This window comes from Streptomyces sp. NPDC058683 (assembly GCF_042716195.1).
GTDB lineage: Bacteria > Actinomycetota > Actinomycetes > Streptomycetales > Streptomycetaceae > Streptomyces.
Genome location: NZ_JBHXSK010000005.1, coordinates 229148 through 286141 on the forward strand (window position 1 = coordinate 229148; position 56994 = coordinate 286141).

Below are 56994 nucleotides of genomic sequence, written 5' to 3' on the forward strand. Positions count from 1 at the left end.
GCGATCATCAAGGTCGCGACCCTGGTCGGCTTCATGCTGATCGGTATCTTCCTGCTGGCCACCCAGCACAAGGTCGACGGCCAAACCCCGGGCCTGAGCGTCATCGGCGACCACGGCGGTGTCTTCCCGCACGGCCTGATGCCGGTCGTCCTGGTCATGCAGGGCGTGATCTTCGCGTACGCGGCCCTGGAACTGGTCGGCGTCGCGGCGGGCGAGACCGCCGAGCCGGCGAAGGTCGTCCCGCGCGCGGTGAACTCGATCATGTGGCGCGTCGGCATCTTCTACGTCGGCTCGGTCGTCCTGCTGGCCCTGCTCCTGCCCGGCTCGGTGTACTCGGCCGACCAGAGCCCCTTCGTGACGGTCCTCTCCAAGATCGGCGTCTCGGGCGCCGGTGACGTCATGAACCTGGTGGTCCTGACCGCGGCGATGTCCTCCCTCAACTCCGGCCTCTACTCCACGGGCCGCATCCTGCGCTCCATGGCGGTGGCCGGCTCGGCCCCGAAGTTCACGGCCCGTATGAACCGCAGCCAGGTACCCTACGGCGGAATCCTGCTGACCTGCGCCGTCTGCGTGCTCGGTGTCGGCCTGAACTACCTGATGCCCAGCCAGGCCTTCGAGATCGTGCTGAACGTCGCCTCCCTCGGCATCATCAGCACCTGGGTGATCATCATGCTCTGCCACCTGGTCTTCGTCCGCCGGGCGAAGGCGGGCCTGGTCGACCGCCCCTCGTTCCGCCTCCGCTTCAGCCCGGTCACCGAGATCGCCACGATCGCCTTCCTGCTGGTCTGCCTCGGCATGATGTGGAAGGACCCGGAGGTGGGCCGTAAGACCCTCCTCCTCATCCCGCTCATCGCCGCACTGCTGGTGGCGGGGTGGTTCGGCGTACGCCGCCGGGTGGTCTCCGGTGACTCCAGCGCCCTCTGAGGCGCGCGGGGGCTGCGCGACCGACCACGACGGACCCGCAGCCCCTCCACCCCGCCGAATCCGGCAGACGCCTAGTGCACGTCGTTCGTCGCCGCGATCTTCTTCCACGACTTCGGCTGCACAGGCGCCCCCGCGGCCTTGAGCGCGGGCGCCGCCGGCTTCGACGGCTGGAACAGCCACGCGTCGAACAACGCGGACAGTGGCTTCCCGGACACCTTCTCGGCGTACTCCTGGAAGTCGGCCACCGAGGCGTTCCCGTACGCGTGCTCCTTCGGCCACCCCTTCAGGATCGCGAAGAACGCGTCGTCACCGACCTCGTTCCGCAGCGCCTGGATCGCCAGTGCCCCCCGGTCGTAGACAGCGATGTCGAACTGGGCGTCAGGGCCGGGATCCCCCGGCTTCACCGTCCAGAACGCGTCGTCGGCCGGATGCGACGCGTACACGTAGTCGGCGAGTTCCTGCGTCGTGCCCTCGCCCTCGTGCTCGGACCACAGCCACTGGGCGTAGCGGGCGAAGCCCTCGTTGATCCAGATGTCCTTCCAGCCCTTGAGGGAGACGTCGTCGCCGTACCACTGGTGCGCCAGTTCGTGCACCACCACGGAGGTGTTGGAGCCGTTCGCGAACTGCCTGGGGCTGTAGTACACGCGGGTCTGTGTCTCCAGCGCGTACCCGGTCGTCGTGTTCGGCACATACCCGCCGGCCGAGCTGAAGGGGTACGGCCCGAAGTAGCCGGAGAGCCAGTCGACGAGCTCCCCGGTGCGCTCCACGCTCGCCCGTGCCGCCCCGTCGTTGTCGCCGAGGTCCTTGCTGTAGGCGTTGATGACCGGAACGCCGCCCTCGGAGGTGCTCGTCGTGATGTCGAACTTCCCGACGGCCAGCGTGGTCAGATAGGTCGCCTGCGGCTTGTTCTGCCGCCAGTTGTAGCGGGTCCAGCCGAGCTTCGAACTCGTCGACTGGAGCAGGCCGTTGGAGATGACCTGGGTGCCGTCGGGGACGGCCACCGACACGTCGTAGGTCGCCTTGTCCAGCGGGTGGTCGTTGCTCGGGTACCACCACCAGGCGGCCTCGGGCTCGTCCGCCGCGACCGCCCCGTCGGGGGTGCGGTGCCAGGTGCTGAAGCCGTACGCGCTCTTCGTCGACGGCACCCCGCTGTAGCGGACGACGACGGTGACCTGCGTACCCTTCGCCAGCGGCGACTTCGGGGTGACGACCAGCTCGTGCTGACCGGACGTGGTGAAGTCCGCCTTCGCCCCGTTGACCCGCACCTCGCTCACGTCGAGGAGGAAGTCCAGGTCGAAGCTGGACAGGTCCTGCGTGGTGCGCGCCAGGATCGTCGCCGTACCGGCCAGCTCGTCGGTGGCCGGCTGGTACTGCAGGCGCAGATCGTAGTGGGAGACGTCGTAACCGCCGTTGCCGTAGTACGGGTAGTAGGGGTCGCCGATGCCCGGTGCGCCGGGGCTGGAGCTCGCGGCCGATGCCGGGATCGCCAGCAGGAGGGAGGCGGCCGCGAGTGCGCCCGGCGCGAGGATTCTGCGGTGCAAAAGAACTCCAGGTCGGTAGGGGGCCGAGGCGCGCCCGCCACACCGGGACGGGAACGCCAAGTCGATGGAGCACGGAACTGTTCGGAGCCTATTGAGTCCCTGTGACCCCTCGCCTGTCCACGGCCCCTGCTGTCACACGATCGCCATTCGGCCGCAATCAGATCTGCCGGTCCCTCAGGCGCTCTCTTCTGTACAGGAGTTGCCCGGGGTAGCGTCCGCCGCATGCCGAAACGCACGCGCTTCACGATCTGGAGACCGTTCGTCCTCGCGGCCGTCGCAGCCCTGACGGCCGCCTTCCTCAGCCCGGTCGCGGCCCAGGCGGCCGGAGCGGCCCCGCGCGAGAGCCGGCCGGTCTACTCCTACGCCGACGCCATCCGCGAGGCCGTCTGGGTGGACACCGGCCTCGACTCCGACGGCGACGGGAAGACCGACCGGGTCGCCGCCGACATCGTCCGGCCCGCCGAACCCGCCGCGCAGGGCCGCAAGGTGCCGGTCATCATGGACGCCAGCCCGTACTACTCCTGCTGCGGACGCGGCAACGAGAGCCAGCTCAAGACGTACGACGCCGCCGGGAACGTCGTCCGGATGCCGCTGTTCTACGACAACTTCTTCGTGCCCCGCGGCTACGCCGTCGTCGGCGTCGACCTGGCCGGCACCAACCGTTCCGACGGCTGTGTCGACGTCGGCGGCCGCTCGGACATCCAGTCCGCGAAGGCCGTCGTCGACTGGCTGAACGGCCGTGCCAAGGCCTACAGCAGCCGTACCGGCACCACCACGGTCAAGGCGAGCTGGACCAACGGGAAGACCGGCATGATCGGCAAGAGCTGGGACGGCACCATCGCCAACGGCGTCGCCGCCACCGGCGTCAAGGGTCTCAAGACGATCGTCCCGATCAGCGCCATCTCCTCCTGGTACGACTACTACTTCGCCCAGGGCGCCCCGCTCTACGACTCCGGGCCCGACTGGCTGGCCGGCGCGGTGGAGAGCGACGCGGCCTACGCCAAGTGCGCCGCCGTCCAGCAGAAGCTCGTCGACGGCGCGCCGCGCACCGGCGACTGGACCGGCCTGTGGACCGAACGGGACTACGTCAAGGACGCCTCCAAGGTGAAGGCGAGCGTCTTCCTCGTGCACGGCATGCAGGACCTCAACGTCCGCACCAAGCACTTCGGCCAGTGGTGGGACGCGCTCGCCAAGAACGGCGTCGAGCGTAAGATCTGGCTCTCCCAGACCGGCCACGTCGACCCCTTCGACTACCGGCGCGGCGCCTGGGTCGACACCCTGCACCGCTGGTTCGACCATGAACTCCTCGGCTACGACAACGGCATCGACCGCGACCCGATGGCCGATATCGAACGCCACCCCGACCAGTGGGTGACCTCCGCCGTCTGGCCGCCGCGCGGCACCGCGGCCACCACCCTGCGCCCCGCCGCCGGTACCCAGGCGGGTGTGGGCACCCTCGGCCTGAGCCGGAGCTCCGGCACCGAGACGTTCACCGACGACCCGAAGCAGAGCGAGACCGACTGGGCGGCCCAGATCGCCACCCCGACCTCCGACAAGGCCGGTTTCCTCACCGCGCCGCTCACGCACGACCTGCGGCTGTCCGGCTCCTCCAAGGTCACCGTCACCGCCGCCCCGACCACCTCGACGGCCCACCTGACCGCCGTCCTGGTCGACCTCGGCCCGGACACCGTCCGGGACTACGCCGACGCCGCCGAGGGCATCACCACCCTCACCGACCGCACCTGCTGGGGCGAGAGCACGGCGGGTGACAGCGCCTGCTTCCTGAAGACCGCGGCCAAGACCAAGGCCGTCGACTACACGGTCTTCAGCCGCGGCTGGGCCGACCTCGGCACCTACGCCGACCCCGGCAAGGGCGTCCCGCTCACCCCGGGCAAGAAGTACACGATCACCCTCGACCTGGCGGCCACCGACCATGTCGTACCCAAGGGGCACCGCCTGGCGCTGATCGTCGCGGGCACGGACAAGGACCTCATCGATCCGCCGTCCAGCACCCCGACGCTCACCCTGGACCTGTCCCGCACCGCGGCCAGTGTCCCGCTCGTCGGGGGAGCGACGGCGTTCGCCCGCGCGACCTCCGCGCGCTGGACCGCTCCCGAGGCGGGCGCCCTGACCGGCGTACGCGCCCCGCACAAGGCGCTGCGCGTCCCGGTGAGCTGACCGTTCAGGCGGCCGGGCCCGGCTCCACCAGCCCGGCCGCCTGACGGGCACACCCCCAGGCCACCGTGACCCCGGCCCCGCCGTGCCCGTAGTTGTGCACCAGCACCCGTCCGTCCGGCAGGAGTTCACTCTCCAGCCGGACCGCGTCCCGGTACGGCCGCAGCCCCACCCGGTGTCCCAGCACGCGGGCTCCGGCGATCTCCGGCCGCACCGCCGCACACCGCGCCACGATCCCGGCCGCGATCTCCGGATCCGGCTCCAGGGACCAGGCGTCCTCCTGTGCGGTACCCCCGAGCAGCAACCCGCCGGGCTGCGGGAAGAAGTAGGTGGAGACACTCCCCTCGGACCCGCCCTCAGGTCCCCCTGCGGGCTCCTCGGCGGCTCCGTACCAGGTGCTGATCCCCGGGTTCTCCACCAGGACCAGCTGCCCGCGCACCGGCCGCACGGCCGGATCGGGGACCAGCGAACGAGCTCCGAGCCCGGTGCAGTTCACCACGACCGCCGCCGGCACCTCACCGAGCCCGCCCACCTCCCGCTCCTCGACCGTCCCGCCGGCCTTGCCCAACCGCTCCCGCAGCCAGGCCAGATGGACCGGCATGTCGATCAGCGGCAGGCGCGCCGAGAGCCCTTCGTCCGTGTCGGCCAGCCCCGGCACCCGCGCCGCCCACGGCCCCAGCGCGTCCAGCCGCAGCCCGTCGTGTACGCCCTCGACCAGGCGTACGCCCGTCTCCTCCGGCCGCGCCGCCAGTTCCTCGTACACGGCGAGGGATTCGAGCGCCCAGTCGCCGACCAGCCGCTCCGGCTCGATACGGTAGGGCCACCACAGCGCCCCCGCGACCGCCGAGGTCGTACGCTCGCCGCTCTCCCGCGCCCAGACCCGCACCCGGCGCCCGCCCTCGGCCAGCACCACCGCCGTGGTCAGCCCGACGACTCCGCCACCGACCACGATCACTTCGTCACCCAGCTCACGGTCCATGTCCGGACGGTAGCGGAATATGTCATGCCGCGCTCAGATGGTCCCGCTCTGGGGATACTCACAGCATGTCTGCCGCATACGCGACCTTCGGCCTGGCCCCGGCGATGCGCGCCGGCGGCGTCCGCGCCGACGGCGGCTACCAGGTCCACCGGGACTTCGTGGACTTCGTCGTCGACGGGTCCCCGCTGCTGTTCCAGCTCTCCGACCTGGACGCCGTCTCCCCGCTCGCCTCCGACATCCCGCCCGCGATCTTCACCGCCCAGGTCCGCAGCCTGTTGCTGGAGTCCGGCGCACCGCTGCCCGACGACCGGTACATCATCTACGGCTGCCCCGAGTGCGAGGACCTGGCCTGCGGCGCGGTCACCGCGGTCATCGAGCGGGACGGCGAGGACTACGTCTGGCGGGACTTCGCCTGGCAGACCGGCGAACACGCCGACCTGGAGCTCAACGGCTACCACGGCATCGGCCCGTTCCGTTTCCCCGGCCCCGAGTACCGCGAGGCCCTCGGCGCCCTCCTCGAAGACTCCGGCCCTCCGCCGGGCCGCCGTGTCCTGCTGATCGGCGCCCGCGTCGCCCTCCTCGCCAAGCTGGCCGCGGCCCTGCGCACCATCGGCATCGGCGCCGACATCACCCGCGACGCCGACGGCGTCCCCGCCGAGGAGCTTCGCGGCTACGGCGCCGTGGCCTTCGGCCCCACGGTCGGCGAGACCGAGCGGGCCGCCGTACGCAAGGCGTTCGACCGGGCCGGGGTGGAGGTCGCCTACGTCGACGGGCTCGCCCCGATCGTCCCCCTCCTCGTCGCCCAGATCGAACACGCCCTCGACCGCAGCCCGCTCCCACAGCGCCGCCTGACCCACCTGATCGCCGCCGACGGCGCGGCCGGCATCGAGGTCACCTCACCCTGCCGGGTCCGGCTCACGGCGTACCGCCTGGACCGGCTCTCCCGCCTGCACTCCCAGGATCTCTTCGACGGCGTCCTGGAACCGGGCAGCCACCGCATCCCCCTCGACGGCAAGGCGGCCAAGGACGGGTCCTACGTCGTGGCCCGGACCTCCGGGAGCGTCCTGGTGCAGGCCGTCGCGCGCTGACCGGGGAACGAAACGCGGCTGAGGGCGTGCTCACGGGCGCATTAGGATCGGCGTTCTGATGACTGCCACCCTCGTCGCCAAGAACCTCGCCGCCGGGCACGGCGACCGCTCCCTCTTCTCCCGGCTCGACCTCGTCGTCGCGCCCGGGGACGTGATCGGTCTGGTCGGTGCCAACGGCGCGGGCAAGTCCACGCTGCTCCGGCTGCTCGCCGGACTCACCGCGCCCGAGCAGGGCGAGCTGCGGCTCTCCCCGCCGACCGCGGCCGTCGGCCACCTGCCCCAGGAGCCGGAGCGCCGGCCGGGCGAGACCGTGCGCGCCTTCCTGGCCCGCCGCACCGGCGTCGCCGAGGCACAGCGCGTGATGGACGAGGCCACCCAGGCCCTGGTCGACGGGGCGCCGGGCGCCGACGACGCGTACGCCACCGCCCTGGAGCGCTGGCTCGGCCTCGGCGGCGCGGACCTGGAGGAGCGGGCCGAGGAGGTCGCCGACTCCCTGGGCCTGGCCGTCGACCTCGACCAGCCGATGACCTCCCTCTCCGGCGGCCAGGCGGCCCGCGCGGGCCTCGCCTCCCTGCTCCTGTCCCGCTACGACGTCTTCCTGCTCGACGAGCCGACCAACGACCTCGACCTGGACGGTCTGGAACGGCTCGAACGCTTCGTGACCGGCCTGCGCGCCGGCACGGTCGTCGTCAGCCACGACCGCGAGTTCCTCACCCGCACGGTCACCAAGGTCCTCGAACTCGACCTCGCCCAGGGCCGGATCAACCTCTTCGGCGGCGGCTACGACGCCTACCTGGAAGAACGAGACGTGGCCCGCCGGCACGCCCGCGACGACTACGAGGAGTACGCCGACAAGAAGGCCGCCCTCCAGGACCGCGCCCAGATGCAGCGCTCCTGGATGGACAAGGGCGTCAAGAACGCCCGGCGCAAGTCGGGCAACGACAACGACAAGATCGGCCGCAAGTTCCGCAGCGAGGCCAGCGAGAAGCAGGCCGCCAAGGCCCGCCAGACCCAGCGCATGATCGAACGCCTCGACGTCGTCGAGGAGCCGCGCAAGGAGTGGGAACTGCGCATGGAGATCGCGGCGGCCCCGCGCTCCGGCGCCGTGGTGGCCACCCTGCGGGACGCGGAAGTACGGCGTGGTGACTTCACCTTCGGGCCGGTCTCCCTGCAGATCGACTGGGCCGACCGGGTCGCGGTGACCGGCGCGAACGGGGCCGGCAAGTCGACGCTCCTGGCCGCCCTGCTGGGCCGGGTGCCGCTGGACGCGGGGCACGCCGCGCTCGGCTCCGGAGTCGTCGTCGGCGAGGTCGACCAGGCACGCAAGCTCTTCCACGGCACCGAGGCCCTGCTGGACGCCTTCTGCGCGGCCGTCCCGGACACCGAGCCGGTCGAAGTCCGCACCCTGCTCGCCAAGTTCGGCCTCAAGCAGGACCACGTCCTGCGCTCCGCGGCGACGTTGTCACCGGGAGAGCGGACCCGTGCGGCGCTGGCGCTGCTCCAGGGCCGGGGCGTCAACCTCCTCGTCCTGGACGAGCCGACGAACCACCTCGACCTGCCCGCGATCGAACAACTGGAGTCCGCCCTCGACACCTACGAGGGCACGCTCCTCCTGGTCACCCACGACCGCCGCATGCTGGACGCGATCCGGGTGACCCGCCGCCTGGAGGTCGAGGCGGGCAAAGTGTCGGAACGCTGACAACCGACCCGCACCCGCCGCTCAACCGAACCCGGCACTCCCTGCCGCGCTCTCGCCGCCCTCCCCGTACGCTGCGACCCGACGCGGATCACCAGGCAGGGAGAAGCCCATGAGCGCATCGCCGAAACGGCCGTCAGTCCGCATCGTGCACGAACAGGACGTCGTCGCGCGGATGCGCGGAACCCAGGACCGGATCGCGGACGCCATCACCGCCTTCGCCGGAACCATGACGTTCGTCTATCTGCACGCGCTGTGGTTCGCGGTCTGGATCGTCTGCAACGAGGGCGTGTTCGGCGACGACGCGATCTGGGACCCGTTCCCCTTCGGACTGCTCACCATGATCGTCAGCCTGGAGGCGATCTTCCTCTCCACCTTCGTGATGGTGAGCCAGAACCGCCAGGCCGCCCGCGAGAACGTCCGGGCCGACCTGGACTTCGAGACGAACGTCCGCTCGGAGGTGTGGTCCATCCACATGGGCCGTGCACTCGGCGTCGACCCCGTGGAGGTCGAACGGCGCGTCCAGGAACTGCTCGCGGAGAACCGCGCCCGGATGAACGGCACCGCCGGGCCGCCCGCGGGCACCTGAACCGTCGGGACAACTGTGTCTGCGTACAGTCATCTGACCGAAGCGCGGACCGCGGCCGCATGGAACCATGGGCGGGCGTCCGGGCGAGCCGGACCTGTGCCCGAAGGAGTCCGCGCATGGGCCGTCCTCGCCTCCCCGCCGGCGGCGGGACATGACCGACCGGCACGGCATCCTCCTGTCCTCGGACATCGTGGGCGCGGCCGAGGACGGCGCGGCGGCACCCGTCGTCCACGCCCGGCCGCCGCGCGACGTGCGCCGCGCCGCCGACCTGCTGCGGCTGCTGGTCTCCCTGGCCGCCCTCGCGGCGACGGTGCTGCTGGCGGTCGCCACCCGCGACTTCGCCCGCCGGGCGCAGCAGGGCCTGCTCTCCGCGGCCACCGCGCTGCCGCCGGACCTGCGCGACGGACTGGTCGGCACCCTTCAGGTGATCGCCATGCTCGCGCCACTGGCGGCCCTGGTCGTCCTCGTCGTACGGCGGCGGTTCGACGCGGTGTCCAGGGTGCTGCCCGCCGCGGCCCTGGGCGCGGCCGTCGGCTGGGCGCTCACCCGGGTCGCGCTGGCCGAGAGCAGACCCGAGTCATGGCCGGAGGTGCTCGTCGGCCGCGGTGGACTGCTGCACGCGGGCTGGCCGTCGGCCGTGTACCTGGCGGCCTGCGCCTCGGCGGTCGTCGCCGCGGGCCCCTGGCTGGCACGGCCGTGGCGGCGGGCGTTGTGGGCCCTGACCGTCGGGTGCGCCGCGCTCGGTGTGCTGGCGGCCTCGCTCGTCCCGCTGGACGCGTTCGGGGCGCTCGTCGTCGGCGGCACCGCGGGATCGGCCGTCCTGCTGCTCGCCGGCGGCCCGGCCGACCGCCCGCCGGCCCAGGCCGTCGCCGACGCCCTCGTCGCCTGCGGGATCCCGCTCGCCGCCCTCCACGAACTCCCGGCGGACCGTCAACTCCCCGGTGAGGGCCTCCTCTACGACGCGGAGACCACCGAGGGCGCGCGGCTGACCGTACGCGCCCTCGCCGCCGAGGACCGCAACCGCGACCTGTTCCACCGGCTCGCCCGGCGCACCCTGCTGCGGCACCCGGCCGACCCCGGCGAGCAGACACCGCTCGGCGCCGCCGAGCACGAACTGCTCATGCTGGTCTTCGCCGCCCGCACCGGTGCCCGGGTCGCCGAACCGGTCATCGCCTACCCGGTGACCGGCGGCGGGGCGGTCGTGGTGACCGTCGGGCAGGACGCCCGGCCGCTGTCCGCGCTCCCCGCCGAGGAACTGACCGACACGCTGCTCGGCGGGGTGTGGGCGGCCGTGGCCCGCATCCAGGAACACCGCCTGGCGCACCGGGCGCTGCGCCTCCAGCACATCCTCGTCGAACCGGACGGCGGGCCCCGGCTCACCGCGTTCGCGCGGGCGCAGCTGAACGCGCCGCCCGAGACGCTGGGCAGCGATGTCGCGGAACTGCTCGCCACCACCGCCGTACGCGTCGGACCGGTCCGCGCCACGGCGTGCGCACTGGCCGGCCTCGGCCGGGAACGGCTGACGAGCGCGCTGCCGTATCTGCAACCGCTCGCCCTGATCGGTCCCGCGCGCCGCGAGGTGGCCCGCTACGACCAGGCTCGCGCCCGGGAAGCCGCGGCAGGCGCCCGGCGCCGCACCCTGCGCCCCGGCGGACGGCCGAACCTGATGCACGACCTCGCCGCCGAGGTACGCACGGCATGCGACGCCCCGGCCGCCAAGCCGGCCCGGCTCGCCCGGTTCACCTGGCAGAGCGTCCTGGGCCTGGCCGGCGCGTTCCTGGTACTCCATCTCGTGCTGCCGCAGCTCGCCAACGCCCCGGCCGCGGTCCACGCGCTGCGTGACGCGAACTGGTGGTGGCTGCTCGCGGTCGTCCCCGTCACCTTCGTCTCCCAGGCCTTCTCGACCTGTCTGCAACTCGGCACCATCCCCGGGCGGCTGCCGTTCCGGGCCACGTACCAGGTGCAGTTCGCCAGCTCCTTCCTGAACCGGATCACCCCCGGCAATGTCGGCGGCATGGCGCTGAACCTGCGCTTCCTGCAGAAGACGGGGATCGAGACCGGCGCGGCGACGGCCTCCGTCGGGCTGCAGAGTCTGGCCGGCGCGGTCTCCAACGTCGTGGTCGCCACCGTGTTCTTCGCCGCCGCCGGACAGCGCCACGGCGGGGTGCACCTGGAACTGCCCGCCGGGTCGTACGCCCTGCCCGTGATCGCCGTGGTGCTGGCCGCCGGAGGGCTGCTCGGCGTCACCCCGCCGGGCCGCCGCTTCCTGCGCGAGAAGGTCTGGCCGTTCCTGCGCGCGGCCGGATCGACGCTGACCGGGATCGCCGCCGATCCCGCGAAACTCGCCCTCGGCGTCGTCGGCATGTTCGGCCTGCCGCTCGTCCAGGTCGTCGGACTCGCCCTCAGCCTCCACGCGCTCGGCGGTGACCTGCCCTTCGTCCAGCTCGGCGCCGCCTACATGGCGGCCCGCCTGCTCGCCAACGCGGCCCCGGTCCCCGGCGGGCTCGGTGCGCTCGAAGCGGGCCTCATCGCGGGCCTGACCGCGCTCGGCGTGCCGGCCGGCCCGGCCACCTCGGCGGTCCTGGTCTACCGGCTGCTCACGTTCTGGCTCAACGTCCCACTGGGCGGCCTCGCCCTCGGCTTCGTCCAACGGCGCGGCTACGTGTGACGCGCCCCTCAGGGGCGCGGGGAACTGTGCGACCAGCCACAACGGACCCGCAGGTCCCCACGACCCCCGGAGGGGAAGGTCAGCGCTTCCCCTTCTTCCCGCCGTCCAGCAACCCGGCCCGGCGCAACGCGTCAGCCATCGCACTGTTGGCCGGCGCCGGCGCCTGCCGCGCACCGCCGCCCTGACCCTGGCCCTGGCCGCCACGCCCGCCGCCCTGCTGCCGCTGCTGCGGCGGACGCCCGCCGCGCTGGCGCCGTTCGCCGCCCTCGCCCTGCCGGCCGCCGCCGCCCTGCGGCGCCGCCTCGTCGTCCAGCCGCAGCGTCAGCGAGATCCGCTTGCGCGGGACGTCCACGTCGAGGACCTTCACCTTGACGATGTCGCCCGGCTTCACCACGTCCCGCGGGTCCTTGACGAAGGTCTTCGACAGCGCCGAGACATGCGCCAGACCGTCCTGGTGGACGCCGACGTCGATGAACGCGCCGAACGCCGCCACGTTCGTGACGACCCCCTCCAGGACCATTCCGGAGGACAGGTCGGAGATCTTCTCGACGCCCTCCTTGAACGTGGCCGTCTTGAAGGCCGGACGCGGGTCGCGCCCCGGCTTCTCCAGCTCCTTGAGGATGTCGGTGACGGTCGGCAGACCGAACTTCTCGTCCACGAAGTCACCCGGCCTCAGCGAGCGCAGCACGCCCGTGTTGCCGATGAGCGCGGCCACCTCCTGGTGCGACTCCTTCACCATCCGCCGTACCACCGGGTACGCCTCGGGGTGGACGCTCGACGCGTCCAGCGGGTCGTCACCGCCGCGGATGCGCAGGAAGCCCGCGCACTGCTCGTACGCCTTCGGGCCGAGCCGTGCCACGTTCTTCAGCTGGCCGCGGGAGGTGAACGGGCCGTTGGTGTCCCGGTGGGCCACGATGTTCTCGGCGAGCCCGGAGGTGATGCCGGAGACCCGGGACAGGAGCGGGGCCGACGCCGTGTTCACGTCGACGCCCACGCCGTTCACACAGTCCTCGACCACCGCGTCCAGCGAGCGCGACAGCTTCACCTCGGACAGGTCGTGCTGGTACTGGCCGACACCGATCGACTTCGGGTCGATCTTCACCAGCTCGGCGAGCGGGTCCTGGAGCCGGCGGGCGATGGAGACGGCGCCGCGCAGCGACACGTCCATGTCCGGCAGCTCCTGGGAGGCGAACGCGGACGCCGAGTACACGGACGCGCCCGCCTCGGACACCATCACCTTGGTGAGCTTCAGCTCCGGGTGCTTGGTGATGAGTTCACCGGCGAGCTTGTCGGTCTCGCGGGAGGCCGTGCCGTTGCCGATCGCGATCAGGTCGACCGCGTGCTCCTTGGCGAGGCGGGCGAGCTTGGCGATCGCCTCGTCCCACTTGTTGGCCGGGACGTGCGGGTAGATGACGTCGGTGGCGACGACCTTGCCGGTCGCGTCGACGACGGCGACCTTCACGCCGGTACGGAAGCCGGGGTCCAGGCCCAGCGTCGCGCGCGTGCCGGCCGGGGCGGCGAGCAGCAGGTCGCGCAGGTTCGCCGCGAAGACGTCGACCGCCTCGTCCTCGGCCGCCGTACGCAGCCGCAGCCGCAGATCGATGCCGAGGTGGACGAGGAGGCGGGTGCGCCAGGCCCAGCGGACCGTGTCGGTCAGCCACTTGTCGGCCGGCCGGCCCCGGTCGGTGATCCCGAACCTGTGGGCGACGATGCCTTCGTACGACGACGGCCCCTCGACCGGCTCCTCCGGCTCCAGGACGAGGTCGAGGACCTCTTCCTTCTCGCCGCGCAGCATCGCCAGGATGCGGTGCGAGGGCAGCTCGGTGAACGGCTCGGCGAAGTCGAAGTAGTCGGCGAACTTGGCGCCCGCCTCCTCCTTGCCGTCCCGTACCTTCGCGGCGAGCCGGCCGCGCACCCACATGCGCTCGCGCAGCTCACCGATGAGGTCGGCGTCCTCCGAGAACCGCTCGGTGAGGATCGCGCGGGCACCCTCCAGGGCGGCCTGCGGATCGGCGACGCCCTTGTCGGCGTCCACGAACGCGGCGGCCGCGGCCGCCGGATCCACCGTCGCGTCGCCGAGCAGCCCCTCGGCCAGCGGCTCCAGGCCGGCCTCCCGCGCGATCTGCGCCTTGGTCCGCCGCTTCGGCTTGTACGGCAGGTAGATGTCCTCCAGCCGCGCCTTGGTCTCGGCGCCCCGGATCTGCGCCTCCAGCTCCTCGGTGAGCTTGCCCTGCTCGCGCACCGACTCCAGGATCGCCGTCCGGCGCTCCTCCAGCTCCCGCAGATAGCGCAGCCGCTCCTCGAGCGTGCGCAGCTGCGCGTCGTCGAGCATCTCGGTCGCTTCCTTGCGGTAGCGGGCGATGAAGGGCACCGTCGAACCGCCGTCGAGCAACTCCACGGCAGCCTTGACCTGCCGCTCCCGTACGCCGAGCTCCTCGGCGATCCTGCCTTCGATGGACCCTGGAACCAGGGACCCGGGTGTCGTCACGATCCCGTACCGCCTTCTCCACTGAGGTTGCGCGGCAATTGTGGCAGGTGACACCGACAACCGGGGCCCAGGGCACCCTTCCGCGACACGAAGTCGCCGCGCGGGCGCTCAGCCGACCGCTTTCACCCCTTGCCGACCAGATCCGCCGGAAAGGCGCCCGCGGCGAGGGCCGCTCCCGCGAACCCCTTCGCCAGCTCGGTCAGCCGGGCCACCCCGCCGGCCCCCAGATGCTCGTACGGCGCCCGGTCCAGCCGGTCGGTCTCCGTCTCGATCTCCGCCCGCAGGGCCGCTCCGGCCTCGGTCAGCTCGCCCGCCGCGTCGAGCAGCCCGCGCTCCCGCAGCCGTGCCACCGTCGCGTCCCAGTCGTCCTGGCTCCAGCCCCGCGTGGCGAGCACCCACTTGGGGTTCATGCCCTTGCCGGTCGCGGTGTGGGTCACCACCGCCTCCAGCCCGTCGAGACCGGCCGCGACGAGTACCGCGAGGTGCCCGTCGCCGCGGTGCTCGCGCAGCAGCGTGGTCGCGTGCCAGTAGGCGAGGTGGGGCTCCTCGGGCACCGGCAGGTCCGCGTGCGCCGCGTACAGCGGGCGGCCGGGGCGGGAGCAGGCCTCGGTGGCGCGCAGCGCCAGCCGCGCGGCCTCGGCCATCTCGTCGGAGGCCACCGCGTCCGCGCCGAGCAGCCGCCGCAGGGAGGCGTCGACGGCACGCGCGCGTGCGGCGAGGACGTCGCCGGGCGACGCGATCTCCCAGACGGCCGGGACGTGCCGGGCCACCAGTTCGTACTTGTAGTTGTAGAACGTGGCCGTCACCGTGCCGGGCCCGACCGGCCCCAACGCGGCGGCCCGCACCGCGAAGTTGACGGCCCGCGGGTGGGTGACCCCGAGTGCGGCCAGTTCTTCGGCCAGCTCGGGGCTGAAGAAGTGGGTCGCGTGCAGGGAGTTGAGCAGGGTGTGGCAGCGGCGGCCGGCGCGCGGCTCCAGGACGGCAGTGGTCATGGCGAGCACGTTACCGACTGGTCGGTACGGACTCCAGTGTCCTGTCCGACCCGACGCCGAAGTGTTCGGTGCTCCATGGCGGAAAAGGTGGGAAGTTCGTCATTGCGGCCATCGCCGCGCCCGCGAAGAATCGATGACATGACGCAGCGAACCGTTCTCGTCGTCCTCTTCGACGGTGTCCAGAGCCTCGACGTCACCGGCCCCGTGGAGGTCTTCATGGGCGCCGAGGCCCAGACTCCGGGCAGCTACCGCATCCGTACGGCCTCCCTGGACGGCGCGCCCGTGCGCACCTCCAGCGGGCTGACCGTCGTACCGGACACGGCCCTGGCCGAGGCGTCCGAGCCGCACACGCTCCTCGTGCCCGGCGGACAGGGCACCCGGCGCCACGACCCGGCCCTGGTCGACTGGCTGCACGAATACGGGCCGCGCACCGGACGGCTCGTCTCCGTCTGCACCGGCGCCGTCCTGCTCGCCGCGGCCGGACTCCTGGACGGCCACCGGGTCACCACCCACTGGGCGTACTGCGACAAGCTGGCCCGCGACCATCCGGCCGTCGACGTCGACCCCGACCCCATCTACGTCCGGGACGGCCGGGTCGCCACCTCGGCCGGCGTCACCTCCGGCATCGACCTGGCGCTCGCCCTCGTCGAGGAGGACCTGGGCCGGGACGTGGCGCTCACCGTCGCCCGGCACCTGGTGGTGTTCCTGCGCAGGCCCGGCAACCAGGCCCAGTTCAGCGTGCAGCTCGCCGCCCAGACCGCACAGCGTGAACCGCTGCGGGAGGTCCAGCGGTGGATCAGTGAGCATCCGGACGGCGAGCTCGGTGTCGAGGCGCTGGCCGCCCGCGCCGCCCTCTCGCCCCGCCACTTCGCCCGCGCCTTCCAGGCCGAGACCGGCATGACGCCCGGCCGGTACGTCGACCGGGTACGGCTGGAACACGCCCGCCGGCTCCTGGAGGACACCGGCGACGGCGTCGAGGAGGTCTCCCGGGCCAGCGGCTACGGCACGCCCGAGGCGATGCGCCGCGCCTTCCTCAAGGCCCTCGGCACGACACCCGCCGAATACCGGCGCAGATTCCGGCCGGCACCCGTCGGTTGACCCGATTAGGAGAGCCATGCAGATCGCGATCGTCCTCTACGAGCGTTTCACCGCCCTCGACGCGGTGGGGCCGTACGAGACCCTGGGCCGGCTCCCGGACTCCGAGGTCGTCTTCGTCGCCGAGCGAGCCGGTCCCGTCCGCACCGACAACGGGAACCTCGCCCTGGTCGCCGAGAAGACCTGCGCCGAGGTGCCCCGCCCCGATGTCCTGGTCGTCCCGGGCGGCCCCGGCCAGACCCCGCAGATGGGGAACCGGGCGCTCCTCGACTGGATCCGCACCGCCGACGCCACCAGCACCTGGACCACCTCCGTGTGCACCGGTTCCCTGCTGCTCGCCGCCGCCGGTCTGCTCGACGGGCGCCGCGCGACCTCGCACTGGCTGGCTCTCGACGAGTTGCGGACGTTCGGCGCCGAGCCGACGGGGGAGCGGGTCGTCACCGACGGCAAGTACGTCACCGCGGCCGGCGTCTCCTCCGGCATCGACATGGGGCTCGCCCTGCTCGGCCGTATCGCCGGAGACGCCGTCGCCCAGGCCGTGCAGCTCGGGATCGAGTACGACCCGCAGCCGCCCTACGACGCGGGTTCCCCGCAGAAGGCGCCCGCCGAGGTCGTCGAGCTGCTCCGCTCGAGGAGCCGGTTCATCCTCGGCCAGGGACAGCCCAGCTGAACCGCGGCTGACGGCGCTCCAGGAACGCGGCGACGCCCTCGGCGGTGTCGCCGCTGCCGCGCGCCTGCTCCGTCCAGTGGCCGTCGCGGTCGGTGCGGCCGCTCGCGAACTCCTTCGCCGCCGCCTGCGTCAGCTGGGAGCGCGCGACCAGGATCCGGGTGAACTCGGCGACCCGCCCCTCCAGTTCGCCCTCGGGCAGCACCTCGTCGACCAGGCCGGTGCGCAACGCCCGCTCCGTGCCGATCAACTCGCCGGAGTACAGCAGGTACTTGGTGGTGGCGGGGCCGACCAGGGAGACCAGGCGGCGGGTGGAGGAGGCCGGGTAGACGATCCCGAGCTTGGCCGGGGTCACGCCGAAGAGGGCGCCCTCCGCGGCGAACCGGAGGTCGCAGGCGGCGGCGAGCTGCGAGCCGCCGCCGACGCAGTGGCCCCGGACCGCGGCGAGGGTCGGCTTGGGGAACGCGGCGAGCGCCTCCTCGGCGGCGCAGGCGAGGGACTGTGCCTCGGCGGGGGAGCCCTGGAGGGTGGAGATGTCGGCACCGGCGCAGAAGGTTCCGCCCTCGCCGGTCAGCACGAGGACCCGGACGCCCGGGTCGGCCGACAGCTCGTCCAGGAGGGGCGGCAGGGCTCGCCACATCGCCGCGGTCATCGCGTTGCGTTTGACCGGGTGGTGGATGACCACCGTGGCCACGGCGTCGGTGACCTGATGGGAGAGGTGGGGCTCCATGGCCGGGATGTTATCGGCGTGACGGAGGCGGGGATCGACGCGGCCCTGCCCCAGGTGTTGCAGTACAACCGTAATAGTGCGCGAAGTCGGCTTTCGTGGAACAGGAGCGGTCTCACAACCGACCTTGTCATGCGTCGATGGTCAGAACCGTTCGATAGTTGCTGACTTGTGTTCAGTCATCCGGTGCGGAGGGGGTCGTTGCCAACACTCGTGGTGTGGTGACAATCGAGCGCGAGGGTGGCGACCGGACCATGGAGAACCACGGGCGCGGGCATGACCCGCGTCCAGAGGGAGGCGGTGCTCCGCTGCCGGATCCGCTGCCGTACGAAGGAGTCTGGCGGTTCACCGCCGCCGCCGTGGACGCCTCGGTCCCGCAGGCGCGGCGCGCCGTACGGGACCTGCTGCAGCGCCAGGGCGTCCCGGTCTCGGAGGACCTGGTGTACGGGCTGCTGCTGATCGTCTCCGAGCTGGTCACCAACGCGGTCAAGCACGCGGCGCTGCTGTCGCCGGTGCTCGCCGTCGAGGTCGCCGTCGGCGCCGAGTGGGTGCGGGTGTCGGTGGAGGACAACCACCCCTACCGCCCGACCGCCCTGGAGGCCGATCACGGCCAGACCGGTGGCCGCGGGCTGCTGCTGGTGCGGGAGGTGGCCAGGGAGGCGGGCGGGGTCGTGGACGTGGAGCACACGTCGAGCGGCGGCAAGGTGATCTGGGCCGCCCTGCCGCTCAAACCCGCGTCGCTGCCGTGAGGCCGCTCACCAACCCGCGGAGGGGCCCGTCAGTTCCCTGACCGCCGGACGGGCCGCGTCCAGCACGGTCATGAACCACGACGAGAAGGGGTCCCGGGCGTGCCGCTCGGTCAGCTCGGCGGCCGTCACGAAGGCGGTCTCCCCGACCTCGTCCGGGTCCGGCGAGAGCGGCGCCTGCACCATGCCGACGAAAAGGTGGTTGAACTCCTGCTCGACCAGTCCGGAGGCCGGGTCCGGGTGGTTGTAGCGGACCGTGCCCGCCTCGCCGAGCAGGGACGGGGAGACCCCGAGCTCCTCGAAGGTGCGGCGGGCCGCCGCCGCGAAGGGGGCCTCACCGGGGTAGGGGTGGCCGCAGCAGGTGTTGGACCACACACCGGGGGAGTGGTACTTGCCGAGCGCGCGCTGCTGGAGCAGGAGTCTGCCCTGTTCGTCGAAGAGGAAGACCGAGAACGCCCGGTGCAGCTGCCCGGGTGGCTGATGCGCGGCCAGCTTCTCCGCGGTCCCGATGGTCACACCCTTCTCGTCGACGAGTTCAAGCAAAATCGCGTCCGTTGTGCCCTTCGACGTGCTGTGCGTCGCGGTGGCAGGTGTGATCGGCATACCCATCCTTCGCCTCGGTCTTCGTACCAAGTCTGCCGTACGAATCCGACACTCCCGGCACTTCCCGGCACGGGCACGCCGGAAGAGGGACCCGGTAGTTGATCGTGCCCTACGGGTGCGAACGGGAACCGTCCGGGGGTGTCGAACACAAGGACGCCGGGGGAGCCCGGACCGGTGCGTTCCGGTGGCCCGAGGGGCGGACCGCGGCGCGGTCAGTGGCAGAGCCGGGCCTCGTGCTCGGCGTGCCCGCCCGGCTCCAGCTGGAAGGTGCAGTGCTCCACGTCGAAGTGGTGGCCGAGGCAGCCCTGCAGCTCGTGCAGCATCTTCTCGTGGCCGATGGCGCTCAGCACCTCCGAGCGGACCACCACGTGCGCCGACAGCACCGGCAGCCCCGAGGTGATCGTCCAGGCGTGCAGATCGTGGACGTCCAGTACGCCGTCCAGCGCCAGGATGTGCGAGCGCACCTCCGCCATGTCCACGTCCTTGGGCGCCGCCTCCAGCAGGACGTCCAGCGTCTCGCGCAGCAGCTTCACCGTCCTCGGCACGATCATCAGGCCGATGACCAGCGAGGCGACCGGGTCGGCCGCCTGCCAGCCGGTGGTCAGGATCACCACGGCCGAGATCAGCACCGCCAGCGAGCCCAGCGCGTCGGCCGCCACCTCCAGGAAGGCGCCGCGCACGTTCAGGCTCTCCTGCTGGCCGCGCACCAGGAGCGTGAGCGAGATCATGTTGGCGACCAGGCCGATCAGGCCGAACGCGATCATCTGGCCGCCGTGCGTGTCCGCGGGCGTCACGAACCGCTGGACCGCCTCGTACAGCACATAGCCGCCGACACCGAGCAGCAGCAGACAGTTGGCCAGGGCGGCCAGGATCTCGGCGCGGGCGTAGCCGAAGGTGCGGTTGGTGCTCGCCGGACGGTTGGCGAAGTGGATCGCCAGCAGCGCCATGCCGAGACCCAGCGCGTCGGTGGCCATGTGGGCCGCGTCCGCGATCAGCGCGAGCGAGTCGGCCAGCAGGCCGCCGGCGATCTCGACCACCATCACCCCGAGGGTGATGGCGAGCGCCACCCGCAGCCGCCCGCGATAGGCCGCCGCGGCCGTGCCGGTGGCCGGCGCATGGGTGTGCGTGTGGCCGTGGTCGTGCCCTGCCCCCATGAGATGCGCCTCCTGAGTTCCGCCCGGGATCACAGTGAACTACGGGTGGGGGGTATCCGGCAACGCGGCAGTGAACACCGTTGTCATATGCCCTGACCTGCGGAAACGAATGCCAGGTCAGGGCACCCTCAGTTACCCGTCGTGAGCGGGCGGGCATTCCGGGTGGTCGGTCGGCGCCCGTCCGAGCTGTATGGGGCCATGTCCTCAATGCCCGTTCTGTGAGCGCGGTTTGTGGGCCGGGGCCCGCATCACGGATGATGATCTCGGCAAAGGCCGGGGCAGAGTGGGTCGTCCGTGCCGTGAACGGCCGGTGAACAAGCAGTCCCCACCATCAGATAGCCTCTGCCGAATGCCGCCCGGGGGCCACCGGGCAATCCGCGCCCCACCACGCAGCAGACCGGCGCCCGCGCGCCGGCACCCAGGGAGTGAGTTCGGTTGCCGACCGCCATCGTCACCGGCCAGCCGGTCCCAGGATCGTCGTTGGAGAGCGATCTGCGGGCGCTCGGCTTCGAGGTGCGCACGGCCTCGGACAGCGCCGACACCGCGGCCCTCCTCGCGGCCGTGCCCGCCGACCGGCGGGTCGCCGTCGTCGACGCCCGCTTCGTCGGCCATGTGCACGCCCTGCGCCTCGGCCTCACCGACCCGCGCTTCCCGCTCGCCGCGATCCCCGGCGCCGTCACCGCCCAGCCGGCCGGCCGTCAGGCGCTGAGCGGGGCGCTGGCCCGGGAGGCTGCCGCCGGCGGCACCGACCTGGCCGTCGACGGCCTCGTCACCGCCCTGGACGCCGACGTGCACCGCCCCGAGCTGGGCAGTCTGGTCGCCGCCGTCCCCGCCGACCCGCAGGCCCGCAACGAGGCACGGCAGGCCGTCTCCGCCGTCGACGACGAGGCCGTACGCCTGAAGTCGGCCGTGAAGTCCCGCGACGGCTTCTTCACCACCTTCTTCATCAGCCCGTACTCCCGCTACCTCGCCCGCTGGTGCGCGCGGCGCGGACTGACCCCCAACCAGGTCACCACCGCCTCCCTGCTCACCGCCCTGATCGCGGCGGGCTGCGCGGCCACCGGCACCCGCGCCGGGTTCGTCGCAGCGGGCGTGCTGCTCATCGCGTCCTTCGTCCTGGACTGCACCGACGGCCAGCTCGCCCGCTACTCCCTGCAGTACTCCACGCTCGGCGCCTGGCTGGACGCCACCTTCGACCGGGCCAAGGAGTACGCCTACTACGCCGGCCTCGCCCTCGGCGCGGCCCGGGGCGGCGACGACGTATGGGCCCTCGCCCTCGGCGCGATGATCCTGCAGACCTGCCGGCACGTGGTCGACTTCTCCTTCAACGAGGCGAACCACGACGCCACCGCCAACACCAGCCCCACCGCGGCCCTCTCCGACCGGCTCGACAGCGTCGGCTGGACGGTCTGGGTGCGCCGGATGATAGTCCTGCCCATCGGCGAACGGTGGGCCCTCATAGCCGTCCTGACCGCGGTGACGACCCCGCGGATCACCTTCTACGTGCTGCTGGTCGGCTGCGCCCTCGCGGCGACGTACACCACGGCCGGGCGGGTGCTGCGCTCACTGACCCGCAAGGCCACGAGGACCGACCGGGCGACGAAGGCGCTGGCCGACCTGGCCGACAACGGCCCGCTCGCCGGATTCGTCTCCCGTGCGATGCCCGCCCCGCTCGGCTCCCCGCTCCTGGTGACGCTCGCCGGAGTGGCGGTTCTCACCGTGTCTCTTTTCTCAGGCGTGACCTGGGCGCCGGTGGTGGGCGCCGTCGTCTACGTCCTGACCTCCGGCCAGGCCCTCGCCCGCCCGCTCAAGGGCGCCCTCGACTGGCTGGTCCCGCCCTTGTTCCGGGCCGCCGAATACGGCACCGTTCTCGTCCTCGCAAGCAAATCCGGGGTGAACGGAACCCTTCCCGCGGCTTTCGGCCTGGTGGCCGCCGTCGCCTACCATCACTACGACACGGTGTACCGCATCCGCGGCAACGCCGGGGCGCCGCCGGCCTGGCTGGTACGCGCCGCCGGGGGGCAGGAGGGGCGAACGCTGCTGGTCACCGTCGTGGCCGCGGTGCTCACCGCCACGCAGTTCAAGGTCGCGCTCACGGTCCTGGCCGTGGTCGTGGCCGGGCTGGTGCTCGTCGAGAGCATCCGCTTCTGGGTGTCCGCAGGGGCGCCCGCCGTACACGATGAAGGAGAACCCGCATGATCGGCCTCGTGCTGGCGGCCGGCGCCGGACGGCGTCTGCGCCCCTACACCGACAGCCTGCCCAAGGCACTGGTGCCGGTGGGGCCTGCCGGGATAGAGGACTCGATCACGGTGCTCGACCTGACCCTCGGCAACTTCGCCGAGATCGGCCTGACCGAGGTCGCGATCATCGTCGGCTACCGCAAGGAGGCCGTGTACGAGCGCAAGGCGGCCCTGGAGGCGAAGTACGGCCTCAAGCTCACCCTCATCGACAACGACAAGGCCGAGGAGTGGAACAACGCCTACTCCCTGTGGTGCGGCCGTGACGCCCTCAAGGACGGCGTGATCCTCGCCAACGGCGACACCGTGCACCCGGTCTCCGTCGAGAAGACGCTGCTGGCCGCCCGCGGGGAGGGCAAGAGGATCATCCTGGCGCTGGACACGGTCAAGGACCTCGCCGACGAGGAGATGAAGGTCGTCGTCGGCGCCGGCAAGGGCATGACGAAGATCACCAAGCTGATGGACCCCGCCGAGGCCACCGGCGAGTACATCGGCGTCACCCTCATCGAGGGCGACGCGGCCCCCGAGCTCGCCGACGCGCTGAAGACGGTCTGGGAGAGCGACCCGCAGCAGTTCTACGAGCACGGCTACCAGGAGCTGGTCAACCGCGGCTTCCGGATCGACGTGGCCCCCATCGGCGACGTCCGGTGGGTCGAGATCGACAACCACGACGATCTCGCCCGGGGACGGGAGATCGCGTGCCAGTACTGACCAGGTTGATCCCCTCGCCGGTCGTCGTCGACATCCGCCCGGGTGCCCTCGACGACCTGGCGGGCGTGCTCGCCGACGAGCGCATCTCGCACTCCGGCCGGCTCGCCGTCGCCGTCAGCGGCGGCTCCGGCGCCAAGCTGCGCGAGCGCGTCTCGCCGAGCCTGCCCGGTGCCACCTGGTACGAGGTCGGCGGCGGCACCCTCGACGACGCGATCCGGCTGGCCGGCGAGATCAAGGCAGGCCGCTACGACGCGGTCGTCGGCCTCGGCGGCGGCAAGATCATCGACTGTGGCAAGTTCGCGGCCGCGCGGGTGGGCCTGCCCCTGGTCGCCGTGCCGACGAACCTCGCGCACGACGGTCTGTGCTCGCCGGTCGCCACCCTCGACAACGACGCGGGCCGCGGCTCCTACGGCGTGCCCAACCCGATCGCGGTCGTCATCGACCTCGACGTCATCCGCGAGGCCCCGGCACGCTTCGTGCGCTCGGGCATCGGGGACGCCGTCTCCAACATCTCGGCGATCGCGGACTGGGAACTGTCCCACCGCGTCAACGGCGAGAAGATCGACGGTCTGGCGGCCGCCATGGCCCGGCAGGCCGGCGAGGCGGTGCTGCGCCACCCCGGCGGCATAGGGGAGAACGACTTCCTCCAGGTGCTCGCCGAGGCGCTGGTGCTCAGCGGTATCGCCATGTCGGTGTCGGGCGACTCCCGCCCGTCCTCCGGCGCCTGCCACGAGATCAACCACGCCTTCGACCTGCTGTACCCGAGGCGTGCCGCCAGCCATGGCGAGCAGTGCGGGCTCGGCGCGGCCTTCGCGATGTACCTGCGCGGAGCCCACGAGGAGTCCGCGTACATGGCCGATGTGCTGCGCCGGCACGGACTGCCGGTGCTGCCTGAGGAGATCGGCTTCACCGTGGACGAGTTCATCCGGGTCGTGGAGTTCGCCCCGGAGACCCGGCCCGGCCGCTACACCATCCTCGAACACCTCGACCTCAAGACCCACCAGATCAAGGACTTCTACGCCGACTATGTCAAGGCCATCGGTAGCTGAACTACGTCCGGTCGTCCACCCCGTCGGGGTCAAGGACCGGCGCAGCGGTGAGCACTGGATGGGGCGCCTCTATATGCGCGAGGTGTCCCTGCGGGTCGACCGCTACCTGGTGAACACCAGGGTCACGCCCAACCAGCTCACGTACCTGATGACCGTCTTCGGCGTGCTCGCCTGCCCGGCCCTGCTGGTGCCGGGCATCTGGGGCGCGGTGCTCGGCGTGGTCTGCGTCCAGATGTACCTGCTGCTCGACTGCGTCGACGGCGAGGTCGCCCGCTGGAAGCAGCAGTACTCGCTGGGCGGGGTCTACCTGGACCGCGTCGGTGCCTACCTCACCGACGCCGCCGTCCTGGTGGGCCTCGGGCTGCGCGCCGCCGACCTGTTCGGCAGCGGCCGTATCGACTGGCTGTGGGCCTTCCTCGGCACCCTGGGCGCGCTCGGCGCGATCCTGATCAAGGCCGAGACCGACCTGGTCGGCGTCGCCCGGCACCAGGCCGGGCTGCCGGTGGTCAAGGAGGCCGCCGCCGAGATGCGGTCCTCCGGGATGGCGCTGGCCCGGCGGGCCGCCGCCCTGCTCAGGTTCCACCGGCTGATCCTCGGCATCGAGGCCTCGCTGCTGATCCTGCTGCTGGCCGTCGCCGACCACTTCCACGGCGACCTCTTCTGGACCCGGCTCGGCACCGCCGTGCTCGCCGGCATCGCGCTGCTGCAGACCCTGCTGCACCTGGTCTCGGTCCTCGCGTCGAGCAGGCTGCGGTGAGCGCCGGGCTGAAGGTCGGCGCGGTCGTCATCACCATGGGCAACCGCCCCGACGAACTGCGCGCCCTCCTCGACTCGGTCGCCAAGCAGGAAGGCGACCCGGTCGATGTGGTCGTCGTCGGCAACGGCTCGCCCGTCCCGGAGGTCCCGGACGGCGTCCGCACCATGGAGCTGCCGGAGAACCTCGGGATCCCCGGCGGCCGCAACGTCGGCATAGAGGCCTTCGGCCCCAGCGGTCGCGATGTCGACATACTGCTTTTCCTGGACGACGACGGACTGCTCCCGGGGCACGACACCGCCGAGCTGTGCCGCCAGGCCTTCGCCGACGACCCGAGGCTCGGCATCGTCAGCTTCCGGATCGCCGACCCGGACACGGGCCAGACCCAGCGCCGGCACGTGCCGAGGCTGCGGGCCTCCGACCCGATGCGCTCCTCCCGGGTCACCACCTTCCTCGGCGGCGCCAACGCCGTCCGCACCCAGGTCCTCGCCGAGGTCGGCGGCCTGCCGGACGAGTTCTTCTACGCCCATGAGGAGACCGACCTGGCCTGGCGGGCCCTGGACGCCGGCTGGATGATCGACTACCGCTCCGACATGGTGCTGTACCACCCCACGACCGCCCCCTCCCGGCACGCGGTCTACCACCGGATGGTCGCCCGCAACCGGGTGTGGCTGGCGCGCCGCAACCTGCCCGCCCCCCTGGTCCCCGTCTACCTCGGGGTCTGGATGCTGCTGACCCTCGTGCGCCGCCCCTCGCGCCCGGCCCTGCACGCCTGGTTCGCCGGCTTCCGGGAGGGCTGGACCACCCCGTGCGGACCCCGTCGGCCCATGCGGTGGCGCACCGTGTGGCGGCTCACGCGACTGGGCCGTCCCCCGGTGATCTGAGAAGCTCGAAGGTGCGTGTCCGCGTTTCCGGGGTGTCCGGCGCGCGGACATCCCCGGCAGCGTGTCCCATGGCGGATACGTGTCACCTCCGGTAGCACAATTTCGTAAGACGAACGTAAGACGAATCTGAGGACGAAGGCTTCCACCCTTGAGTGAGACAACGCATGACGTCGGAATCGCGGTGAGCGCGGTGCCGTCGCCCGACGAGGGCCTCACGGCGGCGCAGCTGGCCGCCAAGTACGGGCTCACGGTGAGCGGCGCACGTCCCTCGCTCGTCGAGTACGTACGCCAGCTCTGGGGACGCCGGCACTTCGTCCTCGCCTTCTCGCAGGCGAAGCTCACCGCCCAGTACAGCCAGGCCAAGCTCGGCCAGCTCTGGCAGGTGGCCACGCCGCTGCTGAACGCGGCCGTGTACTACTTCATCTTCGGCGTCATCCTGCACGCCAGCCGTGGCATGTCCCAGGACATATACATCCCGTTCCTGGTCACGGGCGTCTTCACCTTCACCTTCACGCAGAGCTCGATCATGACGGGCGTCCGCGCGATCTCCGGCAACCTCGGCCTGGTGCGCGCGCTGCACTTCCCGCGCGCCGCGCTGCCGGTCTCCTTCGCGCTCCAGCAGCTCCAGCAGTTGCTGTTCTCGATGATCGTCATGATCGCCGTGGTGATCGGCTTCGGTACCACCCCGGGCCTGTCCTGGCTGCTGGTCCTGCCGATCCTGGTGCTGCTGTTCCTCTTCAACACCGGTCTGGCGATGATCGTGGCCCGGCTGGGCGCCAAGACGCCGGACCTGGCCCAGCTGATGCCGTTCGTGCTGCGTACCTGGATGTACACGTCCGGTGTGATGTTCTCCATCAGCAAGATGATGGAGCACCGGCCGGAGTGGGCGCGTCTGCTCCTCCAGGTGAACCCCGCGGCCGTCTTCATGGACCTGATGCGCTTCGCGCTCATCGACGGCTACGGCTCCGAGAACCTCCCGCCGCACGTCTGGGCCATCGCCCTGTCCTGGGCGCTGGTCGTCTTCGCCGGCGGGTTCGTGTACTTCTGGAAGGCGGAGGAGCGGTACGGCCGTGGCTGAGCTGAACGACACGGAGCAGAACCAGGGAGAGCGGATCCCCACCGTCATCGCGGAGGACGTGCACATCGTCTACCGCGTCAACGGCGCCAAGTCCGGCAAGGGCAGCGCGACGGCCGCCCTCAGCCGCATCGTCAAACGCGGCTCCGACGACACGACCCGGGGCGTCCGCAAGGTGCACGCCGTGCGCGGGGTCTCCTTCGTCGCCTACCGGGGCGAGGCGATCGGCCTGATCGGCTCCAACGGCTCCGGCAAGTCCACCCTGCTGCGCGCCATCGCCGGCCTGCTGCCCGCCGAGCGGGGCAGGGTCTACACGAACGGGCAGCCCTCGCTGCTCGGCGTCAACGCGGCCCTGATGAACGACCTCACCGGCGAGCGCAACGTCATCCTCGGCGGGCTCGCGATGGGCATGTCCCGCGAGGAGATCAAGGAGCGCTACCAGGAGATCGTCGACTTCTCCGGCATCAACGAGAAGGGCGACTTCATCACCCTGCCGATGCGCACCTACTCCTCCGGCATGGCGGCCCGGCTGCGGTTCTCCATCGCCGCGGCCAAGGACCACGACGTCCTCATGATCGACGAGGCGCTGGCGACCGGTGACGCGGCCTTCCGCAAGCGGTCCGAGGACCGGATCCGCGAACTGCGCCAGCACGCGGGCACCGTGTTTCTGGTCAGCCACAACAACAAGTCGATCCGTGACACCTGTGACCGGGTCCTGTGGCTGGAGCGCGGTGAGCTGCGCATGGACGGCCCGACCGAAGAGGTGCTCAAGGAGTACGAGAAGTTCACGGGCAAGTAGCCCAGTAGTCCCCGGGCCCCGCCGGAACCTTTCCGGCGGGGCCCGGCGTCTGCAAAGGAAACGTCAACTCCGGGCCGCCCAAGGAATCTTGAAGCCAATCGGTGTGTTGTTGTGATCTGCGGGACACCCCGACGAACCTCGATGCGTTGTACAACGTAAGCTGTACCGGTCCCGGAAAGCGGCAAGTGGGGCGATAATGCGCGACACCCTCGGCCGGGCCGCCCCGTGGATTGCTGGGCGGCGTGTCCGAAATAGTGTGTATTGGGTCGGCAGTGTAGAACGGGAGATGTGACGGCAATGGCTACGGAAACTCCCCAGCTCAACGCAGGCCACGCCGTCCCGGCCCCGGGCAGCGAACGGTGACCGCGGCCACCCGGGCGCGCACCGGAGACGCCGAGCGAGGCACCCTGGACAAGGCCGCGGACGAGAACTTCCCGGTGGCCCCGTTCTTCCTGCCGAGGGCCTGGCGTGACGATCTGATGGCGGTGTACGGCTTCGCCCGTCTCGTCGACGACATCGGCGACGGCGACCTGGCCCCCGGCGGCGCCGACGCCCGGCTGCTCGGGGTGTCCCCGGAGGAGGCCGAAAACCGCCTGGTCTTCCTGGACGCCTTCGAGGCCGACCTGGGCCGTGTCTTCGACGGCACCCCGCACCACCCCCTGCTGCGCCGCCTCCAGGTCACGGTCCGCCGCCGCGACCTGGCCCCCGAGCCGTTCCTCGGGCTGATCGCCGCCAACCGCCAGGACCAGCTCGTCAGGCGGTACGAGACCTACGACGACCTGCTCGCCTACTGCGAGCTGTCCGCCAACCCCGTCGGCCGCCTGGTCCTCGCCGTCACCGGCACCTCGACCCCCGAGCGGATCCGCCTCTCGGACGCGATCTGTACCGCACTCCAGATCGTCGAACACCTCCAGGACGTGGCCGAGGACCTCGGCCGCGACCGGATTTATCTGCCCGCCGTGGACATGAAGCGCTTTCATGTCCAGGAGGCGGATCTCGCCAGGAAAACCGCGGGCGCATCGGTGCGTGCTCTGGTTGCATACGAAGCACAACGCGCCCGCGATCTCCTGAATGAAGGCGCCCCCCTGGTGGGTAGCGTCCACGGCAGGTTGAAGCTGCTGCTCGCGGGGTTCGTGGCGGGGGGAAGGGCGGCGATCGCTGCGATCGCCGCCGCCGAATACGACGTACTTCCCGGCCCGCCCAAGCCCGGCAAGGGCCGGTTGCTGCGTGAGGTGGGCGTGACTCTGCGAGGAGAGGGGTGATCCGGACCGTGGACTCTCCCACACCTGTGTCCGCACCGGTACTCGCCGCCTACAGCTACTGCGAGACCGTCACCGGACAGCAGGCACGGAACTTCGCCTACGGCATCAGGCTGCTGCCTGCGCCCAAGCGGCGCGCCATGTCGGCGCTCTACGCCTTCTCCCGGCGCGTCGACGACATCGGCGACGGCGTGCTGGCCGACGACGTGAAGGCGGCCCGGCTGGAGGACACCCGGGCGCTGCTCGCCCGGGTCCAGGACGGCGCGGTCGACGAGGACGACACCGACCCGGTCGCGGTCGCCCTCGCGCATGCCGCCCAGGCCTTCCCGATCCCACTGGGAGGCCTGGACGAGCTGATCGACGGTGTGCTGATGGACGTACGCGGCGAGACCTACGAGACCTGGGACGACCTCAAGGTCTACTGCCGTTGCGTGGCCGGTGCGATCGGCCGGCTCTCGCTCGGTGTCTTCGGCACCGAACCGGGGGCGCGCGGTGCCGAGCGCGCGCCGGAGTATGCCGACACGCTCGGGCTCGCGCTCCAGCTCACCAACATCCTCCGGGACATCCGCGAGGACGCCGGGAACGGCCGTACCTATCTGCCCGGCGACGATCTCGCCAAGTTCGGCTGCGCGGCCGGGTTCCACGGGCCGACCCCGCCGGAGGGCTCGGACTTCGCGGGCCTGGTGCACTTCGAAGTACGGCGCGCCCGAGCCCTGTTCGCCGAGGGGTACCGGCTGCTGCCCATGCTCGACCGGCGCAGCGGCGCCTGTGTCGCCGCCATGGCCGGCATCTACCGCCGGCTGCTCGACCGCATCGAGCGGGAACCGGAAGCGGTGCTTCGCGGCCGGGTCTCGCTGCCCGGACGCGAGAAGGCGTACGTCGCCGTACGCGGCCTGTCCGGGCTCGACACCCGGCGTCACACGTCCCGCCGGACCGTCAGGAGGCGCGCCTGATGGACAAAGTGGGCCAAGCTGACTCCACCGGAGAAAAACGGCAGGCAACCCTCCGGTGCGGCGCGGCGTCCCTGACTGCAACGGCCCGCCCTGCCCCGTTCCACCGGCACGGCGGGCGGGCAGGGGAGGCTGCACGATGACCGACGGCACGCGATCCGAACGGACGGACGACGACATCCCGTCCGGGCGCACCGCCGTCGTGATCGGCGGCGGCCTGGCCGGCGTCACGGCCGCGCTGGCACTCGCCGACGCGGGGATGCACGTCACCCTGCTCGAAGGCAGGCCGCGCCTCGGCGGGCTCGCCTTCTCCTTCCAGCGCGGCGACCTGACCGTCGACAACGGCCAGCATGTGTACCTGCGTTGCTGCACCGCCTACCGCTGGTTCCTCGACCGCATCGAGGGCGTGGCGCTGGCACCGCTCCAGGACCGGCTCGACGTGCCCGTGCTCGACCTCGCGAAACCCGAGGGGCGCCGACTCGGCAGACTCCGCCGGGATCCCCTGCCGGTGCCCCTGCACCTGGGGCGCAGCCTCGCCGCCTACCCGCATCTCTCGCTCGCCGAGCGCGCCAGAGTAGGCCAAGCCGCTCTCGCCCTCCGAGCACTCGATCTCGGCGATCCCTCGCTCGACGCACAGGACTTCGGCAGCTGGCTGGCTGCCCGGGGCCAGTCGGCGCGGGCCATCGAGGCACTGTGGGACCTGGTGGGGGTCGCCACCCTCAACGCGGTGGCCCAGGACGCTTCCCTGGCGCTCGCCGCGATGGTGTTCAAGACCGGTCTGCTGTCCGACCCGGGCGCGGCCGACATCGGCTGGGCCCATGTGCCGCTGGGTGAACTGCACGACCGGCTGGCCCGCAAGGCGCTCGACTCCGCGGGCGTGCGCACTGAGCTCCGTACACGCGTCACCTCCGTCTCCTCTAACGAGAACGGGACGTGGAGCGTTCAGGTTCCCGGGGAGACGCACACCGCCGACACCGTGGTGCTCGCCGTGGCCCAGCGCGAGGCGTACGACCTGCTGCCCGAGGGCGCCCTCGACGCCCCGGAGAACCTGCTGGAGATCGGCACCGCGCCGATCCTCAACGTCCATGTGGTCTACGACCGTACGGTGCTCACCAAGCCGTTCTTCGCGGCCCTGGGCACCCCGGTCCAGTGGGTGTTCGACCGCACCCACGCTTCCGGGCTGCGCGAGGGCCAGTACCTCGCACTGTCCCAGTCGGCCGCCCAGGACGACATCGACGCACCCGTGGCCGTCCTGCGCGAGCGCTATCTGCCCGAGCTGGAACGGCTGTTGCCCGGCGCGCGCGGCGCCGAGGTGTTGGACTTCTTCGTGACCCGGGAGCGCACCGCGACCTTCGCCCCCACCCCCGGCGTCGGGCGGCTGCGGCCCGGCGCCCGCACCAAGGCACCCGGCCTCTACCTGGCCGGAGCGTGGACCGCCACAGGGTGGCCCGCGACCATGGAGAGTGCGGTCCGCAGCGGTGTGAACGCGGCCGACGCCGCGCTGCGCACCCTGGGCCGGCCCCGCCCCCGTCACCTCTTCGAGTTCGAGGAGGCGGCGTGATGCTCGATCGGCAGGCGGCAGGCCCCCGCACCCCCGGTACCGCAACAAGAGGAGAAACTGTGCCCACTGTGCCCCCGGCCGAGACGGCTGCCGACGCGGTGGACGTGACCGCGCTCCTGGAGCGCGGCCGGACCCTTGCCAACCCGGTACTGAAGGCGGCCGTCGACCGCCTGGCACCCCCCATGGACACCGTGGCCGCCTACCACTTCGGCTGGATCGACGCCGAGGGCAACCCCGCCGACGGCGACGGCGGCAAGGCCGTACGGCCCGCGCTCGCCGTACTCTCCGCCGAGGTCACCGGCGCCGCCCCCGAGGTCGGCATCCCCGGGGCCGTCGCCGTCGAACTCGTCCACAACTTCTCGCTGCTGCACGACGACCTGATGGATGGCGACGAACAGCGCCGCCACCGTGACACCGTCTGGAAGGTGCACGGCCCCGCCCAGGCCATCCTGGTCGGCGACGCCCTGTTCGCCCTCGCCAACGAGGTGCTGCTGGAACTCGGCAGTGTCGAGGCGGGCCGCGCCACCCGCCGGCTCACCACCGCCACCCGCGCCCTGATCGACGGCCAGGCACAGGACATCTCCTACGAGCACCGCGACCGGGTCAGCGTCGAGGAGTGCCTGGAGATGGAGGGCAACAAGACCGGCGCGCTGCTCGCCGCCTCCAGCTCCATCGGCGCGGTGCTCGGCGGCGCCGACGACCGCACCGCCGACACCCTGGAGAAGTACGGCTACCACCTCGGCCTCGCCTTCCAGGCCGTCGACGACCTCCTCGGCATCTGGGGCGACCCGGACGCCACCGGCAAGCAGACCTGGAGCGACCTGCGCCAGCGCAAGAAGTCCCTGCCGGTCGTCGCCGCGCTCGCGGCGGGCGGGCCCGCCTCCGAGCGGCTCGGCGAGATCCTCGCCGCCGACGCCAAGAGCAGCGACTTCGAGAACTTCTCCGAGGAGGAGTTCGCCGCCCGCGCCGCCCTCATCGAGGAGGCCGGCGGCCGTGAGTGGACCGCCGAAGAGGCGCGTCGTCAGCACACCATCGCCATCGAAGCCCTGCACGCCGTCGACATGCCCGACCTGGTCCGGACACAGTTCACGGCGCTCGCGGACTTCGTCGTCGTACGAAAGAGATGATCACTATCGGTCGAATAGTCCTCGCGTAGTCGCCGGCCGGTGCGAGCGCGCAAGCAGCACCGGCCGACGGCGGACCCACAGCAGAACGATTTCGCACGACTGCACGAAGGGGAAGCCATGACAGCGACGACCGACGGAAGCACCGGGGCCACCCTGCCGCCCCGCGCTGCCTCGGCCAGCACCGACCTCACCACCCCCGCGGCGGCCGGGGTACAAGAAGCCGCCGAACGCGCCGTGAGGCGTGCCACCGACCATCTGCTCGCCCGGCAGGACGCGCAGGGCTGGTGGAAAGGTGACCTGGAGACCAACGTCACCATGGACGCCGAGGATCTGCTGCTCCGTCAGTTCATCGGCATCCGCGACGAGGCCACGACGGCCGCCGCCGCGCTCTTCATCCGCGGCGAGCAACGCGAGGACGGCACCTGGGCCACCTTCTACGGCGGCCCGGGCGAACTCTCCACCACCATCGAGGCGTACGTCGCCCTGCGGCTGGCGGGGGACGCCCCCGAGGCGCCCCACATGGCGAAGGCGTCGGCCTGGATCCGCGAGCGCGGCGGGATCGCCGCCGCCCGGGTGTTCACCCGGATCTGGCTGGCCCTGTTCGGCTGGTGGAAGTGGGAGGACCTGCCCGAACTCCCGCCGGAGCTCCTGTACTTCCCCAAGTGGTTCCCGCTCAGTATCTACAACTTCGGCCAGTGGGCCCGGCAGACCATCGTGCCGCTCACCGTCGTCTCGGCCAAACGCCCGGTGCGCCCCGCGCCCTTCCCGCTGGACGAGCTCCACACCGACCCGGCCGATCCCAACCCGCCGCAGCCCCTTGCTCCGGTGGCCAGTTGGGAGGGCGTCTTCCAACGGCTCGACAAGGTTGTCCGCGGCTACCGCAAGGTCGCGCTGCGCCGGCTGCGCGGCTCCGCCCTGAACGCCGCCGGCCGCTGGATCGTCGAGCGCCAGGAGAACGACGGCGCCTGGGGCGGCATCCAGCCGCCGGCCGTGTACTCGGTGATCGCCCTGCACCTGCTCGGCTACGACCTCGAACACCCCGTGATGCGCGCGGGCCTTGAGTCGCTGGATCGTTACGCCGTGTGGCGCGAGGACGGCGCCCGGATGATCGAGGCCTGCCAGTCCCCGGTGTGGGACACCTGTCTTGCGGCCATCGCCCTGGCCGACGCCGGCCTGCCCGACGACCATCCGCAACTGGTCAAGGCCGCCGACTGGATGCTCGGCGAGCAGATCGTGCGGCCCGGCGACTGGTCCGTGAAGCGGCCCCAGCTCCCGCCGGGCGGCTGGGCGTTCGAGTTCCACAACGACAACTACCCCGACATCGACGACACCGCCGAGGTGGTCCTCGCGCTGCGCCGGATCAGGCACCACGATCCCGAGCGGATGGAGAAGGCCATCGGGCGCGGGGTGCGCTGGAACCTCGGCATGCAGTCGAAGAACGGCGCCTGGGGCGCCTTCGACGTCGACAACACCAGCCCGTTCCCCAACCGGCTGCCGTTCTGCGACTTCGGCGAGGTCATCGACCCGCCCTCGGCCGACGTCACCGCGCACGTCGTGGAGATGCTCGCCTTCGAGGGCATGTCCCACGACCCGCGCACCCGGCGCGGCATCGAGTGGCTGCTGGCCGAACAGGAGCCGGACGGCTCGTGGTTCGGGCGCTGGGGCGTCAACTACGTCTACGGCACCGGCTCCGTGGTGCCCGCGCTCGTCGCGACCGGGCTGCCCGCCTCGCATCCGGCGATCCGGCGCGCGGTGACCTGGCTGGAGCAGGTCCAGAACGAGGACGGCGGCTGGGGCGAGGATCTGCGCTCCTACAAGTACGCCGGTGAATGGAGCGGGCGCGGCGCCTCCACCGCCTCCCAGACCGCGTGGGCGCTGATGGCGCTGCTCGCGGCGGGGGAGAAGGACTCCAAGGCCGTCGAGCGGGGCGTGCGGTGGCTCGCCGAGACCCAGCAGGAGGACGGCTCCTGGGACGAGCCGTACTTCACCGGCACCGGCTTCCCCTGGGACTTCTCCATCAACTACCACCTCTACCGGCAGGTCTTCCCGCTCACCGCGCTCGGCCGTTACGTCCACGGCGAGCCCATGCCCGAGGCCGAGAGGAGCTGAATGAGTACCACGCCCGCTCCGGCTCCGCTGCTGATCGCCTGCGCGCTCGGCATCGAGCATCTGGCCCTGCGCGCCGGCGAACGCGGCGGCGCGGGCGGGCCGGTCACCGTGTTGCGCACCGGCATGGGCCCCAGGGCGGCGGAACGGTCCGTCACCCGGGTCCTGGCCGACCCGGCGCTCGCCGGTGCCGCCGTCCTGGCCACCGGCTTCTGCGCGGGACTCGCTCCCGGGATGCACCCCGGCGACCTGGTCGTCGCCGAGGAGACCCGGGACCCGCGCGGCAGCGTCCCCTGCGTCGCCACCGAACTCCTCGTGAAAGAACTGGTGCGGACCGTACCCGGCCGCACCGTCCACACCGGCCCCGTCACCGGCTCCGATCACGTCGTCCGCGGTCACGAACGGTCTGATCTGCTCGCGACCGGCGCAATCGCGGTCGACATGGAGTCGGCTGCCACGCTCCTGAGCGCCGTGCACGCGGGCGAGCGCCCGGTTGCGGCCGTCAGGGTGGTCGTGGACGCTCCTGAACATGAACTCGTCCGGATCGGCACGGTGCGCGGTGGGATATCTGCTTTCCGCGTTCTTCGATCCGTTCTTCCAGCTTTTTTCGAATGGCACCGTTCTTTGTTGCTCCCCCGGAGGTGAGCCAGATGGCCATGCCGCTGCGCCAGTCCATCAAGGTCGCGACTTACTTGGCTGAACAGAAGCTCCGCAAGCGGGACAAGTTCCCACTGATCGTGGAGCTGGAACCCCTCTTCGCCTGCAACCTGAAGTGCGAGGGCTGCGGCAAGATCCAGCACCCGGCAGGTGTGCTCAAGCAGCGCATGCCGGTCGCGCAGGCCGTCGGGGCGGTGTTGGAGTCCGGTGCGCCGATGGTGTCCATCGCGGGCGGCGAGCCCCTGATGCACCCTCAGATCGACGAGATCGTGCGGCAGCTGGTGGCGAAGAAGAAGTACGTCTTCCTCTGCACCAACGCCATGCTGTTGCGCAAGAAGATGGACAAGTTCACGCCCTCTCCCTACTTCGCCTTCGCGGTGCACATCGACGGGCTGCGTGAGCGGCACGACGAGTCGGTGGCGAAGGAGGGCGTGTTCGACGAGGCGGTGGCGGCCATAAAGGAGGCCAAGCAGCGCGGCTTCCGGGTGACCACCAACTCGACCTTCTTCAACACCGACACCCCGCAGACCATCATCGAGGTGCTCAACTTCCTCAACGACGACCTCAAGGTCGACGAGATGATGATCTCGCCCGCCTACGCCTACGAGAAGGCCCCCGACCAGGAGCACTTCCTCGGCGTGGCGCAGACCCGCGAGCTGTTCAAGAAGGCCTTTGCGGGCGGCAACCGGCGCAAGTGGCGGCTCAACCACTCCCCGCTCTTCCTGGACTTCCTGGAGGGCAAGGTCGACTTCCCGTGCACGGCCTGGGCGATCCCGAACTACTCGCTCTTCGGCTGGCAGCGCCCCTGCTACCTGATGAGCGACGGGTACGTGCCGACGTACCGCGAACTCATCGAGGAGACCGACTGGGACAAGTACGGCCGCGGCAAGGACCCGCGCTGCGCCAACTGCATGGCGCACTGCGGCTACGAGCCCACCGCCGTCCTCGCCACCATGGGGTCCCTCAAGGAGTCGCTCCGCGCGATGCGCGAGACGGTCTCCGGAAACCGGGAGTGACCGCGTGACCGCCATCTCCCTGGGCCTCCCCGAGGTCCCGGCCCGGCCGGTCGCCGAGCGCCGCGTGTCCCGGCAGATCCATGTCGGGCCGGTGGCGGTCGGCGGCGGTGCCCCGGTGTCGGTGCAGTCGATGACCACGACCCGTACGTCGGACATCGGCGCGACCCTCCAGCAGATCGCCGAACTCACCGCGTCCGGCTGCCAGATCGTCCGCGTCGCCTGCCCCACGCAGGACGACGCGGACGCCCTGGCGACGATCGCGAAGAAATCCCAGATCCCGGTGATCGCGGACATCCACTTCCAGCCGAAGTATGTGTTCGCGGCGATCGAGGCCGGCTGCGCGGCCGTCCGCGTCAATCCCGGCAACATCAAGAAGTTCGACGACCAGGTGAGGGAGATCGCGCGGGCCGCGAAGGACCACGGCACGCCGATCCGGATCGGGGTCAACGCCGGCTCGCTCGACCGGCGGCTCCTGGAGAAGTACGGCAAGGCGACCCCCGAGGCGCTCGTGGAGAGCGCCCTGTGGGAGGCCTCGCTCTTCGAGGAGCACGACTTCCGGGACATCAAGATCTCCGTCAAGCACAACGACCCGGTCGTGATGATCGAGGCGTACCGGCAGCTCGCCGCCCAGTGCGACTACCCGCTGCACCTCGGCGTCACGGAGGCCGGCCCGGCCTTCCAGGGCACGATCAAGTCGGCGGTCGCCTTCGGCGCGCTGCTCTCCCAGGGCATCGGCGACACCATCCGGGTGTCGCTGTCCGCCCCGCCCGCCGAGGAGGTCAAGGTCGGCATCCAGATCCTGGAGTCCCTGAACCTCCGGCAGCGGCGGCTCGAGATCGTCTCCTGCCCGTCCTGTGGGCGCGCCCAGGTCGACGTCTACAAGCTGGCGGACGAGGTCACGGCCGGTCTGGAGGGCATGGAGGTGCCGCTGCGCGTGGCCGTCATGGGCTGCGTGGTCAACGGCCCCGGCGAGGCACGGGAGGCCGACCTCGGTGTCGCCTCCGGCAACGGCAAGGGGCAGATCTTCGTCAAGGGCGAGGTCATCAAGACCGTCCCCGAGTCGAAGATCGTGGAGACCCTCATCGAGGAAGCGATGAAGATCGCCGAGCAGATGGAGCAGGACGGCGCCGGGTCCGGAACACCCGCCGTCACCGTGAGCTGAACAGCACGGACCGAGAGGGGGCCGAGCGTGACGATTCTGGAGACCATCCGGGGACCACGCGACCTGAAGGCGCTGTCCGAGGCGGAACTTCGCGAACTGTCCGAAGAAATACGTGAGTTCCTGGTGCACGCGGTCGCCAGGACCGGCGGTCACCTCGGCCCCAACCTGGGCGTCGTGGAACTGACCGTCGCACTGCACCGGGTCTTCGAGTCCCCGGTGGACCGCATCCTGTGGGACACCGGTCACCAGAGCTATGTGCACAAGCTGCTGACCGGCCGTCAGGACTTCTCCAAGCTACGCGGCAAGGGCGGCCTGTCCGGGTATCCCTCGCGGGAGGAGTCCGAGCACGACATCATCGAGAACAGCCACGCCTCCACCGCGCTCGGCTGGGCCGACGGCCTGGCCAAGGCCCGCCAGGTGCAGGGGGAGAAGGGCCATGTCGTCGCGGTGATCGGCGACGGCGCGCTGACCGGCGGGATGGCGTGGGAGGCGCTCAACAACATCGCGGCCGCCAAGGACCGGCCGCTGATCATCGTCGTCAACGACAACGAGCGGTCGTACGCCCCCACCATCGGCGGCCTCGCCAACCACCTGGCCACCCTGCGCACCACCGACGGGTACGAGCAGGTGCTGGCCTGGGGCAAGGACGTGCTGCTGCGCACCCCGCTCGTCGGCAACACCCTCTACGAGTCGCTGCACGGCGCCAAGAAGGGCTTCAAGGACGCCTTCGCCCCGCAGGGGATGTTCGAGGACCTGGGCCTCAAGTACGTCGGCCCGATCGACGGCCACGACTTGAGGGCGGTCGAGTCGGCGCTGCGGCGCGCCAAACGTTTCCACGGGCCGGTGCTGGTCCACTGCCTCACCGAGAAAGGGCGCGGCTACGAGCCCGCGCTCGCCCACGAGGAGGACCACTTCCACACCGTCGGCGTGATGGACCCGCTCACCTGCGAGCCGCTCGCGCCGTCCAACGGGCCTTCCTGGACCTCGGTGTTCGGCGACGAGATCGTCCGGATCGGCGAGGAGCGCGACGACGTCGTGGCGATCACCGCGGCCATGCTGCACCCGGTCGGCCTCGGCAAGTTCGCCGAACGCTTCCCCGACCGGGTCTGGGACGTCGGCATCGCCGAGCAGCACGCGGCCGTCTCGGCGGCCGGCCTGGCGACCGGCGGACTGCACCCGGTCGTCGCCGTCTACGCCACCTTCTTTAATCGTGCCTTCGACCAGCTGCTGATGGACGTGGCGCTGCACCGCTGCGGGGTGACGTTCGTCCTGGACCGGGCGGGCGTCACAGGGGTCGACGGTGCCTCCCACAACGGCATGTGGGACATGTCCGTGCTCCAGGTGGTCCCGGGCCTGCGGATCGCCGCCCCGCGCGACGCCGAACAGCTGCGCCTCCAGCTGCGCGAGGCGGTCGCCGTGGACGACGCGCCCACGCTGGTGCGGTTCCCGAAGGAGTCGGTGGGCCCGGAGATCCCGGCCGTCGACCGGATCGGCGGGATCGACGTCCTGCACCGCGACGAGGACGCGCAGGTGCTGCTGGTCGCGGTCGGCGTGATGGCGCCGGTCTGCCTCCAGGCCGCGGAGCTGCTGGCGGCCCGGGGCATCGGCTGCACGGTCGTGGACCCCCGGTGGGTCAAGCCCGTGGACCCCGCGCTGCCGGTCCTGGCGGCCCAGCACGAGCTGGTGGCCGTCGTCGAGGACAACAGCCGGGCGGCGGGTGTCGGGGCGGCGGTTTCGCTCGCGCTCGGCGACGCCGAAGTGGACGTGCCTGTACGGCGGTTCGGGATTCCGGAGCAGTTCCTGGCGCATGCCAAGCGGGGAGAGGTGCTGGCCGACATCGGGCTGACGCCGGTGGAGATCGCGGGGCGCATCGGAGCGAGTATCGAGGGGCGGTTCGCCGAAGGGGGTGCCGTGGGGGGTCGTGCGGCGGGTGCGGCGGCGTCTGGGCTGGTCGCGCAGTTCCCCGCGCCCCTTCAGGGCGCCACAGCTGAGGGCGCTTTCATCGATGGCGCTGTCAAGGAGAAGGAATGACTACGGAGTTCGACCTCGGCGCGCTGCTCGCCGAGCGTGGTGGTGAGCGGTACGAGCTGCACAGCAAGTACCTGAACCACCAGCTCCCGCGCATGCTGCACACCATCGGCTTCGACAAGGTGTACGAGCGTGCCGAGGGCGCCCACTTCTGGGACGCGGACGGCAACGACTACCTGGACATGCTCGCCGGGTTCGGGGTGATGGGCCTGGGCCGCCACCACCCCGTCGTCCGCAAGGCCCTGCACGACGTTCTGGACGCGCAGCTGGCCGACCTCACCCGCTTCGACTGCCAGCCGCTGCCCGGACTGCTCGCCGAGCGGCTCCTCACCCACAGCCCGCACCTGGACCGGGTGTTCTTCGGCAACAGCGGCACCGAGGCGGTCGAGACCGCGCTGAAGTTCGCCCGCTTCGCCACCGGCAGACCCCGCGTCCTCTACTGCGACCACGCCTTCCACGGCCTGACCACCGGCTCGCTGTCGGTCAACGGCGAGGACGGCTTCCGGGACGGCTTCGCCCCGCTGCTGCCCGACACGGCCGTCCCCCTCGGCGACCTGGACGCGCTCGCCCGGGAGCTGAAGAAGGGCGATGTCGCCGCCCTGATCGTCGAGCCGATCCAGGGCAAGGGCGTGCACGAGGCGCCGCCCGGCTATCTGCGCGCCGCCCAGGAACTGCTGCGCAAGCACAAGGCGCTGCTGATCGCCGACGAGGTGCAGACCGGTCTCGGCCGCACCGGCGACTTCTACGCCTACCAGCACGAGGACGGTGTCGAACCGGACCTGGTGTGCGTGGCCAAGGCGCTGTCCGGCGGCTATGTCCCCGTGGGCGCGACCCTCGGCCGGGACTGGATCTTCAAGAAGGTCTACTCGTCCATGGACCGCGTCCTGGTCCACTCGGCGAGCTTCGGTGCCAACGCCCAGGCGATGGCGGCCGGGCTCGCCGTGCTCTCCGTCATGGAGAACGACCAGGTCGTCGCGGGCGCCCGGGTCGTGGGGGAGCAGCTCAAGTCCCGGCTCTCCGCGCTGGTCGACAAGTACGAGCTGCTCGCCGACGTACGCGGCCGGGGTCTGATGATCGGCATCGAGTTCGGCCGGCCCAGCTCACTGAAGCTCCGCAGCCGCTGGACCATGCTCCAGGCCGCCCGCAAGGGTCTGTTCGCCCAGATGGTCGTCGTACCGCTGCTGCAACGCCACCGGATCCTCACCCAGGTCTCCGGCGACCACCTGGAGGTCATCAAGCTCATCCCGCCGCTGATCGTCGACGAGTCGGACGTGGACCGTTTCGTGGCGGCCTTCACGGACGTGATGGACGACGCCCACAGCGGCGGCGGCCTGATGTGGGACTTCAGCAAGACCCTCATCAAGCAGGCGGTGGCCAACCGCTGACGCCGAGCGGGGGCCTCCTGCGGGCGGCCCCCGACTTTCCGTCTCCGGCTTTCTGTCTCCGGTTTTTTGTCTCTGAGGCAAGAGATTTGCCGCTGAGGCAACAACCCGGCTCAATAGAGGCATGAACGCCTCAGACCCGGCGCCGTCCGCCGGTCCTGGCGACGAGCTGCCCGCCGTCGCCCCGCAGCTGCGCTCCCTGCGCCGTCGCGCCGGCCTCACCCTGGAGGCCGCGGCCCGGGACGCCGGGCTGTCGCCGGCCCACCTCTCCCGGCTGGAGACCGGGCAGCGCCAGCCCTCGTTGCCGATGCTGCTCTCGCTCGCCCGTGTCTACGGTACGACGGTTTCCGAGTTGCTCGGCGAGACGGTCGCCGACCGGGACGCGATCGTGCGTACCGCGGACATGGAACCGACCAGGGCGGGCGGCTGGACGTACTGGCAGGCCGGCGCGCCCGGCCGGGGCATGCAGGCGCTGCGCGTCCGGGTGCCGTACGGCACCCAGGGCGACATCGTGCGGGTGCATCCCGGCGAGGAGTGGCTGTACGTCCTGCACGGGCGGCTCCGGCTGCGCCTCGGTGACACCACCCACGTGCTCGCGCCCGGCGACAGCGCGCACTTCGACTCGCTCACCCCGCACCGGCTCGCCGCCGAGGACCACGACGGGGTCGAGCTCCTGTTCGTCCACACCCTGCTGCAGAGTCCCCTGGCCGCGTTGTGCCTGGGGCCGATCACTGGAGAGCTGCCGTGAGCAACATCGAGGAGAAGTTCCCCCGGGCCCTGTGGGTCCGGCTGATCATCTACATCGCCGCCGGGCACGTCTTCGCCGCGTTCCTCTACCTGCTGTTCGCCGTAGGCGGCAAGGGCTGAGCGCTCCCGTCTCTGCCCGGCCTCAGTCGAGGAGGCGCCCGCGCAGCCGCTCGCGGGTCTCCGGGGTGAGCTTCAGGCCCTGCTCCAGGTACGTGTCGACGTCACCCCACGTCTCCTCGATGCTCTCGAAGGCCGCCGTCAGATACTCCGCGCGGGCCTCGAAGAGGGGGCTCAGCAGTTCCATCACCTCGGGGCTGTAGGCGCTGTCCCCGCCGCCGCTGCGCCGCACCTTGTAGCGGCGGTGCTTGGCGTTGGACTCCAGGTAGTCGGCGAGGATCGCGTCCCGCTCCACGCCCACCGCGAGGAGCGTCACGGCTATGGAGACGCCCGCCCGGTCCTTGCCGGCCGCGCAGTGCATCAGCGCCGGGACGCTATCGTCGGCGAGCCCGTGCAGCACACGCGAGTGCTCGTCGGTGCGGTCCCTGACGATCACGCGGTACGAGCTGACCATCCGGTTCGCGGCCTTGCCGTCGCCCAGCAGGCCGCGCAACTGCTCGATGTCGCCCTCGCGGACCATCGTCCAGAACTCGGCGCCGTGCGCCGGGTCGGTCAGCGGCAGGTTCACGTTCCGCACGCCGGGCAGCTCGACGTCCGGGCCCTCCAGCTTGTGGTCGGCCGCGTTGCGGAAGTCGAAGATCGTGTGCAGGCCGAGGGAGGCGAGGAACTCCGCGTCCTGCTCCGTCGCGTGCGCCAGATGCCCGCTGCGGAACAGCGCACCGTGCCGGACCCGGCGCCCGTCCACGGTCGGCAGGCCGCCCACGTCACGGAAGTTGCGCACACCGGCCAGCTCGGGCTCGGTCGACGGGACCTGCTGCGTCACGGGGGGCTCCTCCCGGTCGGCCCCATCGGCGCTGCTCGTCGACGGGCACTGGATCGACCATACGACATCGGTTTCCACGGGCAATGAGTTGTCCACAGGCGTTGCCTCCGGGGCCCGCGCCCTTGATGATGTTGGTGCTTGAGCGGATCTGTTGGCACTTGTGTGAGGTTTCTCGTGGTGGACATCGCCGAAAACGGTCGTACCTGGCTCCTGTCGGGCCCGGGCAGCAGCTATGCGCTGCACCTCACGGAGGGCGACGAACTGCTCCACCTGCACTGGGGCCCGAAAATCGGGCTCGCCGACGCCGAGGAGCTCAGCACCCGGGCGCTGCCCGGCTACTGGGCGTTCGAGTCCCCGCTGGACGGCCGCGAGGAGTACCCCGTCGAGGGCGGCCCCCGCTTCGTCCGCCCCGCGCTGTCCGTGCGCACCGAGGAGCGCCGCGGCACCGAGTGGACCTTCGAGTCGTACGAGACGGACGGCGGCGCCGGGGATGCCGCGGCCGGCGAGGAGCTGCGGCTGCGCTTCCGGGACGACGGGATCCTCATCACCCTGCACTACCGGATGCGCGGCGACGTCGTCGAGCGCTGGGTGACCGTCGACAACCACGGGGACGCGCGCGTGGAGCTGCTGCGGGCCGACCCCGCCGCCTGGACGCTCCCCGACCGCGAGGGCTGGCGGCTCTCCCAGCTGCACGGCCGCTGGGCCGCCGAGTCCCGCCTCACCAGCGCGCCTCTCACCTACGGCGAGAAGGTGATCGGCAGCCGCCGCGGCCACACCAGCCACCAGCACCTGCCCTGGGTCGCCCTCGACACCGACGCCACCGAGGAGCGCGGCGAGGTCTGGGGCTGTGCCCTCGGCTGGTCCGGCTCCTGGCGGATCGCCGTCGCCCAACTCCCCGACGCGCGCGTGCAGATCACCGGCGGCGCCGGCTACGACGACTCGGGCCTGCTGATGCTGGCCGAGGGCGAGTCGTACACCAGCCCGGTCTTCGCGGGCCTGTGGACCGACGGCGGCTTCGGCGGGGCGAGCCGCGCCTGGCACGCCTACCAGCGGGCGTACGTCATCCCGGACGCCGAGCAGGACCGGCCGGTGCTGTTCAACTCCTGGGAGGCCACCACCTTCGACATCTCCGAGGAGCAGCAGGCCACCCTCGCCCGGCGGGCCGCCGCGATCGGTGTCGAGCTGTTCGTGGTCGACGACGGCTGGTTCGGCGCCCGCACCAGCGACCGCGCGGGCCTCGGCGACTGGACGCCCAACCCGGACCGCTTCCCCAAGGGACTCAAGCCCCTCGCGGACTACGTGCACGCCCTCGGCATGCAGTTCGGCATCTGGGTCGAGCCCGAGATGGTCAACGCGGACAGCGACCTGTACCGCGCACACCCCGACTGGGTGCAGTACCAGCAGGGACGAAAGCGGACGGAACTGCGCAATCAGCTCGTTCTCAACCTCGCCCGCGAGGACGTCCAGGAGTACCTCTGGGAGCAGCTGGACACCCTTCTGTCCAGCGCCCCGATCGACTACGTCAAGTGGGACTTCAACCGCTGCTTCACGGACGCGGGCTGGCCCGGCGAGCCGTACCCGCAGCGGCTGTGGGTCGACCACGTCCGTGGGCTCTACGCCCTGCTCGACCGGATCCGGGCGGCCCACCCGGGCGTCGCCATCGAGTCCTGCTCCGGCGGTGGCGGCCGGATCGACCTCGGCATCATGAGCCGCACCGACGAGGTGTGGACCTCCGACAACACCGACCCGCTGGACCGGCTCGCCATCCAGCACGGCTTCAGCCAGATCCACCCGGCCCGGGTGATGTCCGCCTGGGTCACCGACAGCCCGAACCACCAGCTCAACGGCCGGGTCAGCAGCCTGCGTTTCCGCTTCGTCAGCTCTATGGCCGGGGCGCTCGGGGTCGGCGGCGACCTCTCGCAGTGGACCGAGGAGGAGCTCGCCGAGGCCGGCCGCTGGGTGGAGCTCTACAAGGACATCCGGCCCCTGGTGCAGCGCGGCGACCAGTTCCGGCTGCGGCCGCCGACCGGCGGGCTCAGCGCCGTGCAGTACACGCTCGGCGACGAGACCGTGGTCCTCGCCTGGCTCCAGGCGCAGAGCTACGGCGAGCCGATGCCGGCGCTCCGCTTGCAGGGCCTCGACCCGGCGGCGTCGTACGAATGCCGCGAAACGGGCGAAGTGCATCGAGGTGCCGTTCTGCTGCACCACGGGCTGCGCACCGAGCTGCGCGGCGACCTGGATGCGACGGTTCTCCGGCTGCGTCGCATCTGAGCCTTCTGACCGATTTGGTGCCTTCATTGCAACTCGGTGCGGAATAAGGGGACGTGGCGTGACGTGCGTGAGGAGCGTCATATTCGTGACCGTCCGTCGCGCGTCATGTTCACGTAATTCCCCTGCTTTTCAAGGGGATCAGGAAAGCGCGGAAGGGTGGAATTCACGGAGGGTGACCGGGGATTCCCGTAACGGATCAAGCGAAACTCGGACAGAGGGAATATGCCGCTTGTTTACGCGCGCCCTACTCGCTTACGTTCGCCACGCATCCGGACGGAACGCCGAATCCTGCCGCCGCCCGGAGTCCCCACACACACTCACCCGTGCCTGGCAGGAGCGGGGGACCCACCAGGTATGACCGCCTGTTCCGGTTCCCGGGACGGCTAGGGGTGTAGCCACGCCTTCCCGCGTGGCCGGGCAGCTCCAGCCCGAACCCGACAGCTCACCTCGCAGGCGCCGGAGAGGAATGCGTCATGCCCGCGAAGGGTAAGCACCGCCGCCCCAAGTCCCAGCGTTTCACCCGTTCGATGGCCGTCGCCGGAACTGGTGGCGCCGCGCTGGCTCTGCCGCTCATGGGGGCCACCGGCGCCCACGCGGCCACCTCGCAGTCCGTTTCCGAAAAGGCCACCCAGTCGCTGTCGACCGTCGAGAAGACGGCTGTGCGAAAGGCCGCCGCTCAGCAGTCCGCCGTTCAGGATTCCGGCACCGGTGATTCCGCGCGCCGCGTCTACACGGTGGTGCCCGGCGACTATCTCTCGAAGATCGCCCGCGAGCACGACGTCAAGGGCGGCTGGCACCGGCTCTACGCCGACAACCGGCAGGCCGTCGGCGACAACCCCTCGCTGATCCACCCCGGCCTCAAGCTCACGCTCGGCGGCCGCCACGCCGCGACGACGGACACCCCGAGCTCGGACTCCCGGTCCGGGACGCGGTCCCACGCGCGGTCCGACTCGCAGTCCTCCGCCCCCTCCTCGTCGCCCTCGGACACGGCCTCCTCCTCGGACGCGCCGACGACGACCGCCTCCGGTTTCACCCTCCCGGTCACCGGTGGCACCATCGGCACCGGCTACCACGTGGCCGGCAGCATGTGGTCCAGCGGCTACCACACCGGCGTCGACTTCGTCGTCCCGACCGGCACCCCGGTCAAGGCCGTCGGCGAAGGCACGGTCGTCACGGCGGGCTGGGGCGGTGCCTACGGCAACCAGGTCGTCATCAGGCTCGCCGACGGCTACTACGCGCAGTACGGCCACCTCTCCGCGCTCTCCGTCTCGGTCGGCCAGACCGTGACCGCGGGCCAGCAGGTCGGCCTCTCCGGTGCCACCGGCAACGTGACCGGCCCGCACCTCCACTTCGAGATCCGGACCACCCCCGACTACGGCTCGGACATCGACCCCGTCGGCTACCTCCGCTCGAAGGGCGTCGCCGTCGGCTGACCCGGTACGCCCACTGATCTGACACGCACTCCGAAGGCCGGACCCCCGATCCCCGGGTCCGGCCTTCGGGCGATCGACGCTTCAACGCCACTGCTCAGAGGCTTATTCCTGGCTTGGCCGAGTATTTACAAGTGTCTTATCTCACCGCTAGTCAACCCCTTATTACGGTCGCGTAGGTCACAGTTGAAGGTGAATCATGGTCCGACGTGGCAGACGATTCGAAGAGTGACAATGCATCAGTGATCGGGTCGTACGTGGCGGTGGGGGACAGCTTCACCGAGGGCGTCGGCGACCCCGGCCCCGACGGGGCGTTCGTCGGCTGGGCGGACCGGTTCGCGGTACTGCTGTCGGACCGGCAGCCCGAGGGCGACTTCGAGTACACCAACCTCGCGGTGCGCGGGAAGCTGCTCGACCAGGTCGTGGCGGACCAGGTGCCGCAGGCCCTGGAACTCGCCCCGGACCTGGTCTCCTTCTGCGCCGGCGGCAACGACATCATCCGCCCCGGCACCGACCCCGACGAGGTGGCCGAGCGGTTCGAGCGGGCCGTGGCCCAACTGACCGAGGCCGTCGGCACGGTTCTGGTGACCACCGGGTTCGACACCCGGGGCGTGCCCGTCCTCAAGCATCTGCGCGGCAAGATCGCCACCTACAACGGCCATGTCCGGGCCGTCGCCGACCGGTACGGCTGCCCGGTCCTCGACCTCTGGTCCCTGAAGACCGTGCAGGACCGGCGGGCCTGGGACGGCGACCGGCTGCACCTGTCTCCCGAGGGGCACACGCGCGTGGCGCTGCGGGCCGGTCAGGTGCTCGGCGTCGAGGTGCCGGCCGACCCGGACCAGCCGTGGCCGCCACTGCCGCCCCGCGGCACCCTGGAGGTCCGCCGCGACGACGTGCACTGGGCCCGTGAGTACCTGGTGCCGTGGATCGGACGACGGCTGCGCGGCGAGTCGTCGGGCGACCACGTGACGGCCAAGGGGGCGCTCTCCCCGGACGACATCAAGATGCGGATCGCTTCCGTGGCTTGAGGGCGGCAAGAACGCGTAAGGGGCGGCACCCTGGCGAGCCGCCCCTTACTGCTCCTCGGGAAGCCCCAGTTCGCGCGCCAGCGCCTCGTCGACCCACTCCTGCGCCCGGGAGCGCGACAGGGCGCCCGGGTACGAGGTGAGCTGGACCGCGAGCCCGTCGAGCAGGGCGGTCAGCCGCAGCGCCGCGGCCGTGGGGTCGGGGCACCGGAACTCGCCCGCGGCCACCCCTTCGGCGATGACCTCCGCGATCGCCGCCTTCCACTGCTGGTCCAGCCTCTTGGTGACCTCCCGCAGGGCGGGCTCGCGCAGCGCCACCGCCCAGCCCTCGATCCACAGCCGCCAGCCCTTGGCCTGCCCGGTCGGCGCGTACCAGCGCACCGCCGCCCGCAGCCGGCGGGACGCCGACGTACCTCGGCCCAGCAGCTTGCGCAGATGCGCCAGGTCGTCCTCGGCGGCGTAGGAGAAGGCGGCGGAGACCAGCTTCTCCTTCGTGGAGAAGTGGTACAGCACCAGCGCGTTGCTCACCCCGAGGGCCGAGGCGACATCGGCGATCCGTATCGCCGCCACGCCCCGCGCCTCGATCTGCTCGATGGCGGCCCGCAGCAGTTCCTCCCGCCGCTCGGCCACGCTCAACCGCACTCTCGCCACGCGGTCACCCTAATCGGTCGTACCCCGCGCGCGTCGCCGCGTCAGGCCAGCGGCAGCCGCATGAGCGTGAGGTCCAGCCAGCGGCCGAACTTGGTGCCCACCTCCCGGACCGTGCCGGCGTGCTCGAAGCCGAACCGCTGGTGCAGCCGGACCGACGCGGTGTTCTCCGCCTCGATGCCCGCGATCACGACGTGGTGGCCGGCCGCGCGCGCCGCGGTGATGAGAGCGCCCAGCAGCGCCGAGCCGATGCCGAGCCCGTGCCGGTCCTCGCGGACGTAGACCGAGTCCTCCACGGTGTGCCGGTAGCCGTCCAGCTCCCGCCATGGCCCGTACACCGCGAATCCGGCCACCTCGCCCGCCGCCTCGCCCGCCACTTCGGCCGCCACTTCGGCCACGAACGCCGAGCCGCGCGCCAGATGGATGGCGAGCCAGGCCGCTCCCTCGGCGGGAGACTGCGGGGTCTCGGTCCACAGCGCCGTCGAGTGCTCGATCGCGTGGTTGCGGATCGCCCGCACGGCCTCCGTGTCACCGGGGCGGGCCGGGCGGATCGTCACCGTCCCGCCTCTCTCGTATATTGGATTCATGTCCAACATAGTAGATCCGTCGGCGGACTCCTTGGCGGCACGGATCGCGGCCCGAGTCCGCACCGAGCGGGAACGCCGTCGCTGGACCCTGGCGCAGCTCGCGGACGCCTCCGGTGTCTCCGCGGCGATGATCAGCCGGATCGAACGCGGCGAGAGCAGTCCCACCGCCGTCGTCCTCGGCAAGCTGTCCGCCGCGTTCCAGCTGAGCGTCGCGTCCCTGCTCGCTCTCGCCGAAGGCGGCCAGGACGCCATGGCCGAGACCGCGGGAGTGCGGCGCGGCGCCGAGGCGGCCGAGTGGCGCGACCCCGGCACCGGCTACCGGCGCCGCCAGATCACCGGCCCGCGCTTTCCGGCGGAGATCGCCGAGATCCGCCTGCCCGCCGGGGCCCGGGTGCCCTACCCGGCCGCCGCCTTCGCCTTCGTACGACAGCTCGTCTGGGTCCTCGACGGCCGTCTGACCTTCCACGACGGCGACACGGTCCACGAACTCGACGCCGGCGACACCGTCGAACTCGGCCCGCCCGCCGAGCGTGTCTTCGCCAACACCACGGACGCCGAGTGCCGCTACGCCGTCGTCCTCACCCGCGACGCACAGCCGTAAGCACGGCGCCTTCCCGCCGAACCTCGTGGCCTCGCTTCAGGGCGCGGGCGCCGCTGAGCACCCGTCCCCTCAGCGGTACCAGCCGAACCGTTCCGTGATCACCGGCAGCCGGTCGCCCACCAGCGCGTGGGACGCGGCGCGCGGGGTCGTGCCGTCGGACTCCGCGCGATCCAGCATCAGCTCCACCAGGGCCCGCATCGAGCGGCGGGTGTGGGCGAACGCCTCGTCCGCGTCCGGGCCGATGTCGCCGAACAGGGTCCACCACCACCAGGCGTTGGTACCCGAGTTGACCACCACGTCCGGCAGCACGGTCACCCCGCGCGCCGCGAGCCGCTCCTCCGCCTCGGGCAGCACGGGCATGTTGGCCGCCTCCACGATCCAGCGGGCGGTGACCAGGTGCTCGTTGGCCGTGTCGACGGCGTAGGACACCGCCGCCGGCACCAGCACCTCCGCGTCGGCGGACAGCCAGGCGTCGCCCGGCAGCTCGAGATCGCCGGGGCGCAGCACCGCGCGGTCGACGGTGCCGTACGCGTCCCGCGCGCGCAGCAGCGCCTCGACGTCCAGGCCCGCCGGGTTGGCGATCGTGCCCTTGACGTCGGCGACGGCCACCACCGTGAGCCCCGCGCGGGCGAGGAAACGCGCCGTGGCCCCGCCCATCGTGCCCAGCCCCTGCACCGCGACCCGCGTCCCCAGGTACGGCACCCCGGCCCGGTCCAGGGCCGTCAGCGCCGACTCGGCGACCCCGCAGCCGCCGACCAGCTCGTCGAGACCGATCCCGTCCACCTCGATGGCGAAGGCGTCCGCCAGCCGCCGCCGGGCCGCCGCCTCGTCGTCCAGCAGCGGATACACGGCCTGGATCGAGGAGACCAGCCCCGCCTCGACGGCCGCCCGGTCCACCAGGTCCTGGGTGAGTCCGAGGTCCTCGCCGGTGGTCCAGAAGCTCTCGACATACGGCCGCATGGCACGCAGATAGCGGACCAGCAGGGCGTACGACCCCGGGTCCTGCGGATCGCAGTCGATGCCCCCCTTGGCGCCGCCCAGGGGGATGTAGCGGCCCTCGGGGTGGTAGTGCAGGGCCTCCTTCATCGTCATGCCGCGCGCCAGCCCGGTGACCTCCTCCAGGGTGCAGCCCGGCCGCATCCGCAGGCCGCCGCTGGCCACGCCCCGCACCAGCCGGTCGACGACCAGGAAACCCTGCCGGCCGGTGACGTGGTCGGTCCAGACGAGAGACATCAGTGGAGCGGCCATAGTGGCTCCCGAGAGGTTCGTGAAAGAGGGTGCTACTGAACAGTGGGTCAGTATCCGGAGCTGGGCGGCAGGGTGTCAACGCCGACCACCCGAGGGGCCGACCATAATGGAGTACCTCGGCCACACCACTGGAGGTACCGTGTCCCGTTTGCGTTCCCTGAGCTCCGGGCTCCGCGAGCTGCGGCCCGCTGCCTTCGGCGTGGACCCCAGCGGCGCACGCATGGCCCGCATCCAGGGCTCACCGCACTTCAAGGACGGTGTCTTCCAGAACCCCGGCGGTACCGCCCGCACCCGCCCCTCGGGCTCGATGCTGAACTTCGCGAAGATCTACTTCGAGAAGGAGCAGCGCGTCCGCCGCGCTCCCCGGGGCACCGTCCCGGTGCACGCCACCACGGTCGCCGACCTCGCCCGGCCCGCCGCGAGCGGGCTGCGGGTGACCTGGATGGGGCACTCCAGTGTGCTCGTGGAGATCGACGGGCACCGGGTCCTGTTCGACCCCGTCTGGGGTGAGCGCTGCTCCCCGTTCCCGTTCGCCGGGCCCAAGCGGCTGCACCCGGTACCGCTGCCGCTGGCCACGCTCGGCCCGGTCGACGTGGTGGTCATCTCGCACGACCACTACGACCACCTCGACCTGCCCACCATCAAGGCGCTGGCCGGCACGGACACCGTCTTCGCCGTGCCGCTCGGCGTCGGCGCCCACCTCGAACACTGGGGCGTCCCCGCCGACCGGCTGCGCGAGCTGGACTGGCACGAGGAGACCAAGGTCGGCGGGCTCACCCTGACGGCCACCCCCGCCCGTCACTTCTGCGGCCGGGGACTGCGCAACACCCAGCACACCCTGTGGGCGTCCTGGGTCGTCGCGGGCGAGCGGCACCGTGTCTACCACAGCGGTGACACCGGCTACTTCGAGGGTTTCAAGGACATCGGCGCCGACCACGGGCCGTTCGACGTGACGATGATCCAGATCGGTGCGTACAGCGAGTTCTGGCCCGACATACACATGACGCCCGAGGAGGGCATGCGGGCCCACCTCGACCTGCAGGGCGGTGGCCCGCACGGGGTGCTGCTGCCGATCCACTGGGGCACCTTCAACCTCGCCCCGCACCCCTGGGCCGAGCCGGGGGAGTGGACCAAGGACGCCGGCGACGGGGCGGGCCAGGGCGTGGCGCTGCCGCGACCCGGTGAGCCCTTCGAGCCGTCCGGGAAGCTGCCCGCCGAACCGTGGTGGCGCGAGGTGTCGGCGCCGATCGCCCGGCCGTGGCGCCCTGCCGTCCAGCCGCGCAGCGAGGCCGGGCCGCAGGACCTCGGCCTGGCCGGCGAAGCGGTGACCCCGGACGCGGACGATCTTGTGAAGTGACGGCGCCGCCGGTGTGACGGTGACGTGAAAGTGGCGTGCATGCCCCTGCACAACCTGGGCAGGGGCATCGGCATGAGTCACGCACATATGCCAACCCCTGCTTTTTTACCGGGACTTGAGCTGTCCCGGCGTTTCTACACCGAGGCCGTACGCTCGCTGCTGGAGGAGGCCGCCCCCGGCGTTCCGCACTCGGCGGCCCGGGTCGGCCCGGGCTCCGAAGTCCTCGGTTACGACACCGAACGTTCCGCCGACCACGAGTGGGGCCCGCGCCTCCAGCTCTTCCTGCACCCCCACGACGTGTCCCGCTACGGTGGGCGGATCAGACATGTGCTCGCCGAACACCTTCCGAAGACCTTCCACGGCTGGCCCACCCACTTCGCCGCCACGGGGGACCGCGACATCCGGGTCATGCGGGTCACCGACGGCCGCGTGCACCACCGGGTCGAAGTGACCGGTGTCTCCTCCTGGTTCCGCGCCGTCCTCGGCTTCGACCCGGCCTCCGGTGTCACTCCGGCGGACTGGCTCGCCACCCCGACCCAGCTTCTCGCCGAGGTCACCGCCGGCGCCGTGTTCCACGACGGCCTCCACACTCTCTCCCCGGCCCGGGCCGCCCTGGGCTGGTACCCCCATGACCTCTGGCTCCATGTACTCGCCTGCCAGTGGCAGCGCATCGCCCAGGAGGAGGCCTTCGTCGGCCGCTGCGGCGAGGTCGGCGACGAACTCGGCTCCGCCGTCGAGGCCGCCCGCCTGGTCCGCGACCTCATGCGGCTCTGCCTCCTGATGGACCGGCGCTACCCGCCCTACGGCAAGTGGCTCGGCAGCGCCTTCGCCCGGACCCCCGCGGCCCCTCGGCTCGCCCCCGTGCTCACCGCCGCTCTCGCCGCCACGGACTGGCACGCCCGCGAACGGCACCTGGCGCACGCGTACGAGATCGTCGCCCATCTGCACAACGAACTGGAGCTCACCGACCGGGTCGACCCGGCCACCCGCCCGTACCACTCCCGGCCCTTCCGGGTGCTGCGCGCCGACCGCTTCACCCGGGCCCTCGTCGCCCGGATCAAGGCCCCCGGCATACGGGAGCTGCCGACCGTCGGCGCGGTGGACCAGTTCGTCGACAGCGCGGACGTCCTGAGCCGCCCGGACCGGACGCGGGCCGTGGCCGCGGCGGGGACGGACGTGGACCGGCTCGACGGCCCTCCGCGGACGAGGACACACGGCGGCCGAGGGGAAAGAGGTCACCGTGGGTGATGTTCTGGGGGGTGATGGCGAGGGTGCGGCAGGCCAATGGGTCGTCCCGCCGGGCCTGCCGTGGGCGTGCGGACCGACGACCGGCGAGGGCGCGGTGTGCCGGTCGCTCCGGTCCCCCCTTTCTTCTTGTGACCGTTTTTGAGCAGCTCAGATCGGTCGTTGGCCGTTCAGGAGTGAGGTGGCGAGGGGGTTATCGGTCTTTCGTGCGACAGCTCATACCAGAGCAGGACCATCTCCGGGGGACTTTGTCAACTGCCCACCGCGCATGATGCGTTGGCGACTACTGTGAGTGTCCGTCGGGCGACACGGGGCCGAATTCTTTTGCGGTCCCCTCGGCCGGCACCGCGATGGCGCATGCCCACCTCGCGCGGCACGCGCGAGCAATTCAGGCCCGACGGACAGTACGAGGACGCAGATGTCTCACCTCCGTGCACCGGCCGCCCGCGCCGACCGCCGTGAGGGCGGTCGGCACGGACGTCCGGTCGCCCGACCCGTTCCCGCGCTGCCCGAGACCCACATACGGCCTCAGCTGATGCGCCTCGCCGTGCTGCCGCCGGTCGCGGTGGCACTCAGCGGCTGCGCGGCCGTCCTGTTCACCGTCCGCTCCACCGGTGCCCGGCCCAGTCTCACCCTGCTGGTCGTGCTCACCGGAGCGGTCTCGGTGACGGTCGCGGCTATCGTGATCGCCGCCGTGGCCGCGGGCCGCGCAGCCCGCTCGGTCAGCGACCGCGTCGGCATCCTGCGCCGCAACGCCGCCCGCGGCGAGGCCGATCTGCTGGCCCTCGTCGACGCGTTGCGCCGCGGCGAGACCCCGCCCCCGCGCAAGCCGCGCGGGGGACCGCCCGAAGACGCCGACGACTTCGAACTGCTCGCCGCCGACCTGTCCCGCGCGCACGACGGCGCCGTCACCGCCGTCGTGCAGGCGGCCCAGCTCTCCAGCCAGGCCGGCAGCGAACAGAAGCTGGAGGTCTTCGTCAACCTGGCGCGGCGGCTTCAGTCTCTCGTGCATCGAGAAATCTCGATCCTCGACGAGCTGGAGAACGAGATCGAGGACCCGGACCTCCTCAAAGGTCTCTTCCACGTCGACCACCTGGCCACCCGCATCCGGCGGCACGCCGAGAACCTCGCCGTGCTCGGGGGCGCCGTGTCCCGGCGGCAGTGGAGCAACCCCGTCTCCATGACCGAGGTCCTGCGCTCCGCCATCGCCGAGGTCGAGCAGTACTCCCGGGTCAAACTCGTCCCGCCGATCGACGGCGAACTGCGCGGGCACGCCGTCGCCGACGTCATCCACCTCCTCGCCGAACTCGTGGAGAACGCCACGGTGTTCTCCGCTCCGCACACCCAGGTGCTGCTCCGCGCCAACCTCGTCACCTCCGGCCTCGCGGTCGAGGTCGAGGACCGCGGGCTCGGCATGCCGGTCGGCGAACAGTCCAAGATGAACGCCCTGCTCGCCGACCCCGACCAGGTCAACGTCGCCAGCCTGCTGGCCGACGGTCGCATCGGTCTCTTCGTCGTCTCCCAGCTCGCCCGCCGCCACGGCATCAACGTCCGCCTCCAGACCAACATCTACGGTGGCGTCCAGGCCGTCCTCGTCGTCCCGCAGGCTCTGCTGGGTACGGCGCCGGGCACACCGGGGGCTCCGGGGGCGGTACCGCAGCCGCGCGACGCGGGAGCCGGGGGCGGCACTCCGGGGGCACCGGCCGGTGCGCCGGGAGCCGGGACCGCACGGTCGTCCGACACCACCGGGACGCCGGACGGCATCCAAGGCGGCGCCCCCGGACCGAACGCGGGAGCCGGGGGCCGGGCGGCCGACCCGGGCGGTGCGCCGGCGGACCGACGGCCCGCGCCGCAGCAGGGACCGGCCGCGCCCGCCGTCGGCGGGCGGCGCCGGCACGCACAGCACGGGGGCGCCCCCGCACCGCTGCCGGTACGCGGTACCCAGGAGACCCGGCTCAACCCCGCCGAGGCGCTGCCCGGCATCCGACCCGAGGACCGGCACGCGGTCGCCGAGCACGCCGGTGCCCCGCCCGTCCCGCGCGGCGGCGCGGTGCGCGGCACCATGGGCAAACCCCAACTGCCGCGCCGCCGCGCCCAGGAGCACATCGTCCCCCAGCTCCGCGGCGGCCCGGCACCCCGTCAGGACAACGAGGTGCCGGCCGGACACGACCCCGGCCTGATGGCCGCCTTCCAGCGCGGTATCGGCCTCGCCGAGGCCCAGCAGCATCTGGAGGCCAACCAGACGGAGCCGACAGCCGCCGAGTCCATGGGCGGGCCACATGGAGAGACCTTCTATACCGGGCTGACCAGTGTGGGCCTTGCCGACATGGGCGTCGCCGGCGTGGGCGTCGGCGACGGATCCGGTGTGACGAGGTCCGGTGAGGGGTCGGGGGGCGCGCCGAGCAGCGCATCCCACGCCACACATGCGGACGCCCCACATATGGACGGCACGCGCATGGATGCCATGCACATGGATGTCACGCACTTGGAGGCCACACCTATGGGCGCCGCCCATATCGAGGCGGCACACCGGGAGGCCGGGCGCATGGCCCCGGACTACACAGCCTCTGAACGTATGGCCTCAGACCGTATGGCTTCGGAGCACCTGGGTCCGGACCCCCGGGTCTCCGACCACATGGGCCCGGTGCACACGGCTCCGGCACACCCGGCCTCGGACCACCCGGCCTCGGACCACACGGCTCCGGCACACATGAGCCAGGCACAAGGGGCCCCGGTCGACCCCCGGTCCGCGTCCCGACCCCAGTCGCACTCCCCGGCCCTGCGCCCGGTGCACACCTCCGAATTCACCGCCCGGCCCGACGGGAGCGCACCGGCCGGATGACCCGCACCGTTTCCACCCCCACCCCCACCGCTCCCGCAGACCTTCGTACCTCAAGGAGTCGATCCACCATGGCGAGCGATGCGCCGACCGCCCAGGTATCCGACCTCGACTGGCTGATGAGCGGCCTCGTCCAGCGCGTACCCCACACCACCAGCGCGGTGCTCCTGTCCTGCGACGGACTGGTGAAGTCCGTTCACGGCCTCGACCCGGACAGCGCCGACCACATGGCGGCGCTCGCCTCCGGCCTGTATTCGCTCGGCCGCAGCGCGGGCGTCCGCTTCGGCGACGGCGGGGACGTCCGTCAGGTCGTCGTCGAACTCGACTCGACGCTGCTGTTCGTCACCACCGCCGGCTCCGGCACCTGCCTCGCCGTGCTGGCCGGCCGGGAGGCCGACGCCGCCGTCCTCGGCTACGAGATGGCGATGCTGGTCAAGAGCGTCCGCCCGTACCTCGTCACCGCGCCCCGGCAGCATGCCGTCGAACCCACGGCGATGAGGCCTTGAGGGTGGCGGCAGCCGGCGACGGGCCATGGCTGGACGATGCGGCCGGACGCCTGGTGCGCCCGTTCACGGTCAGCAACGGCCGCACCGAGCCCAGCATCGCCTTCGACCTGATGTCGCAGGTGATGGCCACCGGGGCCACCCCCCTCGGCTACCTCGGCCCCGAGCACGCGCAAGCGCTCGACCTGTGCCGCGCACCCGTCTCGGTCGCCGAGATCGCCGCGCACCTCAAGCTGCCCGCCGTGGTCACCAAGGTGCTGCTCTCCGACCTCGTCGACTGCGGGGCGCTGACTGCCAAGCCCCCCGTGTTCCACCACAACCCGACTGACCGGTCTCTTCTGGAGGCAGTGCTCGATGGACTACGACGACAGCTGTGACCCCTTCCCCACCGCGCTGAAAATCCTGGTGGCCGGTGGGTTCGGGGCCGGCAAGACCACCTTCGTGGGCGCGGTCAGCGAGATCGCGCCGCTGTCCACGGAGGAACTCCTCACCACGGTGAGCGCCGCGACCGACAACCTCGACGGCATCGAGAACAAGGTCGAGACGACCGTGGCCATGGACTTCGGCCGCATCACCCTGGACCCCGAACACGTGCTCTACCTGTTCGGCACGCCCGGGCAGGAGCGGTTCTGGTTCATGTGGGACGAGCTGTCCGAGGGCGCGC

50 protein-coding genes and 1 riboswitch (2 of these 51 only partly in view) are annotated in these 56994 nt (G+C 71.5%); of the genes, 39 read left to right on the forward strand and 11 right to left on the reverse strand.

Translation table 11 applies throughout. The annotated features are described in order from the left end of the window. On the forward strand, positions 1 to 924 hold the 3' portion of the coding sequence (locus ACFWXC_RS07795) for an amino acid permease (RefSeq protein ID WP_384474694.1). Its footprint begins 531 nt before the window's first position; the window shows 924 of its 1455 coding nt (coding positions 532-1455); the start codon falls outside the window, past its left edge; it ends in the stop codon at positions 922 to 924. 71 nt (positions 925 to 995) lie between these two features. Here the strand turns inward: ACFWXC_RS07795 and ACFWXC_RS07800 are convergent, their stop codons facing one another. Next, complete coding sequence (locus ACFWXC_RS07800; protein WP_384474696.1) at positions 996 to 2465, reverse strand: M1 family metallopeptidase; 1470 nt, start codon at positions 2463 to 2465, stop codon at positions 996 to 998. 222 nt (positions 2466 to 2687) lie between these two features. Here ACFWXC_RS07800 and ACFWXC_RS07805 point away from each other — a divergent pair, with 222 nt between their 5' ends. Beyond that, positions 2688 to 4643, forward strand: coding sequence for a Xaa-Pro dipeptidyl-peptidase (locus tag ACFWXC_RS07805; RefSeq protein WP_384474699.1), 1956 nt, complete (start codon positions 2688 to 2690; stop codon positions 4641 to 4643). A 4-nt stretch (positions 4644 to 4647) separates the two neighbouring features. Here ACFWXC_RS07805 and ACFWXC_RS07810 read toward each other — a convergent pair whose 3' ends face one another. Then, the gene (locus tag ACFWXC_RS07810) at positions 4648 to 5619 is read right to left on the reverse strand and encodes an FAD-dependent oxidoreductase (protein ID WP_384474702.1); all 972 of its coding nucleotides are present in this window, start codon (positions 5617 to 5619) and stop codon (positions 4648 to 4650) included. Between the two features lie 65 nt (positions 5620 to 5684). On the opposite strand from ACFWXC_RS07810, the gene ACFWXC_RS07815 reads away from it, so the two are divergent. The 4 genes from ACFWXC_RS07815 (at position 5685) to ACFWXC_RS07830 (ending at position 11660) form a co-directional block, all read left to right on the forward strand. Then, on the forward strand, positions 5685 to 6707 hold the full coding sequence (locus ACFWXC_RS07815; protein WP_384474705.1) for an oxidoreductase: 1023 nt from the start codon (positions 5685 to 5687) through the stop codon (positions 6705 to 6707). Between the two features lie 58 nt (positions 6708 to 6765). Beyond that, positions 6766 to 8406 (forward strand): ABC-F family ATP-binding cassette domain-containing protein, encoded by a 1641-nt coding sequence (locus tag ACFWXC_RS07820; RefSeq protein ID WP_384474708.1) that lies wholly within the window; start codon positions 6766 to 6768, stop codon positions 8404 to 8406. Between the two features lie 109 nt (positions 8407 to 8515). Continuing rightward, positions 8516 to 8992 carry a DUF1003 domain-containing protein gene (locus tag ACFWXC_RS07825; RefSeq protein ID WP_384474711.1) on the forward strand — a complete coding sequence of 159 codons (477 nt, stop codon included), beginning with the start codon at positions 8516 to 8518 and terminating at the stop codon, positions 8990 to 8992. Between the two features lie 67 nt (positions 8993 to 9059). After that, on the forward strand, positions 9060 to 11660 hold the full coding sequence (locus ACFWXC_RS07830) for a flippase-like domain-containing protein (protein WP_384474714.1): 2601 nt from the start codon (positions 9060 to 9062) through the stop codon (positions 11658 to 11660). Positions 11661 to 11739: 79 nt separating this feature from the next. Here ACFWXC_RS07830 and ACFWXC_RS07835 read toward each other — a convergent pair whose 3' ends face one another. Together ACFWXC_RS07835 and ACFWXC_RS07840 are read right to left on the reverse strand one after the other, a co-directional pair. Next, the gene (locus ACFWXC_RS07835) at positions 11740 to 14148 is read right to left on the reverse strand and encodes a Tex family protein (RefSeq protein ID WP_384474717.1); all 2409 of its coding nucleotides are present in this window, start codon (positions 14146 to 14148) and stop codon (positions 11740 to 11742) included. Positions 14149 to 14270: 122 nt separating this feature from the next. Further along, positions 14271 to 15140, reverse strand: a complete 870-nt coding sequence (locus ACFWXC_RS07840; protein ID WP_384474720.1) for a hypothetical protein — start codon at positions 15138 to 15140, stop codon at positions 14271 to 14273. Positions 15141 to 15278: 138 nt separating this feature from the next. Here ACFWXC_RS07840 and ACFWXC_RS07845 point away from each other — a divergent pair, with 138 nt between their 5' ends. Both ACFWXC_RS07845 and ACFWXC_RS07850 read left to right on the forward strand, forming a co-directional pair. Then, complete coding sequence (locus ACFWXC_RS07845) at positions 15279 to 16238, forward strand: GlxA family transcriptional regulator (RefSeq protein ID WP_384474723.1); 960 nt, start codon at positions 15279 to 15281, stop codon at positions 16236 to 16238. A gap of 16 nt (positions 16239 to 16254) precedes the next feature. Then, the gene (locus ACFWXC_RS07850; protein ID WP_384474726.1) at positions 16255 to 16905 is read left to right on the forward strand and encodes a DJ-1/PfpI family protein; all 651 of its coding nucleotides are present in this window, start codon (positions 16255 to 16257) and stop codon (positions 16903 to 16905) included. On the opposite strand, the gene ACFWXC_RS07855 is transcribed toward ACFWXC_RS07850, so the two are convergent. Next, on the reverse strand, positions 16877 to 17632 hold the full coding sequence (locus tag ACFWXC_RS07855) for an enoyl-CoA hydratase/isomerase family protein (protein ID WP_384474729.1): 756 nt from the start codon (positions 17630 to 17632) through the stop codon (positions 16877 to 16879). The genes ACFWXC_RS07850 and ACFWXC_RS07855 overlap by 29 nt on opposite strands. A 251-nt stretch (positions 17633 to 17883) precedes the next feature. Here ACFWXC_RS07855 and ACFWXC_RS07860 point away from each other — a divergent pair, with 251 nt between their 5' ends. Then, the gene (locus ACFWXC_RS07860; protein WP_384474893.1) at positions 17884 to 18378 is read left to right on the forward strand and encodes an ATP-binding protein; all 495 of its coding nucleotides are present in this window, start codon (positions 17884 to 17886) and stop codon (positions 18376 to 18378) included. A gap of 6 nt (positions 18379 to 18384) precedes the next feature. On the opposite strand, the gene idi is transcribed toward ACFWXC_RS07860, so the two are convergent. Beyond that, positions 18385 to 18978 carry an isopentenyl-diphosphate Delta-isomerase gene (gene idi, locus ACFWXC_RS07865; RefSeq protein ID WP_384474732.1) on the reverse strand — a complete coding sequence of 198 codons (594 nt, stop codon included), beginning with the start codon at positions 18976 to 18978 and terminating at the stop codon, positions 18385 to 18387. 212 nt (positions 18979 to 19190) lie between these two features. Continuing rightward, a complete protein-coding gene (locus tag ACFWXC_RS07870; RefSeq protein WP_384474735.1) occupies positions 19191 to 20132 on the reverse strand; it encodes a cation diffusion facilitator family transporter in 942 nt (313 codons plus the stop codon). Between the two features lie 435 nt (positions 20133 to 20567). Between ACFWXC_RS07870 and ACFWXC_RS07875 the strand changes: the two genes are divergently transcribed. From ACFWXC_RS07875 to ACFWXC_RS07970, 20 genes are all read left to right on the forward strand, one after another. Then, positions 20568 to 22331: a DUF5941 domain-containing protein gene (locus tag ACFWXC_RS07875; RefSeq protein ID WP_384474738.1), complete on the forward strand. Its 1764-nt coding sequence runs from the start codon at positions 20568 to 20570 to the stop codon at positions 22329 to 22331. Beyond that, positions 22328 to 23080: a phosphocholine cytidylyltransferase family protein gene (locus ACFWXC_RS07880; RefSeq protein WP_351743361.1), complete on the forward strand. Its 753-nt coding sequence runs from the start codon at positions 22328 to 22330 to the stop codon at positions 23078 to 23080. Before ACFWXC_RS07875 ends, ACFWXC_RS07880 begins: the two co-directional genes overlap by 4 nt. Continuing rightward, positions 23068 to 24129, forward strand: coding sequence for an iron-containing alcohol dehydrogenase family protein (locus ACFWXC_RS07885; protein ID WP_384474741.1), 1062 nt, complete (start codon positions 23068 to 23070; stop codon positions 24127 to 24129). Before ACFWXC_RS07880 ends, ACFWXC_RS07885 begins: the two co-directional genes overlap by 13 nt. Further along, a complete protein-coding gene (locus ACFWXC_RS07890) occupies positions 24107 to 24886 on the forward strand; it encodes a CDP-alcohol phosphatidyltransferase family protein (RefSeq protein ID WP_384474744.1) in 780 nt (259 codons plus the stop codon). The genes ACFWXC_RS07885 and ACFWXC_RS07890 overlap by 23 nt, the downstream gene beginning before the upstream one ends. Further along, positions 24883 to 25767: a glycosyltransferase family 2 protein gene (locus ACFWXC_RS07895; RefSeq protein WP_384474747.1), complete on the forward strand. Its 885-nt coding sequence runs from the start codon at positions 24883 to 24885 to the stop codon at positions 25765 to 25767. Before ACFWXC_RS07890 ends, ACFWXC_RS07895 begins: the two co-directional genes overlap by 4 nt. A 148-nt stretch (positions 25768 to 25915) precedes the next feature. Then, on the forward strand, positions 25916 to 26845 hold the full coding sequence (locus tag ACFWXC_RS07900) for an ABC transporter permease (RefSeq protein WP_384474750.1): 930 nt from the start codon (positions 25916 to 25918) through the stop codon (positions 26843 to 26845). Then, the gene (locus ACFWXC_RS07905; RefSeq protein ID WP_384474751.1) at positions 26838 to 27641 is read left to right on the forward strand and encodes an ABC transporter ATP-binding protein; all 804 of its coding nucleotides are present in this window, start codon (positions 26838 to 26840) and stop codon (positions 27639 to 27641) included. Before ACFWXC_RS07900 ends, ACFWXC_RS07905 begins: the two co-directional genes overlap by 8 nt. A 359-nt stretch (positions 27642 to 28000) precedes the next feature. Continuing rightward, positions 28001 to 28903, forward strand: a complete 903-nt coding sequence (gene hpnC, locus ACFWXC_RS07910) for a squalene synthase HpnC (RefSeq protein WP_384474753.1) — start codon at positions 28001 to 28003, stop codon at positions 28901 to 28903. Beyond that, on the forward strand, positions 28900 to 29853 hold the full coding sequence (hpnD, locus tag ACFWXC_RS07915; protein ID WP_384474755.1) for a presqualene diphosphate synthase HpnD: 954 nt from the start codon (positions 28900 to 28902) through the stop codon (positions 29851 to 29853). The genes hpnC and hpnD overlap by 4 nt, the downstream gene beginning before the upstream one ends. Beyond that, positions 29853 to 29993, forward strand: coding sequence for a DUF6380 family protein (locus tag ACFWXC_RS07920; RefSeq protein ID WP_384474758.1), 141 nt, complete (start codon positions 29853 to 29855; stop codon positions 29991 to 29993). Before hpnD ends, ACFWXC_RS07920 begins: the two co-directional genes overlap by 1 nt. After that, a complete protein-coding gene (hpnE, locus tag ACFWXC_RS07925; RefSeq protein ID WP_384474761.1) occupies positions 29990 to 31411 on the forward strand; it encodes a hydroxysqualene dehydroxylase HpnE in 1422 nt (473 codons plus the stop codon). The genes ACFWXC_RS07920 and hpnE overlap by 4 nt, the downstream gene beginning before the upstream one ends. Continuing rightward, positions 31411 to 32538 (forward strand): polyprenyl synthetase family protein, encoded by a 1128-nt coding sequence (locus ACFWXC_RS07930; protein WP_384474764.1) that lies wholly within the window; start codon positions 31411 to 31413, stop codon positions 32536 to 32538. Before hpnE ends, ACFWXC_RS07930 begins: the two co-directional genes overlap by 1 nt. 117 nt (positions 32539 to 32655) lie before the next feature. Beyond that, positions 32656 to 34647: a squalene--hopene cyclase gene (gene shc / locus ACFWXC_RS07935; RefSeq protein ID WP_384474767.1), complete on the forward strand. Its 1992-nt coding sequence runs from the start codon at positions 32656 to 32658 to the stop codon at positions 34645 to 34647. Further along, complete coding sequence (locus ACFWXC_RS07940; RefSeq protein WP_384474769.1) at positions 34648 to 35289, forward strand: 1-hydroxy-2-methyl-2-butenyl 4-diphosphate reductase; 642 nt, start codon at positions 34648 to 34650, stop codon at positions 35287 to 35289. A 5-nt stretch (positions 35290 to 35294) separates the two neighbouring features. Then, positions 35295 to 36317, forward strand: a complete 1023-nt coding sequence (hpnH, locus tag ACFWXC_RS07945) for an adenosyl-hopene transferase HpnH (protein WP_362718698.1) — start codon at positions 35295 to 35297, stop codon at positions 36315 to 36317. Between the two features lie 4 nt (positions 36318 to 36321). After that, on the forward strand, positions 36322 to 37479 hold the full coding sequence (ispG, locus tag ACFWXC_RS07950; RefSeq protein WP_384474772.1) for a flavodoxin-dependent (E)-4-hydroxy-3-methylbut-2-enyl-diphosphate synthase: 1158 nt from the start codon (positions 36322 to 36324) through the stop codon (positions 37477 to 37479). A 27-nt stretch (positions 37480 to 37506) separates the two neighbouring features. Beyond that, positions 37507 to 39510, forward strand: coding sequence for a 1-deoxy-D-xylulose-5-phosphate synthase (gene dxs, locus ACFWXC_RS07955; RefSeq protein WP_384474775.1), 2004 nt, complete (start codon positions 37507 to 37509; stop codon positions 39508 to 39510). Continuing rightward, complete coding sequence (locus ACFWXC_RS07960; RefSeq protein WP_384474778.1) at positions 39507 to 40892, forward strand: aspartate aminotransferase family protein; 1386 nt, start codon at positions 39507 to 39509, stop codon at positions 40890 to 40892. The genes dxs and ACFWXC_RS07960 overlap by 4 nt, the downstream gene beginning before the upstream one ends. Positions 40893 to 41013: 121 nt before the next feature. Then, positions 41014 to 41637 (forward strand): helix-turn-helix domain-containing protein, encoded by a 624-nt coding sequence (locus ACFWXC_RS07965; RefSeq protein WP_384474781.1) that lies wholly within the window; start codon positions 41014 to 41016, stop codon positions 41635 to 41637. Further along, positions 41634 to 41756, forward strand: a complete 123-nt coding sequence (locus tag ACFWXC_RS07970) for a DUF6126 family protein (RefSeq protein ID WP_351743314.1) — start codon at positions 41634 to 41636, stop codon at positions 41754 to 41756. The genes ACFWXC_RS07965 and ACFWXC_RS07970 overlap by 4 nt, the downstream gene beginning before the upstream one ends. A gap of 22 nt (positions 41757 to 41778) precedes the next feature. Here ACFWXC_RS07970 and ACFWXC_RS07975 read toward each other — a convergent pair whose 3' ends face one another. Continuing rightward, a complete protein-coding gene (locus ACFWXC_RS07975) occupies positions 41779 to 42576 on the reverse strand; it encodes a tyrosine-protein phosphatase (RefSeq protein ID WP_384474784.1) in 798 nt (265 codons plus the stop codon). Positions 42577 to 42750: 174 nt separating this feature from the next. Here ACFWXC_RS07975 and ACFWXC_RS07980 point away from each other — a divergent pair, with 174 nt between their 5' ends. From ACFWXC_RS07980 to ACFWXC_RS07990, 3 genes are all read left to right on the forward strand, one after another. Beyond that, entirely contained in the window at positions 42751 to 44847 is a 2097-nt protein-coding gene (locus ACFWXC_RS07980; RefSeq protein ID WP_384474787.1) for an alpha-galactosidase, read from the forward strand. A 308-nt stretch (positions 44848 to 45155) separates the two neighbouring features. Beyond that, positions 45156 to 45316, forward strand: a riboswitch (cyclic di-AMP (ydaO/yuaA leader). A gap of 4 nt (positions 45317 to 45320) precedes the next feature. Beyond that, entirely contained in the window at positions 45321 to 46280 is a 960-nt protein-coding gene (locus ACFWXC_RS07985) for a peptidoglycan DD-metalloendopeptidase family protein (protein ID WP_384474790.1), read from the forward strand. A 239-nt stretch (positions 46281 to 46519) separates the two neighbouring features. Beyond that, positions 46520 to 47305: an SGNH/GDSL hydrolase family protein gene (locus ACFWXC_RS07990; protein WP_384474793.1), complete on the forward strand. Its 786-nt coding sequence runs from the start codon at positions 46520 to 46522 to the stop codon at positions 47303 to 47305. Between the two features lie 45 nt (positions 47306 to 47350). Here the strand turns inward: ACFWXC_RS07990 and ACFWXC_RS07995 are convergent, their stop codons facing one another. Together ACFWXC_RS07995 and ACFWXC_RS08000 are read right to left on the reverse strand one after the other, a co-directional pair. Further along, positions 47351 to 47953, reverse strand: a complete 603-nt coding sequence (locus tag ACFWXC_RS07995; protein WP_384474796.1) for a TetR/AcrR family transcriptional regulator — start codon at positions 47951 to 47953, stop codon at positions 47351 to 47353. Positions 47954 to 47994: 41 nt separating this feature from the next. Then, a complete protein-coding gene (locus ACFWXC_RS08000) occupies positions 47995 to 48537 on the reverse strand; it encodes a GNAT family N-acetyltransferase (protein WP_384474799.1) in 543 nt (180 codons plus the stop codon). Between ACFWXC_RS08000 and ACFWXC_RS08005 the strand changes: the two genes are divergently transcribed. Continuing rightward, the gene (locus ACFWXC_RS08005) at positions 48536 to 49138 is read left to right on the forward strand and encodes a helix-turn-helix domain-containing protein (RefSeq protein ID WP_384474802.1); all 603 of its coding nucleotides are present in this window, start codon (positions 48536 to 48538) and stop codon (positions 49136 to 49138) included. The genes ACFWXC_RS08000 and ACFWXC_RS08005 overlap by 2 nt on opposite strands. A 69-nt stretch (positions 49139 to 49207) precedes the next feature. On the opposite strand, the gene ACFWXC_RS08010 is transcribed toward ACFWXC_RS08005, so the two are convergent. Next, a complete protein-coding gene (locus ACFWXC_RS08010) occupies positions 49208 to 50386 on the reverse strand; it encodes a Glu/Leu/Phe/Val dehydrogenase dimerization domain-containing protein (RefSeq protein ID WP_384474805.1) in 1179 nt (392 codons plus the stop codon). 106 nt (positions 50387 to 50492) lie between these two features. On the opposite strand from ACFWXC_RS08010, the gene ACFWXC_RS08015 reads away from it, so the two are divergent. The 6 genes from ACFWXC_RS08015 to ACFWXC_RS08040 form a co-directional block, all read left to right on the forward strand. Continuing rightward, positions 50493 to 51743 (forward strand): MBL fold metallo-hydrolase, encoded by a 1251-nt coding sequence (locus ACFWXC_RS08015; RefSeq protein ID WP_384474808.1) that lies wholly within the window; start codon positions 50493 to 50495, stop codon positions 51741 to 51743. 87 nt (positions 51744 to 51830) lie between these two features. Beyond that, positions 51831 to 52991, forward strand: coding sequence for a DUF4037 domain-containing protein (locus ACFWXC_RS08020; RefSeq protein WP_384474896.1), 1161 nt, complete (start codon positions 51831 to 51833; stop codon positions 52989 to 52991). 415 nt (positions 52992 to 53406) lie between these two features. Next, positions 53407 to 55830, forward strand: a complete 2424-nt coding sequence (locus tag ACFWXC_RS08025; RefSeq protein WP_384474811.1) for an ATP-binding protein — start codon at positions 53407 to 53409, stop codon at positions 55828 to 55830. A gap of 68 nt (positions 55831 to 55898) precedes the next feature. Further along, positions 55899 to 56333, forward strand: coding sequence for a roadblock/LC7 domain-containing protein (locus ACFWXC_RS08030; RefSeq protein ID WP_046728213.1), 435 nt, complete (start codon positions 55899 to 55901; stop codon positions 56331 to 56333). A gap of 2 nt (positions 56334 to 56335) precedes the next feature. Beyond that, positions 56336 to 56707: a DUF742 domain-containing protein gene (locus ACFWXC_RS08035; RefSeq protein ID WP_351705625.1), complete on the forward strand. Its 372-nt coding sequence runs from the start codon at positions 56336 to 56338 to the stop codon at positions 56705 to 56707. Next, a protein-coding gene (locus ACFWXC_RS08040; protein WP_384474815.1) for an ATP/GTP-binding protein crosses the window boundary here: on the forward strand, positions 56685 to 56994 show its 5' portion. The gene runs 290 nt beyond the window's last position; only the first 310 of its 600 coding nucleotides appear in the window; its start codon is at positions 56685 to 56687; its stop codon lies off the right edge, out of view. The genes ACFWXC_RS08035 and ACFWXC_RS08040 overlap by 23 nt, the downstream gene beginning before the upstream one ends.

Excerpts from the sequence above, each read along its gene's own strand:
- ACFWXC_RS07930 (WP_384474764.1), top strand. The coding sequence starts at position 31,411 with ATGCTCGATCGGCAGGCGGCAGGCCCCCGCACCCCCGGTACCGCAACA.
- ACFWXC_RS07810 (WP_384474702.1), bottom strand. The coding sequence starts at position 5,619 with ATGGACCGTGAGCTGGGTGACGAAGTGATCGTGGTCGGTGGCGGAGTC.
- ACFWXC_RS07850 (WP_384474726.1), top strand. The coding sequence starts at position 16,255 with ATGCAGATCGCGATCGTCCTCTACGAGCGTTTCACCGCCCTCGACGCG.
- ACFWXC_RS07870 (WP_384474735.1), bottom strand. The coding sequence starts at position 20,132 with ATGGGGGCAGGGCACGACCACGGCCACACGCACACCCATGCGCCGGCC.
- ACFWXC_RS07985 (WP_384474790.1), top strand. The coding sequence starts at position 45,321 with ATGCCCGCGAAGGGTAAGCACCGCCGCCCCAAGTCCCAGCGTTTCACC.
- ACFWXC_RS08015 (WP_384474808.1), top strand. The coding sequence starts at position 50,493 with ATGGAGTACCTCGGCCACACCACTGGAGGTACCGTGTCCCGTTTGCGT.
- ACFWXC_RS07920 (WP_384474758.1), top strand. The coding sequence starts at position 29,853 with ATGGACAAAGTGGGCCAAGCTGACTCCACCGGAGAAAAACGGCAGGCA.
- ACFWXC_RS07890 (WP_384474744.1), top strand. The coding sequence starts at position 24,107 with ATGTCAAGGCCATCGGTAGCTGAACTACGTCCGGTCGTCCACCCCGTC.
- ACFWXC_RS07815 (WP_384474705.1), top strand. The coding sequence starts at position 5,685 with ATGTCTGCCGCATACGCGACCTTCGGCCTGGCCCCGGCGATGCGCGCC.
- ACFWXC_RS08000 (WP_384474799.1), bottom strand. The coding sequence starts at position 48,537 with ATGAATCCAATATACGAGAGAGGCGGGACGGTGACGATCCGCCCGGCC.
- ACFWXC_RS07860 (WP_384474893.1), top strand. The coding sequence starts at position 17,884 with ATGGAGAACCACGGGCGCGGGCATGACCCGCGTCCAGAGGGAGGCGGT.
- ACFWXC_RS07830 (WP_384474714.1), top strand. The coding sequence starts at position 9,060 with ATGGGCGGGCGTCCGGGCGAGCCGGACCTGTGCCCGAAGGAGTCCGCG.
- ACFWXC_RS07940 (WP_384474769.1), top strand. The coding sequence starts at position 34,648 with ATGAGTACCACGCCCGCTCCGGCTCCGCTGCTGATCGCCTGCGCGCTC.
- ACFWXC_RS07820 (WP_384474708.1), top strand. The coding sequence starts at position 6,766 with ATGACTGCCACCCTCGTCGCCAAGAACCTCGCCGCCGGGCACGGCGAC.
- ACFWXC_RS08010 (WP_384474805.1), bottom strand. The coding sequence starts at position 50,386 with ATGGCCGCTCCACTGATGTCTCTCGTCTGGACCGACCACGTCACCGGC.
- ACFWXC_RS07840 (WP_384474720.1), bottom strand. The coding sequence starts at position 15,140 with ATGACCACTGCCGTCCTGGAGCCGCGCGCCGGCCGCCGCTGCCACACC.
- ACFWXC_RS07880 (WP_351743361.1), top strand. The coding sequence starts at position 22,328 with ATGATCGGCCTCGTGCTGGCGGCCGGCGCCGGACGGCGTCTGCGCCCC.
- ACFWXC_RS08030 (WP_046728213.1), top strand. The coding sequence starts at position 55,899 with ATGGCGAGCGATGCGCCGACCGCCCAGGTATCCGACCTCGACTGGCTG.
- ACFWXC_RS08005 (WP_384474802.1), top strand. The coding sequence starts at position 48,536 with ATGTCCAACATAGTAGATCCGTCGGCGGACTCCTTGGCGGCACGGATC.
- hpnE (WP_384474761.1), top strand. The coding sequence starts at position 29,990 with ATGACCGACGGCACGCGATCCGAACGGACGGACGACGACATCCCGTCC.
- ACFWXC_RS07965 (WP_384474781.1), top strand. The coding sequence starts at position 41,014 with ATGAACGCCTCAGACCCGGCGCCGTCCGCCGGTCCTGGCGACGAGCTG.
- hpnH (WP_362718698.1), top strand. The coding sequence starts at position 35,295 with ATGGCCATGCCGCTGCGCCAGTCCATCAAGGTCGCGACTTACTTGGCT.
- ACFWXC_RS07855 (WP_384474729.1), bottom strand. The coding sequence starts at position 17,632 with ATGGAGCCCCACCTCTCCCATCAGGTCACCGACGCCGTGGCCACGGTG.
- ACFWXC_RS07825 (WP_384474711.1), top strand. The coding sequence starts at position 8,516 with ATGAGCGCATCGCCGAAACGGCCGTCAGTCCGCATCGTGCACGAACAG.
- ACFWXC_RS07845 (WP_384474723.1), top strand. The coding sequence starts at position 15,279 with ATGACGCAGCGAACCGTTCTCGTCGTCCTCTTCGACGGTGTCCAGAGC.
- shc (WP_384474767.1), top strand. The coding sequence starts at position 32,656 with ATGACAGCGACGACCGACGGAAGCACCGGGGCCACCCTGCCGCCCCGC.
- ACFWXC_RS07805 (WP_384474699.1), top strand. The coding sequence starts at position 2,688 with ATGCCGAAACGCACGCGCTTCACGATCTGGAGACCGTTCGTCCTCGCG.
- ACFWXC_RS08020 (WP_384474896.1), top strand. The coding sequence starts at position 51,831 with ATGCCAACCCCTGCTTTTTTACCGGGACTTGAGCTGTCCCGGCGTTTC.
- ACFWXC_RS07960 (WP_384474778.1), top strand. The coding sequence starts at position 39,507 with ATGACTACGGAGTTCGACCTCGGCGCGCTGCTCGCCGAGCGTGGTGGT.
- ACFWXC_RS08025 (WP_384474811.1), top strand. The coding sequence starts at position 53,407 with ATGTCTCACCTCCGTGCACCGGCCGCCCGCGCCGACCGCCGTGAGGGC.
- idi (WP_384474732.1), bottom strand. The coding sequence starts at position 18,978 with ATGCCGATCACACCTGCCACCGCGACGCACAGCACGTCGAAGGGCACA.